Origin of the sequence: Alistipes intestinihominis (assembly GCF_040095975.1) — a bacterium.
GTDB classification, from domain to species: domain Bacteria; phylum Bacteroidota; class Bacteroidia; order Bacteroidales; family Rikenellaceae; genus Alistipes; species Alistipes senegalensis.
In genome coordinates this window covers 57,672-115,342 of record NZ_JBBMFL010000003.1, presented here as the reverse complement: position 1 = coordinate 115,342, position 57,671 = coordinate 57,672, and the positions used below count along the sequence as shown (strand labels likewise).

At 51.7% G+C, this 57,671-nt stretch carries 43 protein-coding genes and 2 pseudogenes (2 of these 45 cut by a window edge); 34 read left to right on the top strand and 11 right to left on the bottom strand.

Features of this window, described 5'->3' with window-relative positions; genetic code table 11:
- From WMO46_RS03610 to WMO46_RS03600, 3 genes are all read right to left on the bottom strand, one after another.
- Positions 1–2,254 carry the 5' portion of a SusC/RagA family TonB-linked outer membrane protein gene (locus WMO46_RS03610; protein ID WP_288661255.1) on the bottom strand. 875 nt of this gene lie to the left of the window's left edge, so only the first 2,254 of its 3,129 coding nucleotides appear in the window; the start codon lies at positions 2,252–2,254; its stop codon lies off the left edge, out of view.
- A gap of 6 nt (positions 2,255–2,260) precedes the next feature.
- A complete protein-coding gene (locus WMO46_RS03605; RefSeq protein ID WP_288661256.1) occupies positions 2,261–3,604 on the bottom strand; it encodes an IPT/TIG domain-containing protein in 1,344 nt (447 codons plus the stop codon).
- Between the two features lie 338 nt (positions 3,605–3,942).
- Positions 3,943–5,817 carry a sodium:solute symporter family transporter gene (locus tag WMO46_RS03600; RefSeq protein WP_349093818.1) on the bottom strand — a complete coding sequence of 625 codons (1,875 nt, stop codon included), beginning with the start codon at positions 5,815–5,817 and terminating at the stop codon, positions 3,943–3,945.
- A 325-nt stretch (positions 5,818–6,142) separates the two neighbouring features.
- On the opposite strand from WMO46_RS03600, the gene WMO46_RS03595 reads away from it, so the two are divergent.
- Entirely contained in the window at positions 6,143–8,476 is a 2,334-nt protein-coding gene (locus tag WMO46_RS03595) for a glycoside hydrolase family 127 protein (RefSeq protein WP_349093817.1), read from the top strand.
- A gap of 115 nt (positions 8,477–8,591) precedes the next feature.
- The gene (locus WMO46_RS03590; protein ID WP_349093816.1) at positions 8,592–10,829 is read left to right on the top strand and encodes a GH92 family glycosyl hydrolase; all 2,238 of its coding nucleotides are present in this window, start codon (positions 8,592–8,594) and stop codon (positions 10,827–10,829) included.
- A gap of 146 nt (positions 10,830–10,975) precedes the next feature.
- Here the strand turns inward: WMO46_RS03590 and mobC are convergent.
- Positions 10,976–12,975 (bottom strand): annotated as a pseudogene (gene mobC, locus WMO46_RS03585) (conjugal transfer protein MobC).
- Between the two features lie 413 nt (positions 12,976–13,388).
- On the opposite strand from mobC, the gene WMO46_RS03580 reads away from it, so the two are divergent.
- From WMO46_RS03580 to WMO46_RS03545, 8 genes are all read left to right on the top strand, one after another.
- Positions 13,389–13,685 (top strand): hypothetical protein, encoded by a 297-nt coding sequence (locus WMO46_RS03580; protein WP_349093815.1) that lies wholly within the window; start codon positions 13,389–13,391, stop codon positions 13,683–13,685.
- Positions 13,686–13,895: 210 nt separating this feature from the next.
- Positions 13,896–15,227: a hypothetical protein gene (locus WMO46_RS03575; RefSeq protein ID WP_349093814.1), complete on the top strand. Its 1,332-nt coding sequence runs from the start codon at positions 13,896–13,898 to the stop codon at positions 15,225–15,227.
- A 20-nt stretch (positions 15,228–15,247) separates the two neighbouring features.
- Positions 15,248–15,691: a DUF1573 domain-containing protein gene (locus tag WMO46_RS03570; protein WP_349093813.1), complete on the top strand. Its 444-nt coding sequence runs from the start codon at positions 15,248–15,250 to the stop codon at positions 15,689–15,691.
- 85 nt (positions 15,692–15,776) lie between these two features.
- Positions 15,777–16,439, top strand: a complete 663-nt coding sequence (locus tag WMO46_RS03565; protein ID WP_349093812.1) for a bacteriocin fulvocin C-related protein — start codon at positions 15,777–15,779, stop codon at positions 16,437–16,439.
- A gap of 332 nt (positions 16,440–16,771) precedes the next feature.
- Positions 16,772–17,302, top strand: a complete 531-nt coding sequence (locus WMO46_RS03560; RefSeq protein WP_349093811.1) for a TlpA family protein disulfide reductase — start codon at positions 16,772–16,774, stop codon at positions 17,300–17,302.
- A 472-nt stretch (positions 17,303–17,774) separates the two neighbouring features.
- Positions 17,775–18,692 (top strand): IS1595 family transposase, encoded by a 918-nt coding sequence (locus tag WMO46_RS03555; protein ID WP_349093810.1) that lies wholly within the window; start codon positions 17,775–17,777, stop codon positions 18,690–18,692.
- Positions 18,685–19,065 (top strand): KilA-N domain-containing protein, encoded by a 381-nt coding sequence (locus WMO46_RS03550; RefSeq protein WP_349093809.1) that lies wholly within the window; start codon positions 18,685–18,687, stop codon positions 19,063–19,065. Before WMO46_RS03555 ends, WMO46_RS03550 begins: the two co-directional genes overlap by 8 nt.
- A 621-nt stretch (positions 19,066–19,686) precedes the next feature.
- On the top strand, positions 19,687–20,334 hold the full coding sequence (locus WMO46_RS03545) for a GIY-YIG nuclease family protein (RefSeq protein ID WP_349093808.1): 648 nt from the start codon (positions 19,687–19,689) through the stop codon (positions 20,332–20,334).
- Positions 20,335–20,811: 477 nt separating this feature from the next.
- Here WMO46_RS03545 and WMO46_RS03540 read toward each other — a convergent pair whose 3' ends face one another.
- Entirely contained in the window at positions 20,812–21,144 is a 333-nt protein-coding gene (locus tag WMO46_RS03540; RefSeq protein ID WP_349093892.1) for a hypothetical protein, read from the bottom strand.
- Between the two features lie 624 nt (positions 21,145–21,768).
- Between WMO46_RS03540 and WMO46_RS03535 the strand changes: the two genes are divergently transcribed.
- The 10 genes from WMO46_RS03535 (at position 21,769) to WMO46_RS03490 (ending at position 38,596) form a co-directional block, all read left to right on the top strand.
- Positions 21,769–24,105 carry a glycoside hydrolase 5 family protein gene (locus WMO46_RS03535; protein ID WP_349093807.1) on the top strand — a complete coding sequence of 779 codons (2,337 nt, stop codon included), beginning with the start codon at positions 21,769–21,771 and terminating at the stop codon, positions 24,103–24,105.
- A gap of 2 nt (positions 24,106–24,107) precedes the next feature.
- Positions 24,108–26,558 (top strand): TonB-dependent receptor plug domain-containing protein, encoded by a 2,451-nt coding sequence (locus WMO46_RS03530; RefSeq protein WP_349093806.1) that lies wholly within the window; start codon positions 24,108–24,110, stop codon positions 26,556–26,558.
- Positions 26,559–26,570: 12 nt separating this feature from the next.
- Positions 26,571–29,753, top strand: coding sequence for a SusC/RagA family TonB-linked outer membrane protein (locus tag WMO46_RS03525; RefSeq protein ID WP_349093805.1), 3,183 nt, complete (start codon positions 26,571–26,573; stop codon positions 29,751–29,753).
- A 2-nt stretch (positions 29,754–29,755) separates the two neighbouring features.
- A complete protein-coding gene (locus WMO46_RS03520) occupies positions 29,756–31,621 on the top strand; it encodes a RagB/SusD family nutrient uptake outer membrane protein (protein WP_349093804.1) in 1,866 nt (621 codons plus the stop codon).
- Between the two features lie 10 nt (positions 31,622–31,631).
- Entirely contained in the window at positions 31,632–32,702 is a 1,071-nt protein-coding gene (locus WMO46_RS03515; RefSeq protein ID WP_349093803.1) for a dihydrodipicolinate synthase family protein, read from the top strand.
- On the top strand, positions 32,702–33,448 hold the full coding sequence (locus WMO46_RS03510) for an SDR family NAD(P)-dependent oxidoreductase (RefSeq protein ID WP_349093802.1): 747 nt from the start codon (positions 32,702–32,704) through the stop codon (positions 33,446–33,448). Before WMO46_RS03515 ends, WMO46_RS03510 begins: the two co-directional genes overlap by 1 nt.
- 12 nt (positions 33,449–33,460) lie before the next feature.
- Complete coding sequence (locus tag WMO46_RS03505; protein WP_349093801.1) at positions 33,461–34,957, top strand: hypothetical protein; 1,497 nt, start codon at positions 33,461–33,463, stop codon at positions 34,955–34,957.
- Positions 34,958–34,962: 5 nt separating this feature from the next.
- On the top strand, positions 34,963–36,207 hold the full coding sequence (locus tag WMO46_RS03500; protein WP_349093800.1) for an MFS transporter: 1,245 nt from the start codon (positions 34,963–34,965) through the stop codon (positions 36,205–36,207).
- 33 nt (positions 36,208–36,240) lie between these two features.
- Positions 36,241–37,680, top strand: coding sequence for a hypothetical protein (locus tag WMO46_RS03495; protein ID WP_349093799.1), 1,440 nt, complete (start codon positions 36,241–36,243; stop codon positions 37,678–37,680).
- Positions 37,681–37,867: 187 nt separating this feature from the next.
- Positions 37,868–38,596, top strand: coding sequence for an IclR family transcriptional regulator (locus WMO46_RS03490; RefSeq protein WP_349093798.1), 729 nt, complete (start codon positions 37,868–37,870; stop codon positions 38,594–38,596).
- Between the two features lie 219 nt (positions 38,597–38,815).
- On the opposite strand, the gene WMO46_RS03485 is transcribed toward WMO46_RS03490, so the two are convergent.
- The 4 genes from WMO46_RS03485 to WMO46_RS03470 are packed head-to-tail and all read right to left on the bottom strand — an operon-like array spanning position 38,816 to position 41,581.
- Entirely contained in the window at positions 38,816–39,148 is a 333-nt protein-coding gene (locus tag WMO46_RS03485; RefSeq protein WP_349093797.1) for a protein-tyrosine kinase, read from the bottom strand.
- Positions 39,145–39,867 carry a site-specific integrase gene (locus WMO46_RS03480; RefSeq protein ID WP_349093796.1) on the bottom strand — a complete coding sequence of 241 codons (723 nt, stop codon included), beginning with the start codon at positions 39,865–39,867 and terminating at the stop codon, positions 39,145–39,147. The genes WMO46_RS03485 and WMO46_RS03480 overlap by 4 nt, the downstream gene beginning before the upstream one ends.
- An 11-nt stretch (positions 39,868–39,878) precedes the next feature.
- The gene (locus tag WMO46_RS03475; protein WP_349093795.1) at positions 39,879–40,487 is read right to left on the bottom strand and encodes a phage integrase SAM-like domain-containing protein; all 609 of its coding nucleotides are present in this window, start codon (positions 40,485–40,487) and stop codon (positions 39,879–39,881) included.
- Positions 40,488–40,489: 2 nt separating this feature from the next.
- Positions 40,490–41,581 (bottom strand): site-specific integrase, encoded by a 1,092-nt coding sequence (locus tag WMO46_RS03470; RefSeq protein WP_349093891.1) that lies wholly within the window; start codon positions 41,579–41,581, stop codon positions 40,490–40,492.
- Positions 41,582–42,060: 479 nt separating this feature from the next.
- Here WMO46_RS03470 and WMO46_RS03465 point away from each other — a divergent pair.
- Positions 42,061–42,219: pseudogene (locus tag WMO46_RS03465) on the top strand (site-specific integrase); the annotation flags it as partial.
- A 386-nt stretch (positions 42,220–42,605) separates the two neighbouring features.
- Here WMO46_RS03465 and crcB read toward each other — a convergent pair.
- On the bottom strand, positions 42,606–42,983 hold the full coding sequence (gene crcB / locus WMO46_RS03460) for a fluoride efflux transporter CrcB (RefSeq protein ID WP_019151443.1): 378 nt from the start codon (positions 42,981–42,983) through the stop codon (positions 42,606–42,608).
- Positions 42,984–43,198: 215 nt separating this feature from the next.
- Here crcB and WMO46_RS03455 point away from each other — a divergent pair, with 215 nt between their 5' ends.
- The 11 genes from WMO46_RS03455 (at position 43,199) to WMO46_RS03405 (ending at position 52,618) form a co-directional block, all read left to right on the top strand.
- Positions 43,199–43,501, top strand: coding sequence for an urease subunit gamma (locus WMO46_RS03455; protein ID WP_026076677.1), 303 nt, complete (start codon positions 43,199–43,201; stop codon positions 43,499–43,501).
- Positions 43,502–43,518: 17 nt separating this feature from the next.
- The gene (locus tag WMO46_RS15655; protein ID WP_276715262.1) at positions 43,519–44,046 is read left to right on the top strand and encodes an urease subunit beta; all 528 of its coding nucleotides are present in this window, start codon (positions 43,519–43,521) and stop codon (positions 44,044–44,046) included.
- A 5-nt stretch (positions 44,047–44,051) separates the two neighbouring features.
- A complete protein-coding gene (locus tag WMO46_RS03445; RefSeq protein WP_019151446.1) occupies positions 44,052–45,770 on the top strand; it encodes an urease subunit alpha in 1,719 nt (572 codons plus the stop codon).
- Positions 45,771–45,845: 75 nt separating this feature from the next.
- On the top strand, positions 45,846–46,421 hold the full coding sequence (locus tag WMO46_RS03440) for an urease accessory protein UreE (protein WP_278963723.1): 576 nt from the start codon (positions 45,846–45,848) through the stop codon (positions 46,419–46,421).
- Positions 46,384–47,124, top strand: a complete 741-nt coding sequence (locus WMO46_RS03435; protein WP_349093794.1) for an urease accessory protein UreF — start codon at positions 46,384–46,386, stop codon at positions 47,122–47,124. Before WMO46_RS03440 ends, WMO46_RS03435 begins: the two co-directional genes overlap by 38 nt.
- 206 nt (positions 47,125–47,330) lie before the next feature.
- On the top strand, positions 47,331–48,002 hold the full coding sequence (gene ureG, locus WMO46_RS03430; protein ID WP_019151449.1) for an urease accessory protein UreG: 672 nt from the start codon (positions 47,331–47,333) through the stop codon (positions 48,000–48,002).
- Positions 47,999–48,913: an urease accessory protein UreD gene (locus tag WMO46_RS03425; RefSeq protein ID WP_276762423.1), complete on the top strand. Its 915-nt coding sequence runs from the start codon at positions 47,999–48,001 to the stop codon at positions 48,911–48,913. Before ureG ends, WMO46_RS03425 begins: the two co-directional genes overlap by 4 nt.
- Before the next feature lie 31 nt (positions 48,914–48,944).
- Positions 48,945–49,988: an urea transporter gene (gene yut, locus WMO46_RS03420; RefSeq protein WP_278963722.1), complete on the top strand. Its 1,044-nt coding sequence runs from the start codon at positions 48,945–48,947 to the stop codon at positions 49,986–49,988.
- A gap of 68 nt (positions 49,989–50,056) precedes the next feature.
- Complete coding sequence (locus WMO46_RS03415; protein WP_349093793.1) at positions 50,057–51,043, top strand: energy-coupling factor ABC transporter permease; 987 nt, start codon at positions 50,057–50,059, stop codon at positions 51,041–51,043.
- Complete coding sequence (cbiQ, locus tag WMO46_RS03410) at positions 51,040–51,855, top strand: cobalt ECF transporter T component CbiQ (RefSeq protein ID WP_349093792.1); 816 nt, start codon at positions 51,040–51,042, stop codon at positions 51,853–51,855. Before WMO46_RS03415 ends, cbiQ begins: the two co-directional genes overlap by 4 nt.
- 1 nt (position 51,856) lies before the next feature.
- The gene (locus tag WMO46_RS03405; RefSeq protein ID WP_019151454.1) at positions 51,857–52,618 is read left to right on the top strand and encodes an energy-coupling factor ABC transporter ATP-binding protein; all 762 of its coding nucleotides are present in this window, start codon (positions 51,857–51,859) and stop codon (positions 52,616–52,618) included.
- Between the two features lie 3 nt (positions 52,619–52,621).
- Here the strand turns inward: WMO46_RS03405 and WMO46_RS03400 are convergent, their stop codons facing one another.
- Entirely contained in the window at positions 52,622–54,586 is a 1,965-nt protein-coding gene (locus tag WMO46_RS03400) for an MFS transporter (RefSeq protein ID WP_349093791.1), read from the bottom strand.
- Positions 54,587–54,774: 188 nt separating this feature from the next.
- Between WMO46_RS03400 and WMO46_RS03395 the strand changes: the two genes are divergently transcribed.
- Together WMO46_RS03395 and WMO46_RS03390 are read left to right on the top strand one after the other, a co-directional pair.
- Complete coding sequence (locus WMO46_RS03395; RefSeq protein ID WP_276715244.1) at positions 54,775–56,661, top strand: TonB-dependent receptor plug domain-containing protein; 1,887 nt, start codon at positions 54,775–54,777, stop codon at positions 56,659–56,661.
- 15 nt (positions 56,662–56,676) lie between these two features.
- A protein-coding gene (locus tag WMO46_RS03390) for a nucleoside hydrolase (RefSeq protein WP_276715240.1) crosses the window boundary here: on the top strand, positions 56,677–57,671 show its 5' portion. It continues 496 nt past the right edge of the window; only the first 995 of its 1,491 coding nucleotides appear in the window; the start codon lies at positions 56,677–56,679; its stop codon lies beyond the right edge, outside the window.

Below are 57,671 nucleotides of genomic sequence, written 5' to 3'. Positions count from 1 at the left end.
GCTGGTCTATCGAGCCGCCGACCAACAGACCGACAGAACCGGGAAGATAACCGCGGCGCATGAAGATATCGTTACGCTCATCGCGGAAAATATCTACGGTCAGGTCGAATTTGTCGGAGATCTTCACATCGAGACCGAGGTCCTGTTTGGTGGTAACCTCCCATGTCAGATTCGGCGACCCCATCAGCTCGATACGGGTACCCTGTACGCCATTGGCGCCCATGTTGCCGAAATTGGCACCGCCTCCGTTCGTGACCGTGGTGATGTAAGGGAAACGAACGTTATTGTCGTTGTTGATACGTTCGTTACCTACTTGTCCCCATGAATAACGGATCTTCAGCAAGGTAAGCCACGGCATGTGCTTCTTGATGAACTTCTCATTCGAAATCACCCAACCGCCGGCGATTGCGGGGAAGAATCCGAAGCGCTCTTTAGGCTCGAAGTTCTCCGAGCCCGTATAACCGAAGTTGAACTCTACCAGATAACGATCGTCGTAACCGTAGGTCACACGGCCGGAAAGTCCCAGTTTACGTCGCGGAACCGATTTGAAGAGGTTGCCTTCGACATCATTTTCCGAGAACGACTCCATGAAATAGTAAAGCAGTCCGCCGACACGATGCTTACCGAAAGCGTGATCGTATCCGAGTTGCAGCTCTCCATAGGCCTGACGCGATCCATAGACGTTCGATACCTGGTAGAGCGGAACCTCGTCTATGATGCGCGAGGTGATCAGATTGCCTTCCATATCCCGGACCCGTTCCGCCTTGTAAAGTGCCGGTATTTTCAGACGACCGAGGTTGTGGCGGTTGTAGGCGTCGTATGAAAAGCGTCCAGTGAAATGCAACCCCTCCGTAATAAAACTCAGATCCTGTTTCAGTCCGATATTCGATTCTACTTTATTTTCCCAGAAAGTATAATAACCGGTATGGTTGAGTCGAACATAGGGAGACATATCGCTGTCGTAAGGACCGTAAGTCGGCAACTGTCCGTTCGAATAACGCAGAGGAACGGAAATCGGAGTCATATAGGATATCGACTTCCAAAAATCATCGGAATTTCCTTCTGAATTGACGGTCGCGCCCGGTTTGTGCTGGTCTACGACCCAACCGCCCAATCCGGCTTCGAGAATCGTTGTTTTGGTGACGTTGATGTCCGTGTTGATGCGGAAATTGTAACGCTTGTAATTGGTATCCGTTCCGTAGTTCTCTTTCATCGAGTCCTTGAACAATCCGCCCTGCTTGTAATACGAGCCTGAAATATAGTAACGAGCCGTCGATCCGCCGCCACTGATACTCAGCGATGTCTTGAACGAAGAAGTGCTTTTTTTGAGCAGAGCATCGTGCCAGTCCACATTGGGATAGAGGTCGGGGTCGAGTCCATATTTAATGATTTCCAGGTCGCTCGCGTCATATACGGGGTCCTGGTAGCGCGACATACGGGCTTCGTTGGCCAGCGAGGCATAGGTTTCCGCATTGACGAATTCCCGTTCGATGGCGGACTCGGAAATGCCGTATTCGGCCTTGAAATTGATGTTCACTTTACCGGCAACTCCTCGTTTGGTCGTAATCAGAATAACACCGTTGGCACCGCGCTGGCCATAGATTGCCGTTGCAGAGGCGTCTTTCAGGACCGAGAACGACTCGATATCCTCGACGTTGATCTCGTTGAAGTCGCGCTCGATGCCATCGACCAACACCAGAGCGGACGCATTGGCCCCGAACGTAGAGATACCGCGAATCCAGAATTCCGAGGCGTCCTTACCCGGTTCGCCCGATCGCTGTACGGCGATAATACCCGGGACATTGCCCGCCAGCGAGTTGGTGATGTTGGCAGTCGGGACTTTCAGATCCTGCATTTTGATCGAGGTGACGGCTCCGACCACCGACGCTTTTTTCTGGAAACCGGCGCCGACTACGACAACTTCCTCCATCGCGTTCGAATCTTCGACCATTTTAACATCAATCTGTGTCTTCCCGACAATCGGAATGTCTTGTGTTACATAACCCAAATAGCTGAACGACAGGGTTTCGTTGGGACCCGTCTTGATTTTGTAGTTACCATCAATATCGGTGTTGGTTCCCAGACCGGGCTGGTTCTTCACGATGACATTCACGCCCACCAAGGGTTGCCCTTGTGAATCGGTGACTTTACCAGTAATCGTATAGATTTTACCTTGGGCAGATACCGGGACCGGATTTCCCCCCCCCAGCAAAATACTGCATACACTCAGTATATATAGTATAAGTTTCTTCATAGCGAACTATTCTACGGTGATTTTACAAATTCGGTTGTTTTCTTTGTCGGCTACATATACAGTTGAGCCATCGTCGCTGACCGCAACGCCGGTCGGGAATTGTAATTGGGCTTCGAGCGGATCGCCTTCCGTGAAACCCAACTGCCCTCCGATGCCGGCATAGGTGGTGACGGTTGCCGTTCCGGCATTGTCTACAATGCGGCGGATACAATGATTCCAAGTGTCGGCAAGGTAAAAATCGCCCTGCGGGCCGGTACACATCTGATAGGGCTGGTTGATGCGTGCGTCTTCACCGACACCGTCCTGATAACCCATCTGGCCATCCATGCCGACCCATGTATTGGGTTCTCCAAGCGTTTTCGTCGCGAAATCGTATTCCATGCGGACGATAGCCGAATGAGACGCTCCGCCGAGAGCCAGCGCATAGAGGTATTTTCCGTCATGACTCCAGCAATACGTGAAATCGCAGTTGTTGTTGAAACATTGTACGAGTTCCACCATCTCCTGTCTGTCGCGGTCCCACCGCAGCACCATACCCTTGTAATAATCGTTGATGAACAGTTCTCCGTCCACGGGATTCAGGATCGAAGCGTTCGAACCCGAACGGGGTGCATAAGTCTTGTGACGGACAAAACCGTCGGAGCGCAACAAAAAGACGGTCGAAACATTCGAAGAGGAACCTTCTACTCCGACGAAGAGCGTATCGCAACTCGTGCCGAAACTGATTGTACGCAGATTGTGCAGGCCAGGGGCGCGCCAGGGAGTACTCACTTTTTCATTGATCAGGTCTACCTCCCGAATACATTTATAGTTATCGGCTTCGAGAACATACAGTTTCTGATTTTCATCATCCAGTGCCAGACGCAGCGGACGGGCGAATTTCGCCTCCTTGAATGTGCCGTCTTTATCTTCGGCATTGAAACCTCCGCCACAGAGGGTGGAAAGATTTTTCTTGAACTCGTACTGGAATTCCTCCTCGAAAGCCACTTCTTGTGCCTCTTCGCCTTCGCCTATGGTTACCGTGACCTTGCCGGTATCGGCCCGGGCAGGAACGATGGCATAAATGCGGTTGCCTTTTGCGCTGACGACACGAGCTTCTCGGTTTTCGTCATTGGCGATACGGACTTTGACCTTTGATGGATCGTAACCGAAATTCTCACCGCGGATGATAAGTTTCGTGCCGACTCCGCCCTCTTGGGGTGAATAGCTTTCAAGCACGACTGGCTTGTCCGGATTGTAGACGGCGTTTTTATCGGTGTCGTCATCCGAGCAGTTGGCCATAAAAACAGCGCCGACGACAAAGCCTGCTACAAAAAGCAGACGAATTCGTTGTAACAGCATGCTTTTCATGTTGTGGAAGTTTTGGTTTTTAATTAGATTAAATGGTTCGGGTTGATATCCGAAAGTTTAGGTTTTAATACTATACAAAAATAAAGTGTTCGATACCGGCTTTCTAATCGAATCTTTGCAAATTCTTGTGCTATATTCGCTTTGGATGTCCGATATAAACAAATCGCATAAGCAAATAATAATGGTGTTGTACAGTTACGTTGGTTTTGGTAATCCGGCGGGAAGATACGATGAGGCGGGATTTCCTATAGAAAGATTTGCTTGTACTATATTAATTTATCGTAATTCTTATGTCACCGATATGGAGTGGCGGATTTATAAATGAGACGTGGGATTGTTTACCAGAAAACGGCGTATATCGCGGTCAGAATAATGACAATTCCCAATGCACCGACTGTAAGACCGGGCGTGAAATCGAAAGTCTTGCCGCCAATACTGTAAGCCCGGCTACTACGGGTATGACTCTGGCCGTTGGTATACAGGATTATTCCGATGAATCCGAACAGAGTGCCGAGCATATAGATAGCGTCGAAATGGTAGCTGGCCCAACGCCCGATGAAAAGAATCCCAGCGAAAATACAGAGCGCCGCCAACGCCAGAAGCACCCATGAGGCGCTGATCATGGAGCGGCGCCCCGCAATTTTCGAGGTATCATCCTGTACGGATTCACTGCGATCCAGCAGCGAAATCGTTACGGCAATGACGACCAACACGATAAAGGCATAGCTCATGCGCAGAACGAAGCCCATATTCGGATATGCGAATTTAAGGGCGATGCCGACCGGAATCGTAAGGATAGAGGTCCATAAAGCGGCCCGGTTCGTAGCTTTTTTCCATAACAGTCCCATGCTGAAGACTACGGTAACTCCCGGATAAACATATCCCGAATACTCCTGAATGTACTGGAATGCCTGATCCAGTCCGCCCAGCAGCGGCTTGGCGGCGGCCATGGCGATAAATAACGCGCAGAATGCGACCATACGCCCGACATTTACCAACCGTTTTTCCGAGGCTGCGGGAGCAATCAGCCGTTTGTAAATGTCCATGGTGAAAATCGTGGCCGTGCTGTTGATCATGCTGGCAAGCGAAGAGACGATCGCGGCGACGAGGGCTGCGAAAGCCAGACCTTTGATGCCCGTCGGCGTGAAGTTCTTCAACAGCCACGGATAAGCACTGTCGGCCGTGGTGATCGAATCCTGCAATCCGAGGATCAGGTGGGGATTGGTGAACAGCACATAGGCCGTGATACCGGGAATGACGACGATCAGCGGGATGAGGAGTTTCAGGTAACCGGCGAAGAGCAGTCCTTTTTTCGCTTCGTGCAGCGAACGGGCCGCCAATCCTTTCTGAATGATATACTGATTGAACCCCCAGAAGCCGATATTGGTGACCCAGATCGACCCCAGCAGCAGTGCGAGTCCCGGCAGGTCTTTCGAAATGTCGAACTGCTGCCCTGTGGCCGGATCGAAAACGACCGTTCCTTCGGGAATTATCATGCTGAGATGGTAATCGTTGCCGGCATCGCGGATCGTATGGAAGACGTTCTGCAAGCCGGCCCATGCGCTGCCGTCGGCCATAATCGTTGTCGAAGGGTCCGCGGCTTTGAGCGCGAAATAAACTGCTACCAGACCGCCGCCGATCAGGAAAACGACCTGAATGATATCCGTCCAGACGACGGCTTTCAGACCTCCGTATATCGAGTAGAGTCCTGAAAACAAGAGCAGTCCCACGACGCCCCACATCATCGGAATACCGAGTACCTGTTCCATGGCCAAAGCTCCGAGCCATGCAACAGAGGTCAGATTGACGAAAAGATAGAGCAGCAGGAAGAAGATGGAAAAAGCGATGCTGACACCGTGACCATAACGTTCGTTAAGCAATTGCGGCATGGTGTAAATCCGCTTTTCGATCATGATCGGCAAAAGGTATTTTGCCACAAGAATCAGCGTGGCGGCCGCAATCCATTCGTAGGCGGCGATACCTATTCCTATCCGGAATCCCGATCCCGACATGCCAATAAACTGCTCGGCCGAGATATTGGCAGCAATCAGTGATGCACCGATAGCCCACCATGAAAGCGATCGCCCTGCCAGAAAATAGTCCGACGAACTCTTTTCCTTACTGAAGCGCGAGATGTACAGTCCTATTATAACGATGATAAGCGCATAAACGCCGAAGACCAGATAATCCGTCGTTTGGAATCCTGCATTCATTGGTTTAGGTTTGGATTTAGATTGTTATACAAAATTAGCATTGGAAATTTCGTGAATCTTATGGGATTTTTGCTAAAAATTGTAATATTTTATGATTTGAGGTTTTGATAAAACGCATTCAACGTCTATAAATGTCGATATGGGGTTGATAAAAGCCGTCTTGCAGAAGAAATATTGTTCGGTTTATCATCCTATTCGTCTTGCATGCGAAAATAGCACAAGAATCTGCGAATTCTGCGGAAGATCGTTTGGAAAGAAAAACTTACATTTGTCTTATTAAGAGGCCATAAAAATACCTATTTATTATATAATACCGATACTTCTCATGAACCGAGAACATTCATTCTTGAATCTTGCTTTGACCGCGCTGTCGTCGGTAAGTTTTCTAATGACTGCAACAGCCGCTAATTCCGGACGATGCGAGCCGCATATTGCCGTGCAACCGAAACTTTTCCCTGCACCTCTGCATGCTGTCCGCCTTACCGACGGCCCTTTCCTCCATGCCCAAGAGATGGATCGCCGCTGGCTTCTTTCGATGGACCCCGACCGTTTCCTATCGGGCTTCCGTTCCGAGGCGGGACTGGAGACTTCTGTCCCCCGTTACGGAGGATGGGAAAACTCAGGTGCCTCGGGACATGCTTTCGGTCATTATCTTTCGGCTCTGTCTATGATGTATGCCTCCACGGGCGACCGGGCCCTGCTGGACAAAATTGATTACTGCGTCGATGCTTTGGATGAATGCCAGCGGACGGAAGGCACCGGCTTGTTGGCAGGCTTCGAACGCAGCCGCGAACTCTTCGCCGAATTGGAGCGCGGAGACATTCGTTCGCAAGGATTCGACCTGAATGGCGGTTGGGTGCCCTTCTATACGTTGCACAAAGAGTTCGCCGGGTTGGTGGACATATGCCGATATACGCCCAACCGAAAAGCATTATCCGTGCTGATCCGTTTTACTGATTGGCTCGACGACTTGGTCGCTAAACTTTCGGACGAGCAGATGGCCCAGATTTTGGTATGCGAGCACGGTGGCATGACCGAAGCGTTGGCCGATGTCTATGCTCTGACAGGCGAGCGGAAATACCTCGACCTGGCACAGCGTTTCGACCATCGCACGTTCCTGCGGCCGTTGGCAATCGGACAGGATTCATTGCCGGGACATCATGGGAACATGGAGATTCCGAAAATCGTGGGTGCCATTCGTGAATACGAATGCACAGGCGAAGAGCGCTACCGCCGCATTGCAGAGTTCTTTTGGGACAGAGTCGTCAACCATCATACCTATGTAATCGGCGGAAATACCGAGCATGAACATTTCGGAGCGCCTGACATGTTGGCCAATCGACTTTCGGAAGGGACGTGCGAGACCTGCAATACCTACAACATGCTCAAATTAACCCGTCATCTTTTCCAGACCGATCCCAAGTCTCGTTATGCGGATTACTACGAACGTGCGCTTTATAATCAAATTTTGGCGTCGCAGAATCCCGACGACGGCATGGTTTGCTACATGTCCCCGATGAGTTCGGGCAGTCGCAAGACTTTCAGCCTGCCGTTCGATTCGTTCTGGTGTTGTGTGGGTACGGGCATGGAGAATCACGCTCACTACGGAGAATTCATCTATTTCACCGACGGAGGCAGCGAGGTGTTCGTGAATTTGTACATACCCTCGACGTTCGACTGGGAAGCGCAGGGCGTAACGCTGGAACAAAAGACAGAATTCCCCTATTCGGACGAAATACAGTTCCGGATTTCGACGCCTCGGGCACGACGGTTCGCGCTGTATCTCCGGCGTCCGTCTTGGGCTGCGGGCTGCGAAGTCACCGTCAACGGCCGGCCGGTGAAGGCGAAGACAGACGAAGCGGGATATATCCGGCTCGATCGTAAATGGCACGATGATGATGAGGTGTGTCTTGTCGTGAAGCAGACGCTTCGTTCGGAGGCTATTCCGGGTGATTCGACCCAGCGGGCCTATTTGTACGGTCCGGTTGTACTCAGCGCTCTGTTGGCAGAGGACGAAGCGGTACCGGTGATCGTAGCCGACGAGATGTCGGATGCCGCCTCGCTGGTCAAATGCACTGATCCGGCCAGTTTGCGGTTCGAAACCCGGACAACCCGGCCCGTACAGAAAGAACTGATTCCCTATTTCGAAGTCGGAGGTCGTCGTATGATGGTTTATTTCCGGCACTTTCCCGAGACAACATGGCAGGAACAGTTAGCGGAATTGCGAATGCGCGAAGACCGGGAGGCGTGGTTGCGAGAGCATACCGTTTCGCAATTTACGCTCGGTGAAATGCAGCCTGAACGCGACCACAATTTTCACGGCGAGAAGACGCAACCTCACGAGTTTGAGGGGCGCAAGTACCGGGAGTCGCTCGGCGGGTGGTTCTCGTTCGACATGAAAGTAGATCCCGATCGCCCCAATACGCTTTACTGTACTTATTGGGGAAACCGTTTCTACAACCATTCGTTCGATATCGAGGTGAATGGCAAGAAAATCGGCTTCGAGAACATCCACAACTGGGGTCCTCGTTATATAGAGCGCAGTTACCAGATTCCCGATGAATTGACTTCCGGACGGGAACAAGTGACCGTAACGTTGAGAGCAATTCGCGAAGACGCTGTAGCCGGGCCGTTATTCGATTGCCGTGTCATGCGATAGTATTAGTATGTAATTTATGCAAAATGAATAATAAGTGATCTCGTTCATTCTTGTATATCTTAAAGAGAGTATCGAATTAGATTCATTAATCTTATAAATTGAACGGAATATAAAAATGAAAAACCTCGGAATCATAGTCTTTGCGATTCTTTCGTTCACATGTTATGCATCTACGCATCATGAGAAGATGCCATGTCCTTCGGAGTATGTTTCAACACTTGTAGGGTCACAGTCTGATGTCACGTTTTCGACGGGCAACACCTATCCGGCCGTGGCCCTGCCGTGGGGCATGAACTTCTGGACGCCCCAGACGGGCAAGATGGGCGACGGCTGGGCATACACCTACGGCGCGCACACGATCTGCGGATTCAAGCAAACCCACCAACCCTCGCCGTGGATAAACGACTACGGACAATTCTCGCTGATGCCCGTGCGAGGCCGTGATGCGATCGACGAAACCTCGCGCCGAAGCTGGTTCTCGCACCAATCGGAGGAGGCGCGGCCCTACTATTACAGCGTATATCTGGCCGATCACGATGTCGTGGCAGAAATCGCACCCACGGACCGCGCAGCCGTGCTGCGATTCACATTCCCCGAGTCGGACGAATCGGGCGTGGTGATCGACGCATTCGACCGCGGATCGCATGTCGAGGTGATGCCCGACAACCGCACCGTCGTAGGATACACCACGCGCAACAGCGGAGGTGTGCCCGAGAACTTCCGAAACTGGTTCGTCATACGTTTCGACAAGCCGTTCAACGGTTTTCGGATATTCAACGGGAAGACCGAACTGAAAGGCTTCGAGGCCGAAGGCGAACATGCCCTGGCAGCGGTATATTTCGCCACGCGACGCGGAGAACAGGTGACGGCGCGCGTAGCCTCGTCGTTCATCTCCGAAGAGCAAGCCGTGCGCAATCTCGAAACAGAGGTCGGCGATGCCGATTTCGAGGCGGTGAAAGCCCGTGCGCAAGCGCGCTGGGACGAGGTGCTCGGGCGAATCTCGGTCGAAGGAGGAACAGAGGAGCAATACCGCACATTCTACTCGTGCCTCTACCGCTCGACCTTGTTTCCGCGGAAATTCTACGAGATCGGAGCCGATGGCAATCCCGTCCATTACAGCCCCTACAACGGCGAAGTGCTGCCGGGATACATATACACCGACACGGGATTCTGGGACACGTTCCGCAGTCTGTTTCCGCTGCTGAACCTGGTCTATCCGTCGGTCAACGCCGAGATTCAGGCAGGACTGGCCAATGCCTACCGCGAGAGCGGATTCCTGCCCGAATGGGCATCGCCCGGGCATCGCGGCTGCATGGTCGGCAACAACTCGGCATCCGTAGTCGCAGATGCGATCCTGAAAGGAGTGACCCCCGCAGAGAATGTAGCCGTGCTCTATGAAGCGATGCTGTCGGGACGCGGCAAAGTCCATCCCGCAGTAAGCTCCACCGGACGGCTCGGACATGAATACTACAATACGCTGGGGTATGTGCCCTACGATGCGGGCATCAACGAGAATGTGGCGCGCACGCTCGAATATGCCTACGACGACTGGTGCATAGCGCAGGTGGCGAAGATGCTCGGCAAGGACGAAGATGCGAAACGGCTGGAAAAGGCGTCGAAGAACTACAAAAACCTTTTCGACCCCGAGGTGAAATTGATGCGCGGCCGCAATGCCGACGGCACGTTCCAACAACCCTTCAGCCCCTATAAGTGGGGAGACGCATATACGGAGGGGAATGCGTGGCACTACACGTGGTCGGTATTCCATGATGTCGAAGGGCTGATCGAACTGATGGGAGGCCGCGAAGGCTTCACGCAGATGCTCGACTCGGTGTTCGTCGTGCCGCCGATCTACGACGACAGCTACTACGGAGTCCGCATCCACGAAATAACAGAGATGCAGGTGGCGAACATGGGTAACTATGCCCACGGAAACCAACCTGCGCAACACATGATTTATCTGTACGACTACTGCGGGCAACCCGCCAAGGCACAATGGTGGGCCCGCGAGGTGATGGACCGGCTCTATTCGCCCAAGCCCGACGGATACTGCGGAGACGAGGACAACGGGCAGACATCGGCATGGTATGTATTCTCGGCCTTGGGATTCTATCCCGTATGTCCCGCCTCGGACGAATACGCAGCAGGATCGCCGCTGTTCAAGAAAGCGACCATCCGCCTCGAAAACGGAAACGACATCGTGATCGAAGCCCCGGAGAACTCTCCGGAAAACAGGTATGTCGGAAAGATGCGAATCAACGGCAAAGTCTCCAAACGACCGTTCATCTGCCATGAAGAACTCCTGAAAGGAACGAAGGTCCGCTTCGAAATGAAAATCAAAAATAAGAAATAATAATATAAGCCAAGAACAAAAATAATACAAGCTCCGATTTTTAATCGAAGTTTGTATTATTTTTTACAATAGATTGGGCATAGATTCGAATGCAAATTAATAAAAGGCATACGATGTCATTAGGTAGCATTTATAGGCAATATTATTTATTCCTGCGGAGGAAGCAACTTACACAATACTGGGTCTTCGCGTAGACGTTGCAGTTCCTTTTCCACGATCTCCGAGGCTTCGGCCTTGATGCGGTCGTAGTTCTGTTTTATCATTTCGTCCATATGGTCGTTCCCCTCCGCATCCGTAAAATTCGTGATCACGGGAATTTTCTCGTAACGGGATGTTTCGACCTTTACCTTTTCGCTGTCCACGACGATTTCGTCGTGGAAAATCTTCTGTTCGATGCGCTCGTCGAAATTGTCGGCTACCGCGCCGACGAACATACCCTGCGTAAGCGTCGAGATTTTCGACGCCGGAATCAAACTATCCAACTGTGTGGATATGGAGGTCGATTTGTCGTTTCGATTGATGGTCATACTTTGCCGCTTCTGGAGTACCTTGCCGAAGCGCTCCGAGAGCGTCTTGGCTGTTTCGCCGACAACCTGTCCCGAAAAGATATTGCCTACGGTGTTCATCACCACGGCGGCTTCCTTATCACCGTAGTCGCGTTTCAACTGCGAAAAATCCTGAAAGCATAGCAGCACGGCAACCTTGTTCGAGCGTGCCGTCGCAATCAGATTGTCGAGGCCCTTGAAGTAGATCGTCGGCAACTCGTCAATGATGATGCCCGATTTAAGCTGTTCCTTCTTATTGATGAGTTTCACAATGCGGGAATTGTACAACCCCAGTAGATATTCTGCCGATCGAGGTTGTTCCCCACGCAGAGGATTTTGGGATCGTCCGGGTTATTGATGTCAAGCGTGGAATCATTGCCCGACATGACCCAATAGAGCTGCGGGCTTATCATGCGCGAAAGAGGAATTTTCGCCGAGGCGATCTGACCTTGTAGCTGGTCCTGCGCTCCGCCGAGCCAAACGTCCATAAAAGGGGACAGGTAGTTTTCAAGTTCGGGATAAGAGGTCAGGATCGGGAAAATATCTTCGTACCGCTTGTTCAGAAACTCGATGGCATGCGGGAAAGAGCAATACCGCCCTTTGTCGTAGATGCGCAGGAACCAGATTACAGCCGCGAAAAGGATGATCGGAGATTCGACGAAGAAATCGCCTTGCTTCTGCACCCATGTCTTATTAAGGTTCAACATGATGGTATAGGCGCTTTCGTAGGCGTCGCTTATATCGGTCATGAAGTCCGGATGGATGGGATTGCAGCGGTGCGAACGCCGTGGGTCATCGAAATTGATAACGTAGAACGTCGGAACTTTCTTGTAACCCTGCTGATGGTTGAGCAGATGGTTGTAGGCTATCTCCGACAGGTCGGGAAATTTATAATCGTAGACGTATTGGGTATAACCTTTCTCGATCTGCTGTTTGATGAACTGGTTGACGACGCAATAGCTCTTTCCGCTACCTGGGCTTCCCATACAGATACAGGCCCTCTGTGGATTTACGACGTTGGCGAATCCGTTGTGCCATTGCTTATTGTAGTAAAACCGTATCGGCAGGTTGATGGAGTATTCGTTCTCAATAAGGCACGTTTCCTGCATGAAGCTCTCGTTCTCGTTATTGAACACGTCATCCATAAGGCCGTTTTTCAGCAGACGGCTCATCCAAACTCCGCCCATCAGTAGGCAGACATATCCGGCCGATAACGTAAGGATGTAGAAACCAGCGCACGCCGCCGCAGGCAAGGGCGCATCGAGCAGCCACCAGTTGAAAAAGAAAAGCACGAGGCCTACCACGAGTGTCACAGTAATCTTGTGCTAAGAGATCTTCTCGTCCTTCACCCCCTGCGTACCGAGGCATGAAAGGGCGAGGAAAACGACGGCGAAAAGTTTGGTGCAGAGGATGCTGCCGAAAAGTTCCGCCGTGCGGTTGAAATTCAGCAAAATTCGGTCCACGACGCCGATGTTTATGCTCCATTCCAAAATCTGTTCGTAACAATACCAATAGATGTGGATCACGACGAACAGAATGCTGAGAGCCCGCATGAAGTCCATGACCTTGGCCAGCCCCCGCAAATCATCTTCCTGCTGCATGCATTTCGTTGTTTATATTCTGTAAAGCGAAAATAATACTTCGAAAGAACTTGAAATATGGCAAATAGAAGCCGTGGCAGTGATTGGCTTTGGTATGGCAGAGGTTAACGCTACATCACATCACATAACATAATGTGATATGACCTTTGAGCATATCCATAACTGTATAGAGTAAGGTGGAAATATTAAAAAACGATAAAATACACCCGCAAAAAAGCACAACAAACAGCAAATATTCAACAAGAAGCTCGTTGGGTTATTTTTTAGTTTTGTATATCCACGTAAAACTATACCTAATGTCTCTTTCCAAATTAGCATTTCTTTGTAGCACCCTATGGACTTTCACGTCCTGTACATCGTTTTCTCCAAGTGTAGACGCGGCACTCGAACAAGCCGGAACAAATCGTTCCGAGTTGGAATACGTTTTGAAATATTATTCCCGTTCCGAGGCAGACAGTCTGAAACTTCGTGCAGCAGAATATCTGATCGTCAATATGCCGGGCCATCAGTGTTTGCACGGCCCTGAAGTAGATTCATATTACCGTGAGATATATCCGATTCTGCATGGGGAAGAACGCGATCCTCAACAACTCATGGCCAAACTCAACCACATAGCAGTGCAGTATCCGATCGTAGACAGTGTTGTCCGATACGATATAGAAGTCGTCACTGCGGATTATTTGATCCATAACATTGAGCAGGCATTCTGACAATGGGAAAGTCATACGGCCAACTATCTGACTTTTGATCAATTCTGCGAATGGCTACTTCCATATAAGGTTGCGGAACAACAACCGCTCGATTACTGGCGTGATACTCTGTCACAGCATTTCACAAAACGCCTGCAAAGTGATTCGCCCAATGACGAAAACTACAACTCCCCTTATTACAAAGCATTTTGGATAAATTATGAAGCCCGCATGGCCGTACGTCCGAATATTCCGCCGAATCTGGCCGAGTATAAGGGATATAAACTCTTCGGAGCTTCATCAATTTATCGGTTGCCATTCGGGGATTGTTTCGACTATACCACGCTTGCTGTCGCCACACTGCGCAGTCATGCCGTACCTGCTGTCTTCGATTACCTGCCGCAATGGGGACGGGGATTTCTCGGCCATTCTTGGTTCGCACTCTTAAATGACAACGGGAATTTCATGTCATCGCCATGGGGTATTGATTCCGATCCTGCCACTGTATTCCATCCATGGGCTCCAATTCCGAAGATATATCGATATTGCTATGCCGCCAATCCATTCCGGCAGGAATATATTAGTCGAGCAAAATACCGTTTGCCACAATTTACCCAATTCCAACAAGATGTGACCGATCAATATATTTCGACAACCGACCCGCAGATTCCTTTATTGGATGTAAATCTGGCAGATGATTATCTGTATATCGCAGCATTCAATAATTTCGGATGGAATGCCATAGACATTGGTAGCCAAAAGAATAACAGGGCTTGTTTTCAGAAGATGGGACGAAAAATGGCATATATAGTCTTCGGATTCGACGGGAGGCAGTTAGTTCCCGCATCGCACCCGTTTACAATTGCGACCAATGGTCAGATCCAGTTCCGAAAAGCTGACACGACTAAACTCGACCGAATATGCATTACGCGGAAGATGCCCAAAGGAGAACATGTAGCGCGGCTTGAAAGCCGACTGGTCGGTGGACGCATACAAGCTTCGGATTACGAAGATTTCCGAGTAGCCGAGACATTATATGTTATTGACAGTACGATCTTTCCGGATTTGGTTCCGCTTCACGCTTCGAAAGCGTACAAGTATTGGCGGATGCTTTCAGCAGACGGCTCTTTCGGTAGTATTTCAGAATTACAGTTTTTCATGTCCGGAAGCGAAATTCCTGCGGCTGGTCGGATTATCGGCACGCCCGGCTACGGTCCAGCATGGGGAATAAACAATGTTTTTGACGGGAGCTGGCTAACATCTTATGACGGTCCGGATGCCGACGGCAACTGGTACGGTATGGCTTTCGACCAACCTGTAACCATAGACCGTTTCCGCTGCGCGCCCCGCACGGATGACAACCTAATACATTCCAGAGATACTTACGAGTTGAAATATTGGGGCGGACAAAATTGGGTGTCTTTGGGAAAACAAATAGCAAAAGAGAAATATTTGGTTTTCGACAAGGTCCCGGCAAACGCCATACTTTGGCTCAGCGACCTCACGCAAGGACGTGAAGAACGAATATTTACCTATGAAAATGAACGGCAAGTGTGGTGGTAAAGTTCTAATAATTCAGTAGCATGAAAAAAATCATTTTTTTATTCTTGACAATCTGCGGCTGTACTAATTGTGTTACAACATATTCTGAACAAGTGGGAATCCATGCGACCAATAGTGCGATAGAAGAGTCCGTTCCTCAAAATATCGCAGGGGCCTATTTCAAACTGACCAACAATCGTTTTGACTTTGGGAAAATCAACAGAACAAAAATTCCGAATATTACAGTTGAAGTTGAATTTACCAATATCGGGAAGGCTCCACTTCTCATCTTAAAAGGAGATGTATCATGTGGGTGTCTATCTGTTGAGTATCCCAAAGAACCGATATTGCCTAATCAAAACGGAAAAGTAATTATTCATGCGGATTTGCGTACCCAGAATGGAACATTCAATAAAACTGTATTCGTTAAGACTAATGCGGAAAATGAAGTGGAATTGATCCGTATTCTCGGCTTTGTCAATTAATATTGGGGCTTAAAACAGGCGATAGATATCCTTCTTTAATAAAGGATTTATAATAGTTTAATTACTCATTCAAAAACCTATTTTTATGAAAAAGAATTTATTTAAGGTCGGTATTACGTTGTGTCTATTTTTATCGGCATGTCAAAATGAGCAACTATATTATAGTTGCGATCCCATAAAAGATCAATGGGTTAAGGCAAATTTAGAAGAAATTGGTAATATGACTTGTGGCGAATGGCTGGATCTGAATATTGATTACGCTAAACCGGCTTATGCTGCGTTGAAACCAGACACAAGATATGAGATTTGGAATCAAAAAATAAATCAGGTTTTAACCTTTGATTGGACAGAGAAAGAACAGACCCATATTGAATCTGTTAAGTATTTTATATCGCATAACAGAGAAATGTTTGAAGATAAAGCAGTAGATGATGATATCATCTACACCAAAGTTTCTACTTTTTTATACAAATGGTATGAGTATGGAAAAGACGAACTTGGATGGAATACTGAATTAATGGCGAGTATTATTACTGATGCGCATCCACTTAAAAATAAAGCAGGTGAATTAGAGGTTAAAATTAATGGAGTCAATACTATTGCAACGAGAAGCGAAACTCGTCTTGATTGCAATTGTAATACCACCTCAATATGGTATGCAGACTGTGAGGCAACTGATTGTAGAGAAACAGCAACTGGTTGTGGCGGATTGACGTTTTTTAGTTGTAATGGCAGACATAGGCCTTAAAAATGGATAAAATTAAAAATTGCCTATACGCATTGGCATGCGCTATTATAATTGAACTTATTACAATTCCCTTAAGGGGATATGTCAGTTACATGGCGTCTGGTGTAGTCGCATATACACTGTATTTCATCTCATTTTTATATTGTGTCACAAAAGAGAAGGCATGGGTTGTACTATGTGCGATGCTTTTAGGCTGGGGCTTTGTCAATTTGCCATTCAGAATATTTTATTGGCCCGAGACATTGATAAGCCTACCTTCGGTATCGATGCATATATTGGGAATATTTACTGGTTATTTGTTCGGAAAAGTAAAAAAATGCAGAACAATCTTTATGGTTATTCCCTCTGTCGTTTTATGTGTTTTGTTTTATACTAAATATGAATTATGGATACATTATGTGAATTTTGGCACATTTTCCGGGCAGGTTGAACAGATAATTGATATTCCAATACTCTTTCAAGATAATGCAGGCAATAATATTTCATTATCAGATTTCAAAGGTAAATATGTCATATTCGATTTTTGGAATTCATCATGCAGTGCATGCATTCGTGCGTTTCCGAATGTCCAAGTTTTATATGAAAAACTCAGTGAAACAAAAACTTTTGAAATCTATTCTGTTTTTTGTTGGATGGCAAAAAGAAATGAGGCATCACAAACCGGAGTTGATATTTTGTTCCAACGTGGTTATAGTTTTCCAATTCTTTCGATGGATATAAATAATCCGATTTTACAAAAAATGAGGATAAACAGTTTTCCCACGGTAATTATATTCGATCCTGATGGTCGGTTAATATTTCGCGGCAATATAGAACACGCAACGGACTATTTGCATCTTTTGATAAAAGATGACAATGGCTAAAAACAACAAATCATGAAAAGTACAACAATCTTATTATCATTATTCATTCTCTTATGATGCAGTATCTCATCGTTTGCCCAAGAACACACCGTCGGCAATCTGAAAATAACTCAGAATCCGAACGGTTCAGTTATCGTAGATGGAATAAATCCCTGTCTGCTCTGTTTTTGGGACACGCGGTGTGGTAATTGCATTGTTGAAATAAAAATCCTGAACCAACTCGCGCGCGAGTTTCCCGGATTGAAGATCGTAGCTGTTACTCCGGAAACATCTCTTTTTGATTAAGGGAGGCTTACTTTAAAAAACGTATCCAACACCTGTTTGCGGGCATTGCGAATAGGAATTATACGCTCTTTTGATTTTTAGCGGACACCAAATAGAATTTTTATTTAGGCAACTATATACTATTTTGCACTAAAAATTGATTTAGTGTAAAATTCGTATTATCTTTGCAATACAAGAAGGCAAAGATATGATTGATACGAATTTCAAATCCCTCTTCGAACTCGTCAGCGCATTCCCAACGGAGCAGAGCTGCATAGACCATCTCGAAAAAATCCGATGGAACGGTAACGTCGTATCACCATACGACGAAACGTCGGTGGTCTATAAATGCTCCAACAACCGTTGCCGATGCAAGAACACCCACAAAACATTCAACGTAAAAACAGGGACCTTGTTTGAAAGCACCAACATTGAACTCCGAAAGTGGTTCATGGCAATATGGTTGGAAACATCGCATAAAAAAGGGATATCGTCGTTACAACTCGCAAGGGACATCAACGTAACACAAAAAACTGCATGGTTCATGCTCCAGCGGATACGTAAGTGCTTCGGAAGTGAAAACGACGGCGAGCTGAAAAACGAGGTAGAAATAGATGAAACATTCGTCAGCGGCAAAAACAAAAACCGACATGCGAATAAAAAGGTCAAGAACTCACAAGGACGTAGCTTCAAAGACAAGACTCCGGTAATCGGGATGCTGGAGCGAAAAGGAAGAGTCGTAGCCCGCAAGATAGCATCGACCGCCGTAGAGCACATAACCCCGGAGGTCACAAAGAATGTACACCACGAGGCGAAAGTAATAACAGACGAGTGGTGCGGGTACAAGCAAGTAAGCCGAATCTATGATCATGCATTCGTCAAACACAACGAAGGCGAATACGTAAACGGTAAAATATACACCAACACGATAGAGGGATTCTGGGGCCTGCTAAAACGGGGAATCGTAGGCATATATCACTCGATATCCCGAAAGCACCTACAACTATATGTCAACGAATTCGTGTTCAGGTACAACACCCGACACATTTCCGAATACGAAAGATTTAAGCTATTTTTGCAAAACATGAACAACCGATTACGGTACAAAGAACTCATCTATGGATAAACCTGCAAACATACCGGACGATTTCTTCAACGCCACGAAAATCTGTAAAATATTCAAAAAAGAATTCAAAACGTACTATGTACGCACAGAATCCAAAAAACTATTCCAAGAAATACGGGACAAGTTCCACGTAAAGAATAAAGAGATCATCCGACAGATAGGAACGAACGTATGGGTACATCCAATAATTGCAATCAATATGGCACAATGGGCATCACCTAAAATCGCAGTCGAAATTGCGCAGCAAAAAACAGACCCCATAACTATATTAAAAAAGGTGGCCGAGGCGGCAGAACCTAAGCAAGAACCGTTGCAAATGAGCGAATTCGACATGCGGCTAAAAAAGGCATTGGAATTCAACCCAAGAAAATAATTTGAAAAAAGAGGAGAAATCTCTATATTTGTCAACGAACATATAAAAACTAAAGAATAAGGAACAAACCAAAAGATTCAAAACATATTAGTATAAAGCGTTAAACTTTATTTGTGCTCTTGAAACTTGGCCGTTTTTTGCAACACACGAATAAAGCAAATGCCTGCAATGCTGCTGTGGCAATATGTAGGCTTTGTTTAATTGTTTGTGTTGCGGGTTGGCCAAGACCTCAAGAGCAAATAAGGAAACAAGGTCTACATTTTTTATACCCACACCGCAATGCAAACAAAACCCATTGAAACACGAGTCACGAAGCACGCAAGACCTCCATAGAGATGCAGACAGCACTACACATCCTAAAGAAAACAAATGTAATTGTAATCAATAAAATTGTGATAATTATGAAACTCTGCCCATATTGTAAAAGCGAGATCAACTCCTCAGCATCGGTATGCCCATACTGTCATTCAAAAATTAACAGTGCTATAACCATATCGGATATAGCATGGCTGATAAAAGCCCCATTTGCTATCATAGCATGGTGCTGTAAACCGAGTAGATTGAAATGGATCATTAGAATAGTCGTATGCCTCCTCGCAGCATTATATGTTTTGGAAAAATGTGCACCAACAGGACAAATCCCACATATACAGTAACGACGAAACGATTGAAAAAGAACGCAGCACAATTAATATGAAAACAAAGCAAGGATTTGTATATGTTTTATCAAACCCATCGATGCCAAATCTGGTAAAGATCGGCGTGACCAATAACGTAAAAGAACGAATCAAGAATCTATCCCGTGGAACGGCAATCCCAACCCCATTTGAAGTAGAATATGAATGTATGATGGAAGACTGCTACAAAGTAGAGAAAGCACTACAAGCCGCATTTGCACCGTACAGAGTGAATGAAAATCGGGAGTTTTTCAAAGTCAAAACAACACAGGTGACTGCTGTACTCCAACTCGTCCAAACGAAGAACACAACCGAGGAAGCAACCGCTGACCAAACTGAAGCAAAGCGAAATCCCCGGTTTAAGTTCATAGACATGAAAATCCCTATAGGAGCTGATCTGATTTTTACACAAGACAATGAAATCAAAGCAACCGTGGCCGAGAATAATAATATCACCTACAACGGCAAAGAATGGTCACTATCGGCACTCACACGTGAACTCATAGGATACATTGTCCGACCACTCCAGTATTGGATGTATAACGACAAAAACCTACTCGAGGTCTACAGAGAAACATACATCCAAAAGTAAAAAACCGTAGTAAAGTAGAAAGGCTGACATGTATATGTCAGCCTTTTGGCATGTTTTATTATACTAAACTGTCAATATGGCAGAAAAAAGCATTGGTACGGAGGTTGTTGAAGTAATCAACAGTCTGATTATCAAACAAAATAATAAATCTAATTTTTATGTTACAAATTTTGACATCCGAAGATGGTGTAACAGATTACACCATCTTCACGATGGCCCGACTCAACAGCTCGGGCGGTATCGCTTCGATTAGCGGAGCACCTCGTAAGTGTAAGAAAATAATTCTCCACAAGAAGGAACTCGCACCTCCGGGGCAATCCGGAAAGGAAGACCGCTAAATCGGGCGGCGTAAAAGGGAGGCGTCTAATGAGAGTTAGACACCTCCCAATTTTTATCTCCATACCAATGCAACTATATATACGTAAAGCCTCTGAAAATTTTAGTTGGTGTAAAATAGTATGTAGTTATCATTAATTATTATGTCCAGTCTGCTATATCGGCCTTGAAGTTTGGAAACAAGCAGTTGTATCGTAGGCGCAGCCGGCCGATCATCTCCTTCATGAATCCGAACAGTGTATCGGCACCCTCCGGGGCCGAATAATCCACCAGAATGTCGGTATACGTATAGGTTCTCAGCTCCTGCTCGTAAGAAGCGATGATCCGGTTCAGCCGGTCGGTATCCCCGGCGACGCGGTCTTGCAGCACGGCGAGGTAGTTTTTACGCCCTTCATCGGAGCCCGGCGGGATGAGAATGCCCCCCCCCGAGCGTTCGTCCCACTCCGAGGGGAAGAGTTTGTAGCCGGTGCGGATGCGGTGGGACCGGCGGTTGTGGATAATCCAGTAGAACAGGGTGCCCTCCTTGCCACGACGGTCGAGGGCCGGAATTTAGGTTTTACGGTTGCCGTATTGCTATCACTATCTTTGAATTATCTTATCAATAATAGGGCAATCTAAGCTAAAACAAGAATCATGAACCCAAAATCAATGTAATATATTTCATCATTAAAATCTGTCTATTGTTCATCGATCTTCTATTTTGATATTGAAAGTAGTAAGACCCGAGGCTCGGGAGTCCCAGCTTTTGCGACGCTCAGAATTATATGGTAATCAAATAAGTACCTATTTTATGATTGAAGTTGATAATGGCTTTATTTCAGTTGATTATATGGTAAATATCACTGGTAACGAGTGAAGTCGCTTGTTTTGACAAGTGTCTTTTATCATGCAAGAGCCCTAAAAATCCACAGTTCTTTCCTCCATAGGCTCATCCCCTTGGAAGCCGAGGGGGGGGGCCATCGTGAGGTTTGTATGATTATCCCCTAATCAGCCCCACCTTTCTTCCATTATTTTATAATATAAAATTATATTATTTTTTTGTAAAATACAAAATAGTTTTTATATTTGCGATAACTCAAAGTTAAATAGTCAAAGAAAATGAGAAAACCTTTCTGTTTGACATTCTATGCGCTAATGCTCGCTCTCGCCAATCTTCATGCCCAAGAAACGCCGCGACCCAATCCCGATCTTCTCGCAATGATTGAAGCATCGGGTAATTTTGCACCAATGTTTCCATTCCAGCCGACCCACAATGCGCCGGAGAATATCACAAATGTCGGAACTTGGACCGCTGCGGGCCGGAGTGTGGGACCAAAGGGTTTCATAGCTCCGGCCGGAGAATTTTTCGTCGACGAAACCGGTTGGCCCATTCGCTTTATCGGCACTAACATAGGTATGACGGGATGCTTCCCCGACCATGCCTCCGCAGATAAATTGGCCGAGGAACTCACCCGTTACGGAATAAACATCGTGCGTATGCACTATGTCAGCCACAGAACGCCAAAAGAAGGCTATCCGGTTTTCGACTCTTTTATTGAACCAGTGCAGTTAGAACGTTTTGACTATCTCTTTGCGAAGCTGAAAGAGAAAGGTATCTACGTCTATTTCCAGTTGAATATTGCAAGAAAGTTCGGATGGTTGAACGGATTTGTGAATGCGAACCTGCTTCCTTATTATAAAAATGGCATTGATAACGTCAATGAGAGGATGATCGAACTTCAGAAAAGATTCCACAGCGAGATCCTCAATCATGTAAACCCCTATACCGGCATTGCCTATAAGGATGATGCATCGATCGGCATGATGGAGCTTGCCAACGAAAATTCGATCGTCTATTCGTGGTTCTCTCCCAAACATAAGTTCACGGCTCTCGTCGAGCCCTACAAGAGTGAAATGATCGAGAAGTGGAACGGCTGGCTTCTCGATAAGTACGGCGATACGGAGACTTTGAAAAAAGCATGGGCAGAAGGAACCGAAGCCGATGTGGCTCAAATTCTGCCCAGGTCGAAGAGTCTCAAGAAAGGAAATGTCGATTGGCCCTACAAGTATAATTGGTCTCTGTTTCCGCAGCGCGCAAATGATTTCACCGAGTTTTTGGCACTATTGGAGTCCGGATATTTCACGGGGCTGTACGACAATATGAAGGCGAATCTGAAAATCCGGCAGCCGGTGACCGGTACGCAGCTGGGATACGGATTCAACCGAGTTCAGGCCGCAATGGATTATTGCGATATTCACGGTTATTGGTGCCATCCTGCGTTTCCTGGCGGCAAGTGGGACACAACCCATTGGAATCTGAGAAACGGCTCTGTGGTCAACAGCTACGGACATCCGGGTAATACCTTTACCAAACTGGCGCAAGCGCGTATTCTCGGCAAGCCATTTACAGTCAGCGAATATGACCATCCGAACCTCAATTTCTATTGCGCCGAAGGTAATGTGATGCTGGCCGCTATGGGGGCATTCCAGAACTGGTCGGCACTCATGCAGTTCGCATGGATACTCGATACGGACTATGAGAGGGAGTACATTTGTCCTATGTTCGATATGTGTTCCGCCCCCCAGAAACTCGTCCACTTCCCAGCCTGTTGGGCTATGTTCGTGCGGGGCGACGTGAGAAGCGGCGACGACCGTCTGGTTTTCGCTTTTCCGTCGAAAGAGGAGAGCGATATACTGAAAGTGGCGAAAAGGCAGGCGGCAGATGCTCCCGGACGACATGGTTCGGACCTTCTGAACAGCCTCCCGTTAGCCGTAAAGTCGGGGACCCGGATCGAGGAGTATCCCGATCTCTTTTCAGGCGAGGGCCGTACCGTGATTCGAAGCGAGGAGGACGTGCCGTCGTCGATAAAAGATGCCTATACAAATAAATTGATGCAGAGCAGCACGGGTGAGCTTACGTGGAACTGGCAGGAAAAGGATGCGGGATTCTTCATGGTAGACACCCGGAATACCAAAATTTTCTCGGGATTTGTAAAGGGGCGCACCTTCATGTATCGGGGGATGCGACTTATTCCGGGCAGGACAAGGCTTGACTGGCTGACTTTGTCGTTGACCCTTGCATCGCCGATAGGCGAATCCGCTCCGGGTAATTTGCTGCGGCCTGGATGCTACCTGCTTGCCGCAACGGGTCTTGTCCACAACACCGATGCGAAGATCGTCGGACTTGACACTCCGGGCAAAATTTCCTGTTCCGAACCTGACGGCGGAAGATTGGGTACGGCTCCTGTACTGTGTGAGGGAATTGAGGCGCGGCTCGCTTTCGCCGGTCTCGGCGGAAAGGTAACGTGTTATGCTTTGGATTCGGAAGGGAAACGTACCGAAGAGGTTTCTGTCATTGAAAACGAATCCGGAGAAGCTGTCCTTGAAATCAATCCGAAGTACAAGACCTTGTGGTACGAGGTGATAGTAGAAGAACGCAACCAAACCAAACAATAACCATGAATCACAAACAAACTATTGCAGTTATCTGCTTGTTGTCGATCTGTTTACGCACACAGGTTTCCGCCAAGGTGGTAGTGACGGATTCTCTTTGTGTCGGAAAAACAGTTGCGATGAGTCCGGCAGAACTGATCAGAGGAGAGGTTTCCGGTGCAAGGGTCTCGTCTATCGACGGTAACCCCAATGGAGCCTTCAATGTCAACATCCGAGGCCTCAATACGCTGCGAGGCGATTCACAGCCGCTGTGGATTGTAGACGGAGCGGTAATCGGATCATCTGTGAACCACAATTTGAATGCTTTCTATCTCAATGGCGGTTTTACCACAAAAGGGGATGTCTTTCCTGACTATTCCGGACAGAGCTATACCTCTCCTGTCAGTAGCTTCGGGTGGCTCAATCCCGGTGACATTGCGTCGATAGAGGTCATCAAGGACCTATCGGCAACCGCGTTGTACGGTATGTCAGGAGCCAATGGCGTCATCGTTATCAAGACGAGACGGACCTCTTCAATTGCCCGTAACATTTGGCTTTCGTCGCATGTCGGCGTCGATTTCTCCTCCGAAAAGGGGGATGCTTTCAGAACCGGCGTCAACCATATGCACAAGTTAGGCGTCAACGGCTCGATCGGAAATAATTCCTACTATAATATATCGGGCTTTTTGCATCAGAACAACGCGGCCGTAAAATGCACCAATTCAATTGTCGGCGGATTGGCAGCCAATTTTGAGACGATGGCCAACAAAGTCTTCAAATTCGGTCTTAACACGAACTTGAGCTACGGTAAACTGCTCTCAACCGGCGGCGCTAACTATATCGGGGCACCTTCCACGATGATAAGTGCACGCTATCCCGACCTATTTCCCGACGATAAGGTCGCAGGATGGTTGGATTCCTATGACGATGAGGTTTTGGATTACCGTGTTGTCAACTCCGTGTGGTTGCAGGTCGATATCATTCACGGTCTCAATCTCAGAATGACGGGAGGCATGGACTACCAAAATCAGTCGCGTTACATCTGGTTTGGCGACGGCACCTCTTTTGGCAAGGATTTTTCAGGCGCTGCCGGCATTCTCAATAATTTCCTTTTCGCGTATAATGCCAAGGGAGAACTCAACTTTAACAGGAATTTTGCCGTGAAGCACCGCCTTAAAGCATCTCTCGCTTTCGACTTGAAAGGCAACATGGATAAGACCAATGCCATGTGTGGCACTGATTTCGATCTGCCTTTCTTAAGAGGTAAGGGGCTGTCGGCTTCGGCGAGTCAGCACGCCATCCGGAGATTCGACCGTAAGTACAGCCAGTGGGGCGCCTACGCATACGTCGGTTACGACTTTGACGGTTATGCCGGGATCAGCGCTGCGGCGCGTTTCGACAAGACCGGCCGGTTCGAGAGCAATCCGACATTTTTCCCCGCAGTCGATGCTTATGTGGATTTCAAGAGACTTCTGCTCGCGAACAACAAAGCCGTGTCCTCATTGAAGATCATCGGAGGATATGGTGAGGCAGGGCATGAAACGGTTTTACCGTACGAGTTCCTTGCAAACTATATTTCCAATGTTCCGGAGGTTGAAACCGGTACGGAACTCTATTTTGACGGCATTAACCGTCTTATCAGCAAGGAGTATAACGTAGGGTTCAACATCGGATTTATGAACGACCGGTTCAATCTTGCGCTCAAGTATTACGACAAGAAGACCAACGACAACTTCAATATCTGCAATTTCGGGAAAGTATTGGCAGGTTTGTGGGTCGAAACCGCCAACTGGTCTGTTTTGGAGGAGAGATGCTCCACCATTGAGAACAAGGGCTTCGAAATCGACGTCGATTTCCGTATTATCCAGCACAGAAACGTGGTATGGACACTCTATGCCAATGCTTCGTTCAACACCAACAGCGTCGCCTCACTCCACGAGCTGGACCGCCACACGCCCGGTCTTACGAATGGCATGTATACAGCTGCAAACGAGGAAGGGAAATCGGTATCCCAGGCATATGGCCACAAATTGAACAAGAAAGGAGAAGCGGCATCTGCCGACCTCGACATTCTTGGCAACACCCTTCCGGAATATGCCGGAGGGCTTGGAACCACGCTCCGCTTGTACGGTCTTACCGTCGATGCCAGATTCTCTGCCGCCGGCGGATTCAATATCATCAATGCCAACAAGCTGGTTGAAAATGGGCATGATTATATCTCTTCCGACGACTTGGAAAAGGGCGATTACCTCCGGCTCGACTGTCTGTGTTTCTCTTACGACATTCCTGTCAGAGCCAAATGGATCAAGGATTTCAAGGTAAATCTCGCGATCCGAAACCTCTTTACCATTTCCGGATACAGCGGTTGGAATCCCGATGTCAACAGCTTTGGAGTGACGGCACGGGGCAACGGCGTCGACTATGGCTCTTTCCCTCTTATCCGTTCTGTCGCTCTTGGCGTAAGCCTCAAATTTTAATAGCCAATGACCATGAAAAATATAATACATCATATATATGCCTGCATCCTGACAGGATTACTCTTCATTTCAGGAGAAGCCTTCGCCCAGAACAGCATAACCGTCAAAGGGACTGTCAAGGATTCCAACGGAGAGCCTATCATCGGTTCAACCGTAATGGTCGATGGCAGCAATACGGGTGTTGTAACCGATAAAGAGGGGAAATATTCCATAACCTTCAGGCCCAAAGCGGGAAAAACTTCGAAACTCGTTTTTTCCAGTATCTCATACATCACTCAATCCGTTGAGGTGGGAAATCGTACCGTCATCAATATCGTCCTCGAAGAGGACAGCAAGCAGCTTGACGAGGTTATCGTAGTCGGTTACGGAGCTATGCGAAAAAGCGACATCACGGGTTCGGTAACTTCGGTGAAGATCGACGAGAACCGGGCTTCGCAAGTCTCCTCGATCGACCAACTCCTTCAAGGGCAAGCCGCCGGCGTGCAGGTCGTATCGAATAGTGCGGCTCCGGACAGCGGAGTAAGTGTCACGATCCGCGGCGCAAGTTCGTTCAACTCCTCGTCGCAGCCTCTTTATGTTGTGGACGGCATCATTATGAATACCAACGGATCAATCTCCGTAGGCTCGCATGGCGGCGGCGATTCCGGCGTGTCTGAAGCCAATAACGGTTTGATGGGAATCAATCCTCAGGACATCGCTTCGATGGAGATTCTCAAAGATGCATCTGCGACTGCGATCTATGGCTCGCAGGGCGCCAACGGCGTGATCCTCATCACGACGAAGTCGGCCAGCCGGGAAAAACCGATTATAACATTCTCCAGCGGCGTGAGCATCAGCAATATATACAAAAAGTTCGACTTGATGGATGCCGACGATTATGTGAAGTATCTTGATCTCAAGGGTGTTGATCCCAGCTCGACACTCTATACTGTCTTTACGGACAAGGTGGACAACGGCACCTATACTCCGGTGGATTGGCAGGATTACTCGACTCGCACGAGTATAACGCAGCGCTACTATCTTACAATTGCGGGGCGGCCCCATAATACGGATTACCGTTTCTCAATCGGTTACTACGATAACGAGGGTGTCATCAAAGGTACGGGATACGAGAATCTGACTCTTCGCCTCAATCTCGACAGGACTATCGGCAAGTTCAAAATCGGAACCCGAACCTCTTTCTCCTATCTCAAATCCTATATGACCCAGGGTGCAGGTGCGACCATTGCGCAAACTCCGGCCTCTTCGATGGTGCTGAGCATGCTTATGACAAGGCCTTTGCGCCATATCGTTGAATATGACGATGAGGGTACGGAGATCAATGATGACGGAGCCCCTGTTACCGGCCCCGACAGATGGCTCAGCGATTACCAGAGTGAGAGGACCGAGATGCGTGTTACTCCGAGCCTGTACGGACAGTATGAGATTCTACCATGGCTTACTTTCAAAACCACCCTCGGCGCTGACTTCCGAACCAACGAACGCCTGATGTTCAAATCAAGCAGAATCAACACGCAGGCAACAGGTTCGAACGGAGCCGTCACCCATGTTGATCTCCTTAATTTGAATTGGGACAACCTTCTGATCGTTAACAAAAAATTCGGGAAGCATTTCATTTCCGGCACTTTGGGACAATCGGCCTCGCAAGCCATTACCAGAACGCAAAGCATCGAGGGGACGAATGTCGATCAGTGGAAAGGCATGTCCTCCACGCTCAATTCGGCTCCCTATACATGGTTCGGATATGGAGAGTCGTACAATCAGTTGATGTCTTTCTTCGCCCGAGCCGTATACAATTATGACGAAAGGTATATCCTTACCGCAACCTATCGTTTCGACGGCTCATCGAAATTTGCCGCCGGAAACAAGTGGGCGCAGTTCCCTTCGCTGGCCTTCGCCTGGCGTCTGAGCGAAGAGAAATGGTTCCATATCCCTGCCGTTTCGTCGGCAAAACTTCGTCTGGGGTGGGGAATGGTCGGCAATCAGGGAATTCCGTCGTATCAAACGATTAAAAGATATTCTACCAGTGCGGTGTCGACACATGACAACGATACGCACAAACTGATTTCGCTCGCTTCGCTCAATCTTCCGTCCAGGGATCTGAAATGGGAAACCACTTCGCAATATAATGTGGGGTTGGATTTAAGCCTTTTCGACGGTCGTCTCTCTTTTACTGCCGACGCATATTACAAAAAGACGGAGGACCTTCTCCAGACCAAGATACTTGCGGGATCGGCCGGAGTTACGAATCCTTATGTGAACATGGGGGCCATTGAGAACAAGGGCTTCGAAGTCACTCTTGACGCCGTGATTCTTGACAAGAAAAATATTGGATGGACAATTGGTGGAAACTTTTCCTTAAACCGCAACAAGATTCTTTCGATAGATCCGAGTGGAACGAACAAGGCGAAGATGTACGTCTACCCTGATCAGCCGATACAGGAGGTGGAGTATTTCTCGGGAAACTTGCTCTCGCAAGCAGCCGTCTGCCATGATTACATCAATGTTTTTATCGTTGGACAGCCGATGTGCCTCTTCTATGCAATGCCGACCGACGGGCTTGTTCCCGCCGGAAAAACCGGCGTCCCGCTCACTGACGGTGAGGTGCGTGGTGAGGGTTCCGTCAACTTTGTCGACACAAACAAGGACGGGGTAATAACCTCCGATGACAGAGTCGTTGTAGGCGATCCCAATCCCGATTTCACCTACGGTTTCAATACAGCATTTCATTACAAGAACTTTTCACTTTCTGCGTCGTTCATCGGTTCGTATGGCAATGACGTCTACAACCAGCAGCTGGCCGCCCTCAGCGACCTGTCGACCAACAGCCAAAACAGGCTCCGGGCTGCGGTGTTCGAGGCATGGAGCCCTGAAAATCCGAATGCCAGATTTCCGGCAGTTTCGGCTTATAGAACGACCGATATGAGTTGGTGTACGGATCGTTTCGTCGAGGACGGTTCCTATCTTCGACTGGCCAATCTCTCTCTTGCGTACAATATTAAAATCAAAAACAAACGCTCTATACTCAAGAACATATATGTGGGCGTTTCAGCAAAGAACCTCTTTTGCTGGACCAACTATTCCGGCTATGATCCCGATGTGAATATCTACGGAAATGTTCTCAGATACGGTATCGACATGGGAGCTTATCCCGCAGCACGCACTTACATGTTTGACCTTAAGCTAACATTTTAACTATGAAAAGCATAATAAAATACACATCCGTCTTTCTGAGCGTATTCCTGGTGAGTTGCGTGGATTTTCTCGAAGAGAAAATAACGACTTCGTACGACGGTTCCGTGATGGTTTCCTCGCCGGAGGCGCTTGAAGCCAATGTTCTCGGCATCCACAGACAGCTCGCCTCCAGCGGGTTCAAATCGGGTACTTTCTGCGAGTGGCTGGCCCCAGCCTCGGGCCTCGCACATTGGAGCAATACCAGTGCACTGACCAATCCGCTCGAAAGATGGGCATGCTGCCTGAAGTTCACCCGATTCTCGCAGCATCCCGAAGCCTACGACTCCTTTACGAGCTTTTACAGGTCGATCTATCTCTGTAACTCGCTTCTCGCAGCGATGCAGTCAAGCCCGGTGGATGACGCTTACAAGAAAGAGATCGAGGGCGAAGTCTATTTCCTGAGAGCGATGGCATATTTCTATTTGGTGCGCCTTTACGGCGATGTTACGCTTCATACCGAAGCCCCTACGTCGTTAAGCGAGGTTTATGGTCCCAGAGCGGATTTTTGGGTCGTATATTGCCAGATTATCAAGGATCTCAATCTTGCCGTGACTCAAATGCGCGATTGGAACAGAATGGTCGAAATCGCGGGAGGCAATGCTTCCGGCAGAGTTTGCAACTATGCGGCCATAGCCTGCCGTTCCCTTGTTTATCTCACTATCGGAACTCTCCTTGCCCATCCGGATGACAATTTTTGGGTCAATCGTACTCCTGATTTTTCGGAGATCGAAATTGCCGATGCCGGAGACGCTTTCCGGAAGGCTCTTTCCGATGCAGAAGATGTGATCGATCATGGTCCGTTCGAACTTTGTCCCGACTATCGGCAGTTGTTCCGATGGACCGAGGCCGGAGATTGGCAGCTCAAAGAGCGCATTTGGGTCATGCCTCGCTCTCCGGAAGCGGGTGACGCGGAGAGCGGACTGACTATGTGGGCTTTGCCCAATCGTTATATGGGAACCTCCAACGTGGATAATTTCGGACGTTGTCGCCCCGATCGCTGGTTCTTCCAGAGGTGGTGCGAAGATTACGGCGGGCAAAAAGGTACCGGCTCCTATAATAAAAACGTCTATGTCAGCTGTTCCGATCCCCGGTTGAGTGTCAATCTGATCTATAATTCCTATCCCGGACAAAACAAGACTCTCTACAACTGTTATCCTGCGGACAATCGGATTTTCCCCGGCAATGAGACCATGATGAAACACTACGGACTCCCGTATTACAAGAAATATTACGATCCGACCTACGACAACAGCGTTGGCAATGCAGATCTCTACGTGATGCGTCTGGCGGAGGTTTATCTGATTGCCGCTGAATCTTGTGCGAATTTATGCGAGTCTGCTTCGGATGCTTACGGAACGAAGGCCATCGACTATGTGAACGTAATTCTCGAACGTGCCCGCAATTCCGTCGACGGAGAACCTGCCGCAGAGCCTCAGGCTTGGACAGCTTCGAAGTTCAACAACTCTAAAGAAGGACTCGTCAACGCCATCTTTTGGGAGAGATGTTACGAGATGCCTTTCGAACACCATGAATATTTCGATACCCATCGTATGGGAGCGCGATGGCTTGCCGAGAACATTGCCAAACCTAAAAACGCATTCCTTTATCTCAACGAACAGGAGGACTACACCAAGGATGGAATCGATTATAGCGGCTATCGTACGATCTATTATGGTCGGGATTTCAGGTACGACGAGGATTGGACCCTTGTACGCAAAGGATTGATCAGTTCTTATCCCTACGATGAACTTATATATAACACCAGTTTGGATGTGAATAAGTCCGATCCGAATCTCGGACAGAATCCTGCGGAAGTATATTGGAGATAACGTTTATGATATGAAAAAATTATTTTTTGCTTTTTGTTTTCTGGTAGTTTCGCCGCTGCTGATTGCTGCGAACATCGAGGGGCCTTTCCTCATCCTTTCGACTCCATACCATGCCGACGGGACAATCGATTATCCGAGTTTGATCAAGGAGGCGCGCTTCGCCGCCCAATGGAATACGGCCGGAGTGATATGGCCTCAATCGAATGATTCAATTGACCTTTTGACAAAAGAGGAACGTTTTGCCGGTATGGCGGCTTTAGTCGGGGAGTGGCGAAAAAATCCCATGAAGACCGTTCTTGCTCTCGGGGTCAACGGAGACGATATCGAGGAGATGCTCGTCTTTGCCCGTGAGGCCGAGAGACTTGCAGCCGAATCGGGCGTCGATATCGTCCTTGCGGCTCGTCCTCCCTATTATGGCACCACCGAAGCAGACCAGCAGGCCTATTTCGATGCACTAGCTAAGGTGGCCAAGAGACCTGTCATTATCCAGACATACGTAAACGACGCTTGTCCGACGCCGAGTGTCGACCTTCTTGTAGGACTTGCCCGAAAGTATCCCGACATCTATGGCTTGATCAAGGAGGAGTCCAACAAATTGGAGGCCAACGCCCGGCAGCAGAGTGAGCTTGAAGCCCGCGATGCGATTAAAACCGTATTCTCGGCATGGGGCGGGTGGCAATGGCTTTACCAGCAGCGTCAGATCGGTACGGCCGGCCTCATCTCGGAGAGAGTCGCTTATGCTCCGATCGTCTCAATGATCTGGAAGTCGATGAAAGAGGAGGATAAAAAAGGACGTCTCACCGAAGCATATGCGCTTTATCGTCTTTTGATAGACCAAAGGTTCCTGCCCTACGACAGTCTTCGCGGCTATTCGCTCTATTACCTCGTGCGCCTCGGACTGTTCAACAATATGTTATCCAGAACCTATGCGATGGAACCCGATGGTGCGAATGGGACATACACGAAAGAAAATAAATCGAAGTGGGTGCTTAGTGACATCGAACTTACCGGGATTCAGAAAGCTGAACTCGACAAATGCTATGACGATATGATGAAATTCGTAAAGAAATACTACCGATAATGAAAGAGATTGAATTTGGCGGCAAGCTTGTCGTAGTGACAGGCGCCGCAAGCGGAATGGGGCTTTATGCGTCGAAAGAATTTGTACGGCTCGGCGCAAAGGTCATCATGTGTGACATCAACGAAGCGATGCTGAAAACGGAGGCCAAAGCCATCGGCGGGGCCGCGATCCCCATGAAGGGGGATGTCCGCGATTTTGGCTATGCAATGGAGGTTGCCGCCGAGGCTGAAAAACAGGGAGGTGCCGATTATCTTGTGGTGTGTGCCGGAGGATACGAGGCCCGTTGCCTGAACAGCATGGTTCCCTTTTACGAACAGCCAATAGAGGTGATCGACTGGGGACTCGACGTAAACCTCAAAGGACCCGTCTATTTTTCGAGAGCGCTGATGCCTCAAATGGTTGCGAAGCAGTTCGGCGTCATCGTCATTCTCGGGTCCGTGACCGGGTTCGAGGGCGACGGCATAGGTGCAATGTACGGCACCGCCAAATCGGGCCTTTTCAACTTCGTCAAGGGACTTGCCATCGCAGGGGCCCCTCATGGAGTGAGGGCGCTCTGCGTCACTCCCGGCCCCGTACTCTCGCGTGCGGCCATGTCCGGAATGCCTACGCTTCTGGGCCGTGCCGCCGAGCTTGACGAACTTGTGGATGTAATCCTCTTCATGTGCAGCGAAAACGCTTCGTTCATCACAGGCTCCAATCATGTGGTCGATGGCGGACGTCTATGTATGTATCAAAAAACTTACTAATACTCCTTGAAAATGAACATTCTGTTAGCAACTATGTTGGCTGCGACGATGCATACTCCGGGCGTTGTGATTGACGACAGCCCTACCAGAGTACAGACCGACATCAAGATCAATATGGAGATCATGGGTACTCTGCGGCCGAAATCCGTATCGGAAATCTCCTCGTCGCGCTGGACGCTCGACTGCGGCGGCATGGATCGTGAACATGCCGATTGGCGGACTGTTCGCGGTTATGTCGCCCCTCTGGGCATCGCACGTATCCGTCAGCAGGCGGGATGGGCCCGCTGCGAAAAAGACCCCGGAATGTATGATTTCGCATGGCTCGATCAGTGTGTGCTGGATGCCAAAAGAATGGGCGTGGACGTGTGGATGGAACTCAGCTACGGTAATCCCGCCTATGAGGGTGGCGGAGGACGCCATCTTAACGCCGGGTTCCCCTCTTCCGAAGAGGGCCTTGCCGCCTGGGACAGATGGGTTCAGGCAATAGCAGAACATTACAAAGGCGTGGTAATCGACTGGTGCATTTGGAACGAACCCAACGGTAAGACTTCGGGCAACACCATAGAGCAGGCGACGGACTTTGCCGTCCGCACAGCCGAAATTCTGCGCAGTATCATCCCCAATGCCAGGATTGCGGCATTCGCCTTGACAGAGGCTGATCCGAAGTGGATCGAACCCTTTGTCAAAGAGCTTGAAAAACGGGGTAAAGCCTATCTTTTTAACACCATAGCCTACCATCACTATAAACACAATCCTGATACGGGATATGAGGAAGTCGAGGAAAGCCGCAGGATTGTGGCCCGACACACTCCGAATATAAAGCTCATGCAGGGAGAGGGCGGCACTCAAAGCGAATGGTGTCGGAACGGTGCTCTTTCGAATGTATTTTGGACCGAGCTAACTCAAGCCAAGTATGATTTGCGCCGATCGCTCGGCGATCTGGGGCACGGTGACGATACCGAGGTGTTCCATCTTTGCGATCTCGAATACAGAGCCGTGAAGCAGCACTACGGATTGCTTCGATATGGCCTTTTGAAGACTGCGGGGCAAGCCGACGGCTTCCGTGTGCTCAAAGTGAAGACAGCATACTATGCAATTCAAAATGCAGTGTCGGTCTTTAACGATGCTTTGGAATGCCTCTCTCCCGAGCGGGTCGGCTCTACGCTCCAAGGGGTGGAAAATTGTGTCGTTTATGACTGGAAAGATCGTGAGACAGATACACCGGTCGTTGTTTTCTGGAATGCTTCCGCCATGCCTTCCAATGACAATATTACCAGGCAGGCAACCGTATCGGTGACAGGGAATCCGATTCAAAATCCCGTTTGGGTCGATTTGCTTACGGGTAATGTATACAAGATAGATGAGTCACATATTGAGCGTTCCAAAGGAAGAACCACTTACTCCGTTCCCGTATATGATTCGCCGGCATTCATTACCTCTCAGGATATTCTGACTCTTGATAAGTCGTGGTTTGTCCGCGAGGGTAAAAACATGAAGAGATACCATTGAGCGCTATGAAAAAGTTTCATAAAGGCAAAATGTATAAGTGGGAGGTATTATTCCTGCTGTGGATGGCTTACCTGCTGAATCAGGGAGACCGTCAGGTATTCAATACCGTTTTACCCGCCATACGGGATGCTCTGAACCTGACGGATACATCCGTTGGCCTTATCGCCACTATATTCAATCTTGCCTTTGCGGTTGTGGTGCCGATCGGAGGATGGATGGGCGACCGCTTCTCGCGCAAATTCGTCGTTACGTTCAGCGTTCTGTTTTTCAGCCTTGCAACTATGTTTACGGGCTATGCCAACAGTTTCGTGATGCTGATACTGTTGCGTTCTATCGCCACGGGCGGAGGCGAAGCCCTTTTCGGCCCTTCCAACTATTCGATACTTGCTCAGTATCATACCGATACCCGAGCTCGTGCGATGTCGATTCATCAGACTGCTTATTATGTCGGCGTCATTCTGGCAGGCTGGCTGGCCGGTTTGATCGCCGATAAATTGGGATGGCAATATTCTTTCCTCATTTTCGGCGGAATGGGTGTGCTGTGGGGTATTCTGATGATCATTCGGCTTGACAACAAACCTGTCGAGGCTTCCGTCTTTGCTGCGGAATCGAAACCCGGTTTTCTGGATGGTTTCAAGGAGGTGTTCACCACTCCCACCGCTTTGGTGCTGACAATCGGATTCAGCGGGCTGATCTTCGTGATCACGGGATTCATGACATGGGTACCGGCCTACCTTCAGGAGGAGTTCGGACAGACTCAGGCTGAGGCGGGCTTCAATTCAATGTTCTGGACCTATGTAGCTGCTTTTATCGGTGTGCTACTTGCAGGTTCGCTGTCCGACAGGTTGGCGCTTAAAGATAGTAAATACCGTATGTATCTTCAGGCTTTCGGCCTGCTGTGCGGCGCGGTATTTTTGAGTTTCATGGGCGGAGATTCGTCCCTTGCGATAGTCTATTGTTGCTTCGCGGGGTGGGGACTTTTCCGGGCTTTCTTCGATGCAAACACCTATTCTGTGCTATATGACGTTACGCCTGAAAGGCTTCATGCCTCCTGCGCGAGCGTAATGGGCATGACCGGTTTTGCAGTCGGCGCCTTTGCTCCTCTGATTCTTGGTTACATTAAACAGAGCATGGGTTCTCTCAGTTCGACATTCCCTATACTTGCGATTATTTGGATAGCCTGCGGTATACTGATGTTCGTGGTGGCAAGAGTTAGCTATAAGAGAGACCGTGAACGTGTACGTAATTGATTTTGATATATGAATTCCCCAAAAACTGATATTATGAAAACTGGATTTTCAATGATTCTTCCACTCATTGCATGGTTTGCATCCGCTTGCAACGAGAATGTCGATGAAGGTACAGTATGGGACAATCCGAATTTTGTTCGTATCACCGTTACTTCAGAACCGATGAAGACCACAGACGGCAACAGTCAAATAAGTTGGTCCAGAAGGGATTCGCTCCTCGTTTTCGATGAGAATAATGCAGGGTTCAAACTCGGTACGACCGATAATGGGACCAAAGCCATATTCTATTCGCACAAATGGGGCGGCAATAGGCCGCAGTATGCCGTTTTTTCCACCGGCTCCGACGATATCACGTGCACTTCGAATGGTATCCTGCGTGTAGTGCTGGATAATGTTCAACGGGTTAGAACCGTAAATTCCTACGCAGAGAATGCGATAATCTCTGCGGGTAAGATAAACGGCAACAAGACAGCTTACAAGATTAATCCGATGAAAAATCTCTCGGGGCTTATCAAGGTTGCCATGAGCGATTCGACGGCCAAATCAATAACTATTGAGGCGATAGGCGGTGAGTTTATGACCGGCTATGTTGATGTGGATTACGCCCGGCTCGAGAGTGCCGATGAGACGTTCTGGACTGCGACACCCGGTAAATCGCAGTCGTCTTCCGTTACGATTGTCCCTGTGAGCGGATCGGATGCAGAGACCCTTGACGGATGTCTGAAAACGGGTTCCTATTATATTTCCGTCTTGCCTCAATTCTACGCCAAGGGCCTGCGCATCACTGTCGATTATGGCGACGGAAATACTCTTGTCCGTACTCTCGGAGAGACGGATGGCATTATCGTCCCCCGCAGCGATTTCAACGCATTCGACGGAACATTGGATGATACGCTGCCCGATGTTATAATGATCGAGCTTTCGTTCTACAACGAAAATGACGAGAATCCTTTAGGCGCTTTCGTACCCGTTGCTGATCAGAATGTCGATGGTGAGGAGTATTCCTATACCTACAATTATATGCTCGACGGAGCTCCTGTCAGCAAGGATTTCATTTTTACGATAAGCAAGGGCAAAAACAGCGCGACCTATCAGCACTATAAGGCTTCCGGGTTGGATCATAACGTATTGCTTTTCGGCGCCAAAAATAACGCTTGGATCAAACTTCCCGGAATCCCCGGAAGATACTTGAAATCCGTATCCATGAGCCACGGCAATACGACGGCCAAGAGATTCAGGGTACAAGAAAATCCCCAAAGTCCGGTCGGAAAATATTTTTCATCGCCGTTGCTTAAAGCGCCCAGCCTGACTGCGCCAGTTACGGAGACTGTATCTTTCCCTACGACGGCGACGCAGGATGCCCAAATTATCAACACCATCGAAGGAAAGTCCTATACGATGGAGTTTACCGAAGGAGCTTCATTGAGGGTATTCGACATAACGGTTGTCTACTCCAAAACACTCGGAGATTAAAAACGACTCTTTTGACGAGGCAATTACGGCGGCTGCGAATCGAGTCCGGTTGCAGCCGTTGTAATTTTTAAGTTGTCTCGACCTGTTTTCAAGAAAAACTGACAAAATTTCAAACAGGGTCTTAAAGAGATTAAAAAAAATAAAACTAACTTTGTGTGTTAAAAATAAGCCAATTAAGTACCGATATATGATACAGGTCATAGGAAGAGTCGAAGAAATACTTGTTTATCTTTCAAAGAACAGAAAACGAGAGGTCCCTTTGTCGGAGATAGCTGATACGCTGAATATGAACAGAGCTACCTGTGCAAATATTCTCAAGGCTCTCAAAGAGATCGGCTTCATCGAACAAATAAGCTATCGCAAAGGTTATGTTCTGGGTGAGAAACTTTTTGCTATTGTAGGAGTAAACAATGATCCCGACCGGATCGTGACGCTGCTAAAACCTCTTATCGACTCATTATGCAAAGAGGTCAACGAAAATGTCATGTTGTCGGTTATAAAGAACGACAAGCGTATAAATCTTTACAGTGTAACGGCCAATCATCCGATAGAGGCGAAAATAATCTACGAGATGAAGGCATGGCAGGCTACAACGGCAAAGGTCATAATTGCCCAATACAGTTCTGAAAAACTCAACAATTTTCTTAAACTGGCAGGTATGCCGGGGAAAGATTGGCCCGAGGTCAAGACAAAAGAAGATTTGCTGAATTGCCTCTCGGAAATCAGGGCTAAAAACTGTTTTACGGTGATCAACCAGCACTTCGCCTGCATTGCGGCTCCCGTCTTCAAGAACGGGGAGGTGATAGCTTCGATCGGATGTTATCTTCCCGATATGCGTCTTACAAAGAGCTTCCATAAAAACCTTGAGGATAAATTGAGCGAGACCATACAAAAAGCGGAAATGCTTCTCGGCTGATCCTTCGGGTTTAGTTTAACCAAGACATCATAGGGAATGACGGGTGACACAATCCGTTGGAAAAACTCTCAGGAACTCTATCTATCAGGATAATGTATGGTATTATCACGTCGTTGACGATCATATCCGCAGAGTGCTTTTCGAGCACTTGAATGCTTTTGTTACGTCGCAGGCCGTGAGGATTGCGTAGTAGTGGCTTAGAGCGAGGCTCATATATTCTCACAGGTTGCGGTCGTCTCGGTAGAAGGGGCTGATTCTTCGGGGTTGACGGAATACGGAGGTCTGCCGTGACCGCAAACGAAAGGCCAAGGCTATGATCATCTCCATATTGTAAGATTCGAGATAACATCCGTCTCGGGTCTTCTCGACCCGCTGCGTTTCATACTCTTTCAATGATCCGGATTTGTAAATCGCACGGATATTAGCACTTACCGCCGATACGAATACCCCGAACAACTGTGCGATCTCGAATTGTGCCAGCCAGACGTCACCCTCCGAATCCGGACTATAATACACAATATTATTCTCTATGGCAATTGTTCCTCGTTTCATAATCTTGTGCTTTTGAGTGACTGATTCTCATTTTCAACATATTCGTTCAACTTAAAGTTCTGATTACGCCTGATTCCGACAGGCATCTGCCGGTCTTCGAACAGCGTGTATCTGCCGCAAATACGCCCGGAAAGCAATCGTCCGTCTTCGTTCAGTTTCTCATCCGTGATCTTGGCGTAGAGCTGCGTAGTGGTGATCGAACTATGTCCCATCATGCGGCTGACCGTTTCGATGGGAACTCCCTGCGACAGCGTGATATGCGTTCCGAAATTATGGCGTGCCATGTGGAAAGTGATATGTTCAATATCGCACATCTTTTCCAATTTGCGGAAATGATAGCACATACACGTAAGCGTCGGCAAATGGAAGATCCGTTCATCGGTCCTTTCATCGCGATAACGTTCGATAATCCGCTTCGGAATGTCGAGCAGACGGATGTTGCTTTCCGTACCGGTCTTGCTCCGCTCGATCTTAATCCATGTATTGCCGTTTTCATCCGTTGAAAGATGTTCGTCCGAAAGTTTTTTCAGGTCGATATATGCCAACCCCGTGAATGTCGAAAAGATAAACATATTGCGCGTATGGCGGACACTTTTGTTTTCGATGCACAACTTCATCAGACGGTCGATCTCCTCGGCTTTCAGATGGCGGCATTTCTTGGTCGGCTGTTCGGGAATGAATGTGATAAACGGATCGCGTTTGAGAGTTCCCTGTCTCACCGCCCTGCGGGCTATTTTTTCAGATTGATGAGATGCCCTGCTAGGGTATGTTGAAACATCAGCCTTTCTACACGCAGATAGATATCGAAGGATTCGATAAAACCCAGGTTCAGGCTGCGTAGAAAAATGTCTTCCGCACCGTATTTGCCGTTGAGAAACATTTTGAGCAGCACGGACGTCCGCTTATAATGGTCGAGCGTCTCCTTGACGCGGTTTACACCGACCCGTTTGGCGAATTCCTCGTTATGCTCCTCGAAGAGCGTAAGCAAGGTTTCCGATCTGCGGCCTATTCCTTTCAAAGCGTTTTTCACACCTTCAGCCGTGACGAATCCCCTCAGATCTACCAAATCGTCGTAATATTTTGCAGCCTGCTCCATAAGGCGGTCAATAGTGCGGTTCACCAAAAGAGCCTGCTTACTGCGTCCGATGGCACGCCCGGTCTTGCCGTCCCACATCTCGGGGGCTATTTCGACTTTCGTGCCGATCTGGGCAATGCCCGTATCCACCGTAATGCGCCCCAACACCTGACACATGCCATTCTTCTTGATCTTGGTACGGTTAATATAGAACATTACTGAAAAAGTACTGCGAAGTTTTCTGATATCTTTGATGTTTTTCATGACTACTCGGCTAAATTGAATTGTTTGTCCAGTCTTTGTTCGAGCAGGCTCATATCACGGTCGATCTTGTCATTGGTAACTTTGGCGTAGATGCGAGTGGAGCGCAGGTCGCGATGTCCCAGCATCCGGCTGACGGTTTCCATCGGAATACCTTGTGAAAGAGCGATTTCGCTCGCATAGGTATGCCGACCGCAATGGAAGGTCAGACGCCGTTTTATCCCGCAGATTTCTCCGATCTTTTGCAGATTGATATTCATGCGCTTGCAACTGAGCATCAAAAGGAGCTTTCCTTCGGGGGCGAGACTCCGATACTTCCCGATAATTTGCCGAGGCAGTTCCAGCAGCGGGATTTCGCAGGGAGTGCCGGTTTTCTGACGTGTGGTTTTTATCCACGGCATTCCGTCTGCGTCGTACGCGATTTTATCCTCGGTCAGATTGGCCATATCCCGATAGGCCAGTCCCGTGAAGCAACTGAACAGGAACATATCCCGCGCGAGATAACGGTTGGGATGGTCCAAAGGTGTGTGCATGATCTTGTCCAGCTCCCCGCGTGTCAAATACTTCTGTTGTGGCTTGGGACGCAGAGGCGCGTAGTCGGCGAACGGGTCGCCCGCAATGATTCCGTCGCAGATGGCGTATTTTATCATTTTACGCATACGGGTTATAATGCCTAAAACCGTATTCGGCATACGCTTCAATTCGACACGCAAATAAAAATCGAAGGACTCAATGAAGGACATATTCAGCGCAGAAAAAGGAATGTCCGAAACACGATATTTGTGTTTGAGGAAATTCCGCAGATGACGCAAAGAATTCTGATACTCAAAATTTGTGGATTTCTCCCGGTCGATTCCTACGCGCCGGGAAAACCGCTCATTATGAGCCTCGAAATAATGCGCTAAAGTCTCCTGGCTGGCCGCTATGCCCTGTACGGCGCACTTGACATGGCTGGCGGTAACATCCTCCCGCGTCGCAGACAATTCCCGATAGTGGGTATTGACAGCGGCCCGGACCTTGTCGAGCCGGGTGTTGATAGCTGAGGCTTCCTTGCTTTTACTCCGCATACGGCCGGAAGGCGTATCCCAGAGCGACAGCGGAGCATGGAATTTAAGACTGAATTTCGCGGAGGTCTTGCCGACCGTGATCCGCCGCCGTCCGGTTTCTGCTCGTCCTTTTTTAGGTAAAACGAGACCTTTACAGAGGGTTTCATAACACTATGTTTCATGGTACAAAAATAATTGTTATAAGCCATTTGACACCATGTAAAATACAGCATATCAGAACATAATAGTCATAAAAACCGATAATTTCATCCCTTTGTGGCATCCCGAATAAAAAAGTTTGTTACCTTTGGGGAAGAAAACCGTTCATGGTACATTCTGCAAAGGATTTTATCCGCTTTTCCGGTGGTTATTCCCGTCTTAAAAAGGTAACGGGATAGGGACAGAAATTGGGCGGAACCATGTCCGACTATGCACTTTCTGAATGTGCGTCTACCAAGTCGTACAGAGAGTAAATCCTTTAATAATCAGCATTTTTCTCCTTCATCCTATAAATCTCATCTGCGTTCCCAAGTTTCGCCACATTGGCTATCGAATATGGCATGCCGATCGACATCATTGCCAAAATCCTCAGGCATACAAATCCGAATATGACTCGGCACTATGCAAAAATTTCGGAAGCCAATATCAGCCGGGAAATGCAAAGAATAGGAACGGTTCTGACTGCATAGACTCCCGGGGCACAGGCTCAAAAGCCCGCCGAACGAGTTGGAGCGGTCAAGAGCAGATATCAATATCGGAAAGTGAACCTCAAAAATCAGCTTTTACTGCATTCATACAGGAATTGACCGAAATTTGTTGTTATTCTGTTGCCGAAAGTTATAACCTAAGTTTCGGCGTCGGGCGATATACCCGTATTGGCCGGAGACATCTTCTATCCGAAAAATAAGGTGACCCTCCGAGCGCTTCGATCATCGGCATCACCGCGAGAATGTCGTCGATAGCCTGCACCTGCCCGGTCAGACGGATGTCTGCATTCCCTTTCAGCCGGCATACATGGCGCATTCCGGCCGATTCGGTGCGTTTCGCTTCGGGACGGGCGTGCCGGCGACAGCCGCTATACCGTCTTTATCAGCGAGCGTCCCAGCCACACGAGTACCAGCCCCAGAACGAAACTCAGACCGACGTAAAGACCGAAATAGAGCCAGTGTTTCTGTTGCAGGAGCAGGTACATGTCGTCGGCAAACGACGAAAAGGTGGTGAAACCGCCGCAAAAGCCGGTGATCAGGAAGACGTTCATCGACGGTGAGATGACGTGGGTCTTTTCGGCCAATCCGAAGAAAATACCGATCACGAAACTGCCGATAACATTGACGGCGAACGTACCCCACGGAAAAGCAGAAACCGTAATGACATGGGCCAGTTTTCCCGTCAGAAAGCGCAGGCATGTGCCGATAAAACCGCCGAGTCCTGCAAGCATCATCGCTTTGAACATAATTCACACGTTTTTGGTTGATTCTATCATTCGGATTCTTTCCCGGACAAATTCAATGCCACCGGGACTTCCGCTTTTTCGCCGCGAATCGCCGCGGGAGGACTTTTGGCATCCTATTTGGAATTCCGCAGATCAGTACCGGCAGACTGCTGCCCCGGCGGGATACGTATGGCCTCGGGGATGCGGAGCCGGATTAATCGTAAAAATCGTTTACTATGCACTTGACACCGAAAGAGATTGACAAGTTGATGCTGCTTTCGCTCGGCATGATCGCCGAACGGCGGATGAAAAAAGGGCTGAAACTGAATTATCCGGAGGCCGTAGCCTATATCACGTCCACGGCATTGGAGGGCGCGCGTGAAGGCAAGACCGTGGAAGAGGTTATGAAAGGGGCGGCCAGCGTACTGAAAAAAAGCGATGTCATGGAGGGCGTCGCCGACATGATCGACCTGTTGCAGGTCGAAGCCGTATTTACGGACGGCTCCCGTTTGGTGAGCATCCACCATCCTATCAAGTAATTCTAAAAATCCCGATTATGAGTACGAAAAATTCCGCCCCTGCGAAAAATCAGGCACAGGCGGCGAGTCTCTATCCGAATGAACCCGGCTTCAAGCCCGCAAAGCCCGTAGCCGTCGGAGGAGTGATCCTGATGAACGCCCCGATCGAGTACAACACCGGCCGCAAGACCGTGCAGCTTGTCGTGCGCAACACCGGCGACCGTCCGGTTCAGGTCGGTTCGCATTTCCATTTCTTCGAAGTCAACCGTTACCTGGAATTCGACCGCGACGCCGCTTTCGGCTGTCACCTGAACATTCCCGCAACGACCGCCATCCGTTTCGAACCGGGCGACCAGAAAGAGGTCGAGGTCGTGGCCTATTCGGGCAAACGCCGCGTGATCGGCTTCAACGGGCTGGTGATGGGATACACGGGCGACGAGGATGCGCCCACCTATTTCCCTGCACGCATGCACGCCACGCGCAAAGTCCGGCACGCAGGCTTCAAGACCGTTTCGGAAAGCGATGCCGAGGCCGCTATGAAAAAAGGCAACAACACTAAAAAATAGAGGATATGGCAACAATTTCACGTCAGGAATACAATAACCTGTTCGGTCCCACCGTCGGCGACAAAATCCGGCTGGGCGACACCGATCTTTACGTCGAGATCGAAAAAGACTTGCGCGAATACGGCGACGAGGTCGTCTACGGCGGCGGCAAAACCATCCGCGACGGCATGGGGCTGGCCAATACGATGACTTCGAAGGAAGGGTCGCTCGACCTCGTGATCACCAACGTGACGATCATCGACGCCAATCTGGGCGTCGTGAAGGCCGACGTGGGTATCAAGGACGGGAAAATCGCCGGTATCGGCAAGGCGGGAAATCCCAATATCATGCACGGCGTGCATCCCGATCTGGTGACCAGCACCGCGACCGACGCAATATCGGGCGAGCACCTGATCCTGACGGCGGCCGGCATCGACGGCCACGTGCACATGATCTCCCCGCAGCAGGCTTACGCCTGTCTGAGCAACGGCATTACGACACTGTTCGGCGGCGGAATCGGCCCTACGGACGGCAGCAACGGCACCACCATCACTTCCGGCCGCTGGAACATCGAACGTATGCTGGAGGCAATCGAGGGGCTTCCGGTGAACGTCGGTCTGCTGGGCAAGGGCAACTGTTCGATGAACCAGCCGCTCGAAGAGCAGATCGAGGCCGGAGCCTGCGGCCTGAAAATTCACGAGGACTGGGGTTCGACCCCCGCTGCGATCCGCGCCGCGCTGGGTGTCGCCGACCGTTTCGACGTGCAGGTGGCCATCCACTCCGACACGCTCAACGAAAGCGGATACGTCGAGGACACGATCGCCGCCATGGACGGCCGCACGATCCACACCTACCACACCGAAGGCGCCGGCGGCGGACACGCCCCCGACCTGCTGAAAGTGGCGTCGATGCCCTACGTGCTGCCTTCATCGACCAATCCCACCCTGCCGTTCGGCGTCAATTCCCAGGCCGAGCTGTTCGACATGATTATGGTCTGCCACAACCTCAATCCGAAGATTCCGTCGGACGTGGCCTTCGCCGAGAGCCGCGTGCGCCCCGAAACGCAGGCCGCGGAGAACGTGCTGCACGACCTGGGCGTGCTGTCGATGGTCTCGTCCGACTCGCAGGCCATGGGCCGCATCGGCGAATCGTTCATGCGTACGTTCCAGATGGCGTCGTTCATGAAAAACGCCTGCGGCAAGCTCGCCGAGGATGCCGACGGAAACGACAACTTCCGCGTGCTGCGCTACATCGCCAAGATCACGATCAACCCGGCCATCACCTACGGCGTGTCCGACTACCTCGGATCGGTCGAAAAAGGCAAGGTCGCCGACCTCGTCCTCTGGGAGCCGCAGTTCTTCGGCGCCAAGCCCAAGATGGTCATCAAGGGCGGTCTGATCAACTGGTCGAACATGGGCGATCCCAATGCGTCGCTCCCGACGCCGCAGCCGTGCTACTACCGTCCGATGTACGGCGCTTTCGGCCGCACGCTGCCCGAAACCTGCCTCTCGTTCGTATCGAACGCCGCATTCCAGAGCGGCATCAAGGAGCGTCTCCACCTGCACCGCATGGTGCAGCCCGTGCGCCGCACCCGCCAGCTCACCAAATACGACATGGTGCGCAACGGAGGAATGCCGAAGATCGACGTGAATCCCGAAACGTTCGACGTGCTGGTCAACGACATCCGGGCCTACGTCAAGCCGGCCGACAAATTCCCCCTGAGCCAGCTGCTCTGGTTCAGTTAGACACCCGTCCGATTCCGGGGGCGGCCCGCACGGCCGCTCCCGGGGGTCGGTGCAAACTCCCAAAACACACATACGATGAAAATCTATACGGAAATCATAGGCAACCTGCACGACCCCGAATGGGCGGAGAGAGCGCGGGGAGCCGAGATCGAATTTATCGATCTCGACCAGTGGACGGCCCAGAAAAGCCGCTTCGCGGTCAAAGGCGACCGGGCAAACGAATACGCCGTGGCATTGAAACGCCACTCGCAGATGCTCGACGGCGACATTATCGAATACCTGCCCGAACAGCGCCGCATCGCGGCCATCCGCATCCGGCTCAACGACGTGCTGGTCGCGGACCTTTCGGATCTGGCACGCCAAACGCCGGAAACGATCATCCACATCTCGGTGGAACTCGGCCATGCCATCGGCAACCAGCATTGGCCCGCCGTGGTCAAGGGAACGAAGGTCTACATCCCGCTGACGGTGGACAAGAAAGTGATGGACAGCGTGATGCGCACGCACCATATCGAAGGCGTCGCCTGGTCGTTCCAGCCCGGTTCGGAGGTGATTCCCTACCTGGCGCCCCACGAAATCCGGCGTCTGTTCGGCGGCACGGGCCCCGACAGCGATGTACACCACCATCACGAACATGCGCATGCGCAGTAAACCGACACCCATGACCGACAATGCGACAACCGTCATGCGGCTGCTCGAATTCACCGACTCGGCCTTTCCGGTCGGGACCTTCTCTTTCTCCAACGGGCTGGAAACGGCCGCCGAAGAGGGACTGGTGTACGACGCCGCGACGCTCGAACAATACGCGCAGGACATCGTCCGGCAGGCCGCCTTCACCGACGGAGTCGCGGCGCTGCACGCTTTCCGCAGCTATAACCTCGGTTATTACGAGGGCATCCTCAATGCCGACCGTCAGGCCCTCCTCTGCAAGATGAACGCCGAGGCGCGGCTGATGACCCGGCGTATGGGCAAGAAGCTGGCCGAGCTGTCGAAACAGATCTTTCCCGATGAAACCGCAGCGCGGTGGCTCGGCGACATCGCCGGAGACCGCACCCCCGGCACTTATCCCGTGGCGCAGGGGATCGTATTCGCGGCCTGCGGAATCTCCGAAAAGGAGCTTTTCTGCTCCCACCAGTACGGTGTGGTCAACATGGTCGTGAGCGCGGCCCTCCGCTGCGTGCGCGTGTCGCACTACGACACGCAGCGCATCCTGTTCCGGACCGCCGAAAAGCTCGGGGAACTCTATGACACGGCGAGCGACATGGATTTCGACGACATGTACACCTTCGTGCCGCAGATCGACATTCTCGCCTCGCTGCACGAAAAGGGAACCAAACGGATGTTCATGAACTGACCCGCTTAAGAAGCGGGTTTTACAGGCGCGGACTTAAAAAGCCCGATTTAGGGGAGAAGGCAGGCCGGAGCGCATCCGTTCCCAATGTGCGCCCGGACTCTTTCCGAAAGCCGGTCATTGCGAGCGAACGGATGCGAGCGCGGCAATCCGAATCCGGTGCCACCCGAAAACAGAATGAACTTATACACAAACAGAAAGATAAAATTATGAGCGACAACACAACTTGCAGAATCGGAATCGGCGGCCCCGTGGGCTCCGGCAAGACGGCGCTGATCGAAGCGATCACCCCGCGGCTTCTGGACATGGGCTACAAGGTGCTGGTGATAACCAATGACGTAGTGACCACGGAAGACGCCAAGCACGTGCGTAAAATGCTGAAAGGCATTCTTGTCGAGGAGCGGATCATCGGCGTCGAGACCGGTGCGTGTCCCCACACGGCCGTGCGCGAGGACCCCTCGATGAACATCGCGGCGGTCGAGGAGATGGAGGCCCGGTTTCCCGACGGCGACGTGGTGCTGATCGAGTCGGGCGGCGACAACCTCACCCTCACGTTCAGCCCTGCGCTGGTGGATTTTTTCATCTATGTGATCGACGTGGCCGCAGGCGACAAGATTCCCCGCAAGGACGGCCCGGGAATCTCCCAGTCCGACATTCTGGTCATCAACAAGACCGACCTGGCCCCCTATGTCCATGCCGACCTCGAAGTGATGCGGCGCGACTCCGAGCTGATGCGTCCGGGCAAACCGTTCGTATTCACCAACTGCATGACGGGCGAAGGGATCGATGAACTGGTCGCCCTGATCCGCCGGATGGCGCTCTTCGACCTCGACAACGACAAAGAGAAAGTTCCGGAACCCCTAACCGGCGCCCCACGATGAATTTCGCAGCAGCCAAAGAGATGAGCCCCTACCTCGAAGAGCCGAAGGCGATGCCCGTCGGCACCCCGGGGAAAATGGGATACCTCTATCTGGGATTCGAGCTCGACGGCGACGGCAGGTCGATCATGCGCGACCTGGACCGGCATGCGCCGCTGATCGTCCAGCAGGAGCTCTATTTCGACGAAGGCATGCCCGAGATGCCGTGCGTTTACATCCTGTCCTCGGGAGGCCCCAACGTGGACGGCGATCGCTACGAACAGCGTTTCGTCGTCCGCGAAGGCGCCTATGCCCACATTTCGACCGGAGCGGCGACCAAACTGGCCGAAATGCGCTACAACTATTCGGGACTGACACAGGTGTTCGAACTCGAAGAGAACGCCTATCTGGAATACCTGCCCGAACCGACCATCCCGTGCCGGCACACGCGGTTCATCGCCGACACGGCGATCCGCATCGCGCCGTCGGCCACGCTGTTCTATTCGGAGATTTACATGAGCGGCCGGAAGTATTTCGACCGGGGCGAGACTTTCCAGTACGACATCCTCTCGGTCTGCTCCCATGCCGAACGCCCCGGCGGGAGGCAGTTGTTCCGCGAAAAATTCATCATCCGGCCCGAAATGCACCCGCCCTCGACGCTCGGCGCGATGAACGGGTATGACGTTTTCGCCAACGTGATCGTGCTGACGCCTCCGGAACACGCCGACGGCATCTACGAACGGACGGAGGCATTCATCGACCGCGGCCGCCGGCTGGCCGCCGGTATCACGCGACTGCCGAACGAAGCGGGACTGCTCTATAAGGTTTTGGGCGAGGAGACGGCGCCCGTGAAGAAACTCGTCCGCGAATTCTGCTCCTCGGTCCGGCAGGAAATCAAAGGCAAACCTTTGCCCGAAGAGTTTCCTTGGCGATAAAAACTTGGATTAACGGTTAAACAATGCAAATATGGCAAATACGATCGCTCGATCCGAAGGGGCCGGCGGAGGTTCCTTCGATTTTATCAAAATTCTGCTGCGCGGAACCGGGCAGGTGATGTTTCAAAACAGCGCATGGACCGGACTGCTGTTCATGGTCGGCATTTTCTGGGGTGCGTACGCCGAAGGCCAGGGACTCGTCGCCTGGGGCGCCCTGCTGGGCGTGATCGTCTCGACGGTAACGGGTTACATCCTCGGATTTCCGGCCAGGGACGGCGAACAGGGACTCTGGGGCTTCAACGGCGTGCTGGTGGGATGCGCGTTTCCCACGTTCATGGGCAACACCGTCTGGATGTGGCTGGCGCTGGTGCTCTGTGCGGCGCTGACGACATGGGTGCGCACGGGGTTCAACAACGTGATGGCGCCTTGGAAGGTCAATTCGTTCACCTTCCCGTTCGTTTTCTGCACATGGATGTTTCTGCTCGCGGCGCGCGCCATGCACGGGCTTCCGACGACCCACATGGCCGATCCGGCGCTTCCGGCGGCCTTTCCGGCGCTGGAGAACATCCGTTTCGGCGATCTGGCGGTTTACTGGCTGAAAGGTATCGGACAGGTCTTTCTGATCGATTCGTGGGTGACGGGAATCTGTTTCCTCGCAGGATTGTTCCTTTGCAGCCGCTGGGCGGCGCTCTGGGCCGCAATCGGCTCGGCGCTGGCGCTGCTGACGGTCGTCGCGCTGAAAGCGTCGGGCCCGGACATCTCCGAAGGACTTTACGGATACAGCCCCGTGCTGACGGCCATTGCGCTGGCAACGGTGTTCTACAAGCCGAATTTCCGTTCGGCGTTGTGGGCCGTGCTGGGGATCTTGACGACGGTGTTCGTCCAGGCCGGCATGTATGTGCTGATGGCGCCCGTCGGAATCGCCACCCTGACCGGGCCGTTCTGCATCACGACGTGGCTCTTCCTGCTGCCGCTCGTCAGGTTCGACGACGAGGAGAAACCCGACCATTCGAACTGGTATCCGGAGAACAAGAAGCATCTGGCGGCGCAGCAGCCGGGCGCGAAAACGAAATAACCGTCCGCCCGTCCGGCAACAGCCGGACCGGGGCGGTCTGAAAACCTGAAAAACAACAGACTATGCACATGTCCGACGCACTGGTCTCCCCGCCGGTATTCGCCGTTACGGGAGCCATATCGCTGGTCCTGCTCGGAACGGCAATCCGGAAAGTCAGGCGTCCGCGCAACGACCGTCCCGAACCCGACGGGCGGGACGAGCACATCGTTCCGCTGATGGGCGTGATGGGCGCCTTCATCTTCGCCGCCCAGATGATAAATTTCTCCATCCCGGGAACGGGTTCGAGCGGCCATTTGGTCGGCGGCATCCTGCTCTCGGCGATACTGGGTCCCTGGGCCGCGCTGATTACGCTGGCTTCGGTGCTGGTGATTCAGTGCCTCGTTTTTGCCGACGGCGGCTTCATGGCCCTGGGCGCCAATATCCTCAACATGGCGGCATTGTCGTGTCTGGTGGCCTATCCGCTACTGTTCAGACCGCTGATGAAGCCCGGCGCATCGCCGGGGCGGATCATCGCCGCGTCGGTGCTCGCCTCGGTGGCCGGTCTCGAACTGGGCGCATTGGCCGTGACGATCGAAACCGAAGCGTCGGGCATCACCGCGCTGCCGATGGGGCAGTTTCTGCTGTTCATGCTTCCAATCCATCTGTTCATCGGCATCGGCGAGGGGCTGGCCACGGCGGCGGTGATCTGCGTCGTGCAGCGCTATAAGCCCGAACTGTTGTACGGCATCCGCCGAGCGGGCGCCCCCGGAAGACGGAGACTCGGAAAAGCCCTTGCGGCAATCGCGCTGGCGGCACTGCTGATCGGCGGGTCGTTCTCGTGGATCGCCTCGTCCGATCCCGACGGACTGGAATGGTCGATCGCCAAAACGGCGGGCCGGGCCGAACTGGAACCTGCGTCCGACGGCCTGCACCGGAGAGCCGCCGCCATTCAGGAGAAAACGGCCGTGATACCCGACTACAACACGACGTTTGCGGGAATCGTAGGAAGCGGGGCCATTTTGCTGGCCGTATTCGGCGCCTCCTGCCTGTTCCGCGCCGGACAAAGGCAGGAATGAAAAACAGACTGCAACATGTGCTTTGTGCGTTGGACGCGATGGAACGGACCGCACGGATGCAAAGTCCGCTCCATCGCACGGATGCCCGGGCCAAACTGCTCGTCACGGTGGTTTTTCTCGTGACGATGCTCTCCGTACCGCCATACCGGCTTTCGGAACTGCTGCTGTTTTTCGTCTTCCCGATCTTCACCTGCGCGATGGGCGGCCTGCGTTACGGACCGATTTTCCGGCGGTCGCTCGTCGTGCTGCCGTTCGTCGCCTTCATCGGCGTTTTCAACCTTTTCTACGACCGCGAGCCGGTTTTCCGGATGGGTGCGCTGGTCGTCACCGCCGGCTGGATATCGTTCCTCTCGATCATCCTGCGCGGCCTGCTGTCGGTGCAGGCGCTGCTGGTGCTGATCGGCAGCACCGGGTACTACCGCCTTTGCCGGAGTTTGCAGCAGCTCGGCGTGCCGGCCGTTTTCACCACGCAGCTGCTTTTCGTCTACCGTTACCTTTTCGTCCTGATCGAAGAGGCCGCGGCCATGCAGCAGGCCCGCGACGCGAGGAGTTTCGGCCGCAAATCCTACCCGCTCAAAGTCTGGGGAACGCTCGTCGGGCAGCTGCTGATCCGCACCTTCGACCGGGCCGAACGGATCAGCCGGGCGATGCTCGCCCGCGGATTCACGGGACGCATCTCGGAGGGGATGTCCGAACGTCCGGCATGGAAAATGCGCGATACCCTGTTTCTCGCCGCATGGTGCTCGGCACTCGTCCTGCTGCGCCTGTGCCGTCCGGCCGAAAACTTTTCGATGCTGATAAACAACTTCTGACATGAGCCACCACTACCTCCGGTTCGACGATGTGCATTACCGTTATCCCAACGGTTACGAAGCGCTCTGCGGTGTCTCGTTCCGCATCACGCACGGGGAGAAAGTCGCCCTGGTCGGGGCCAACGGAGCCGGGAAATCGACTCTGCTGCTGCACACCAACGGATTGCTGATGCCCTCGCAGGGCGGAGTGGTCTTGGGCGGGATCGCGCTCACGCGCAGGACGCTGCCGCTGGTGCGGCAGTCCGTAGGGCTGGTGTTTCAGGATTCGGACAATCAGCTCTTCATGCCCACGGTCGAAGAAGACGTGGCCTTCGGGCCCTCGAACATGCGTCTCGAACCCGAAGAGATCCGCCGCCGCGTCACGGAAGCCCTCGACGCCGTCGGTGCGCTCGATCTGCGCGGGGAGTCGCCCTTCCGGCTTTCGGGCGGACAGAAGAAGCGCGTTGCGATAGCGACGGTCCTTGCGATGGAGCCGTCGGTGCTCGTCATGGACGAGCCGACCTCGAATCTCGATCCCCGCGCCCGGCGGCAGATCATCGACCTGATACGCCGTTTCAGCCACACGACGCTGATCGCCACGCATGATATGGAGATGGTGCTCGACCTTTGCGACCGGACGATCGTGATGAAGGAGGGGCGGATCGTGGCCGACGGCAGTACGCGGCACGTATTCGGCGATCTGGCCCTGCTCGAGGAGTGCGGACTGGAACAGCCCTGCGAACTGCGGATGAAACGCGCGCTGAAAAAGGAGTACGCCCCCTGACGGTCAGTCGCGCCGGATCTCGGGACGAACGGACCGCCCCCGGTCGGGAAGCACCTCCCGGCCGACGACCGCCGTAACCAACGCCCCGGCGAGCAGTACGCCGATCGTCACCCAAAGCACCAGCGAAGCCCCGCCCCACTTGAGCAGCATCGGGATGAAGACGACGCCGGCGACGGCGCCCAGTTTGCCGAAGGCCGCGGCCAGCCCCGCGCCTGCGCCGCGCTCGGCGACGGAGTAGATTTGGGGCGGAATGATGAACGTCATCAGGTGGGGGCCCGCATTGAGGAACAGTTCGAAGAGCATGAACCCGGACACGGCGGTCCAGACCGGCCAGCGGAATTCGTAGGCCGCCAGCAGGATGGCCATGCCCGCGGCGCAGAGGACAAAGCCCCACGTCTGGGTCCGCACGTGGTAGCAGCGGTTCACGAGCAGCAGGCCCAGTACGAATCCCGGCAGGATGCAGAGGTTGATCCATGTGGTCAGCAATACCGAATCGGTGATTCGAGCAAAGGCCGACTCGGCCCCCTTTTCCAGCCCCAGCGCCATGACCAGCACGGGCAGGAAAACCCCGATGCCGTAGACGCCCAATCCCTCGCAGGCCCACGGAATGCCGCTGAAAATCACTTTCTTCACCTGGCCCGATTTGAAGAGGTCGCTCCAAGCCGCCTTCGGCATCTGCGTTTTGTTCGGGCGGTTGCGGATCTCGCCGATCTCCACGTCGGGTCCCAGAAAATAGCGCACGGCCTCTTCGGCTTCGGATATTCGCCCGTGGGCGATGAGCCATCCGGGACTCTGTTCGAAACGGATGCGGCAGAGCAGCATGACGACCGCCATGAATGCGACGAGCAGCAGCAGCCGGTTCCAAAGGTGCGGATCGCCCCACTCCCGCAACAGGAAGAAGCAGACAGCCGCCGCCGCGATGCTGCCCAGCGACGACGCGGCTTTCGCCACGCCGACCATCAGCAGTCTCCACCGCCGGGGCATGATTTCGGAGATATAGTCCGAATCGAGGCTGTAACCTCCTCCGATGCCCAGTCCCATGAAAAACAGCCCCGTGACCAGTCCGAAGAGATCGGCCGTGAAAAAGGTGAACAGCGAGGCCGCGAGGATGAGCGCGGGGCAGAAGCGGAAGAAAAACAGGTATCCCTTTTTATCGCTCCACGCTCCGAACAGCACCGAACCGACCATGATCCCGACGAGGCTGGTCGCCGCCACGAGCCCCTGTTGCAGGGAGGTAAGTCCGGGATGCCGGAAAATCTGAATCATCGGCAGTATGACGCCGACCAGCGTCGCCAGCCCGGCTCCGGTGATCTGTCCGAGCGAGGCGACGACAAGCACTCTGAAATGGCCCCAACGCAGGGGCATCGTGTCCATGTTCATATTTTTATCGGTAACCGTGTTTGCGTATTCCTGCGGGTAGAGCCATCTGTTCCACCGTTCGAGCAGCCACAGCAGCGCAATGCCCACCACGACGCCGACGACCGATTCGGTAAAGCGCAGCAGGCAGTTCACGGCCGGCGAGACGTGGGGCGTCATCTGCGAGACGAGCAGGATGATGAGCAGCGTAATGGTGGCGATACGGCCGTTCCGGTAGATTCCGACCAGCATGCAGAGCATCTCCAGCACGAAGACCGAAGCGAGCATCCCCACGATCGAGAAGGGCCACATTTTGAGATATATGTAGGCGACGAGCGCCCCGAGGAAGGTCCCCAGCACCCGGGTCCATCCGGTGCGCAGCGAAGCCTTGTAGCTGTTCGACTGCAAGACGACCACCAGCGACGTGCAGGCCAGCATGGCCCCCATCCAGCGCGACGCCTCGTGAAGCGATCCCGTTATGTAGACACCCGTCAGATAAGCCAGCAGAACACCGATGCAGGAGACGAACGAGACGGAAGGGTGCATGCGTCCGACGGCATCGCGCAGGTGCTGCCGGACCCGTAACAGGATCGGTTGCCGGGTGTTTTCCATAATGAGCGGTTTATGCGGCTCAGAACAAGAAACGCGCCGAAAGAAAAACCGTCCGTCCGGTCCGGAGCATTTCCGGGATTCGCACTTTCCCGCTCCGGCGGCGGATTTTGGAACAAGAATTGGTGAAGGACGAGAATACGCTGCAAAAAGAGAGTGACGAATGTCCAAGTAAAACATAATGCGAGAAGATGAAGTCCAAACTATTTGTCCTGCTGCTGTCGGGCAGCATCGTCCCTGTATGCGCCCTGCGGTCGGAGACTGCCGACAGCCTGCGCAATGCGAAAACCTATCCGATCGGGGAGGTCGTGGTCACGGGAACCCGGCATGAAACCGACATCCGGCACTTGCCGATGACCATCTCCGTCGTCGGACGGCAGAAGATCGCCGAGGGATTCCGGCCGTCGCTGCTGCCGACGCTGACCGAGCAGATTCCGGGACTGTTCGTCACGGGACGCGGCATCATGGGATACGGCGTTTCGGGCGGGGCCGCCGGGCAGATGACGCTGCGCGGCGTCGGCGGAGGCCCCACGACGGGGCTGCTGGTGCTGATCGACGGGCATCCCCAGTACATGGGGCTGATGGGGCATCCGATCGCCGACGCCTATCAGTCGATGCTGGCCGACCGGGTCGAGGTCGTGCGCGGCCCCGCTTCGGTGCTGTACGGCTCGAACGCCATGGGCGGCGTCATCAATATCGTGACGCGCAAGATGCACGAAGACGGGGTCAAAACCGACCTCCATGCCGGTTACGGCTCCTACAACACGTTGGAAACCGAGGTCACGAACCAGATTCGGGCCGGACGTTTCACCAGTACGGTGACCGGCTCTTACAACCGCACCGACGGCCATCGCAGGAACATGGGATTCGAGCAGTACGGCGGTTACGCCAAACTGGGATACCGGATCACGGAACGGTGGGACGTTTACGCCGACGTGAACCTCACGCATTTCAATGCCCAGAACCCGGGCGCCGTCTCGGCGCCCATTCTCGACAACCGCCAGCGCATCACCCGCGGCATGACATCGTTCGCTCTGCGCAACGACTACGGCAAGACCTCCGGAACCCTGAGTTTCTTCTACAACTGGGGCCGGCACAGAATCAACGACGGATACTCGCCCGGCGAAGAGCCGCTGAACTACCGCTTCAACTCCCGCGACAGGATGCTGGGCGTATCGTGGTATCAGAGCGTCACGCTTTTCAGCGGCAACCGCCTGACCGTGGGTGCAGACTGGCAGCATTTCGGCGGCAAGGCGTGGAACACCTTCACCGACGGCGCTCCGGACAAAACCACGGCCGACAAAACGATGGACGAAGCGGCCGTATACGTCGATTTCCGCCAAAGCCTGACGCACTGGCTGACGCTCGACGCCGGGCTGCGCCTCGACCACCACTCGCACGCGGGCACGGAGTGGGTGCCGCAGGGCGGGCTGTCGTTCCTGCTGCCGCACAATGCCCAGATCAAGGCGATGGTCAGCAAAGGATTCCGTTTCCCGACGATCCGCGAAATGTATATGTTCCCGCCGCAGAATCCCGATCTGAAACCCGAAAAACTGATGAACTACGAACTTTCATTCACACAGCGCGTGTCGGACGGGGCGCTTTCGTACGCGATCAGCGTCTACTACATCGACGGCGACAACATGATCCAGACCGTTCCGGTGGACGGACGCCCGAAAAACATCAATACGGGCCGGATCGAGAACTGGGGCGCCGAGGGCGACGCGGCCTGCCGCATAAACCCCGCGTGGGCCGTTTCGGTCAATTACAGCTACCTCCACATGGCCTATCCGGTGGTCGCAGCCCCCGAACACAAACTCTACGCCGGGGTCGATTTTTCGCGCAGACGCTGGAAGGCATCGACGGGCGTGCAGTATATCCACGGACTTTACACCTCGGTCAAACCCGTGGCCAAGGATAATTTCGTGCTATGGAACGCCAATGTCACTTTCCGCGCGACCCGTTGGCTCGATCTGTTCGTGCGGGGCGAAAATCTGCTGGCGCAGCGTTATGAGATCAACGCCGGGTTCCCCATGCCGAAAGCCACGGCGCTGGGCGGCATGAATGTCAATTTCTGAATACGATCCGAGACCATGACAATCCGTCCGTACTTTTTCCGCCGGGGCCTGCTGGCAGTCATCCTGTCGGTCCTCCTCGCCCCCTGCCATGCGCATTCGGGCAAAGCCCGTTTCCACGCCGTCATCGACACCGACGGCGCCGCCGACGACCTGCGCACCCTCTGCATGCTGCTGGGCAACCGCGAAGTCGAGGTGCTCGCCGTCACGACTTCGGAAGGCGCGCTGCTTCCCGACAGCGCCGCCATACGTGTGCGTGCGCTGCTCGACTCCTTCCACCACGAAGGCGTTCCGGTCGGCGCGGGACGTGCGGCGAATGCCCCCGCACCGATATGGCGTGCCCACTCCGAAGCCGTGGACTGGGGCGATGCCGCAGCCGCTGCAACCGCTGGAGCCGGCTTCCCTGCGGCGCCGGCATTGATCGCCGAAACCCTCGGAGAAGAGGAGGAGAAGGTCGTTTTCATCGCCCTCGGGGCTTTGACGAATCTATGCGACGTTCTGCGGGAAAATCCCGCTTCCGGCGCGCGGATCGACCGGGTCGTCTGGTACAACAGCCGGACCGGACCGCTCTCCGGAGCCAATTTCGAAACGGACAGCGCCGCCGCCCGTTATGTGCTGGCGAGCGGCGTGCCCGTAACGGTCGTATCGGCGAATCCGGCCTGCCCGGTCGTCGTTACGCCCGCCCTGATCGACTCGGTGGCGGCCGTGCCGAACGTCTACGCCCGGAAAATCGCCGCGACGCACCGCACGCCCCCGCTGGCGAAGCTGGTCGGCGAACGTCATCTGGAAGCCTGGGACGATCTGGTCGCGCTCTGGCTGTTCGCCCCGGAGCTGTTCTCTTCCCGGAAGCTGAGCGGAACGGTTCAGGCGTGCGAACTGTCGGACAAAGTCCCGGCGGAGGAGGTGCAGACCCGGCTGACGGCGATCCTCCGGGGAAAACCCGACAGCGAGAGCCGGGTGTTCTACGGCTTTCCGGTACGGCATGCGCTGTATGCGGCGGATGTCGTTCCGAT

Bases quoted from the DNA above. Each gene is read 5' to 3' on its own strand.
- WMO46_RS03595 (WP_349093817.1), top strand. From the start codon at position 6,143: ATGAACCGAGAACATTCATTCTTGAATCTTGCTTTGACCGCGCTGTCG.
- WMO46_RS03550 (WP_349093809.1), top strand. From the start codon at position 18,685: ATGGATAAACCTGCAAACATACCGGACGATTTCTTCAACGCCACGAAA.
- yut (WP_278963722.1), top strand. From the start codon at position 48,945: ATGGCAAATACGATCGCTCGATCCGAAGGGGCCGGCGGAGGTTCCTTC.
- WMO46_RS03530 (WP_349093806.1), top strand. From the start codon at position 24,108: ATGAATCACAAACAAACTATTGCAGTTATCTGCTTGTTGTCGATCTGT.
- crcB (WP_019151443.1), bottom strand. From the start codon at position 42,983: ATGTTCAAAGCGATGATGCTTGCAGGACTCGGCGGTTTTATCGGCACA.
- WMO46_RS03435 (WP_349093794.1), top strand. From the start codon at position 46,384: ATGTACACCACCATCACGAACATGCGCATGCGCAGTAAACCGACACCC.
- WMO46_RS03500 (WP_349093800.1), top strand. From the start codon at position 34,963: ATGAAAAAGTTTCATAAAGGCAAAATGTATAAGTGGGAGGTATTATTC.
- WMO46_RS03510 (WP_349093802.1), top strand. From the start codon at position 32,702: ATGAAAGAGATTGAATTTGGCGGCAAGCTTGTCGTAGTGACAGGCGCC.
- WMO46_RS03400 (WP_349093791.1), bottom strand. From the start codon at position 54,586: ATGGAAAACACCCGGCAACCGATCCTGTTACGGGTCCGGCAGCACCTG.
- cbiQ (WP_349093792.1), top strand. From the start codon at position 51,040: ATGAAAAACAGACTGCAACATGTGCTTTGTGCGTTGGACGCGATGGAA.
- WMO46_RS03575 (WP_349093814.1), top strand. From the start codon at position 13,896: ATGGCCGTACGTCCGAATATTCCGCCGAATCTGGCCGAGTATAAGGGA.
- WMO46_RS03570 (WP_349093813.1), top strand. From the start codon at position 15,248: ATGAAAAAAATCATTTTTTTATTCTTGACAATCTGCGGCTGTACTAAT.
- WMO46_RS03600 (WP_349093818.1), bottom strand. From the start codon at position 5,817: ATGAATGCAGGATTCCAAACGACGGATTATCTGGTCTTCGGCGTTTAT.
- WMO46_RS03590 (WP_349093816.1), top strand. From the start codon at position 8,592: ATGAAAAACCTCGGAATCATAGTCTTTGCGATTCTTTCGTTCACATGT.
- WMO46_RS03455 (WP_026076677.1), top strand. From the start codon at position 43,199: ATGCACTTGACACCGAAAGAGATTGACAAGTTGATGCTGCTTTCGCTC.
- WMO46_RS03490 (WP_349093798.1), top strand. From the start codon at position 37,868: ATGATACAGGTCATAGGAAGAGTCGAAGAAATACTTGTTTATCTTTCA.
- WMO46_RS03395 (WP_276715244.1), top strand. From the start codon at position 54,775: ATGAAGTCCAAACTATTTGTCCTGCTGCTGTCGGGCAGCATCGTCCCT.
- WMO46_RS03555 (WP_349093810.1), top strand. From the start codon at position 17,775: ATGATTGATACGAATTTCAAATCCCTCTTCGAACTCGTCAGCGCATTC.
- WMO46_RS03605 (WP_288661256.1), bottom strand. From the start codon at position 3,604: ATGAAAAGCATGCTGTTACAACGAATTCGTCTGCTTTTTGTAGCAGGC.
- WMO46_RS03505 (WP_349093801.1), top strand. From the start codon at position 33,461: ATGAACATTCTGTTAGCAACTATGTTGGCTGCGACGATGCATACTCCG.
- WMO46_RS03565 (WP_349093812.1), top strand. From the start codon at position 15,777: ATGAAAAAGAATTTATTTAAGGTCGGTATTACGTTGTGTCTATTTTTA.
- WMO46_RS03415 (WP_349093793.1), top strand. From the start codon at position 50,057: ATGTCCGACGCACTGGTCTCCCCGCCGGTATTCGCCGTTACGGGAGCC.
- WMO46_RS03440 (WP_278963723.1), top strand. From the start codon at position 45,846: ATGAAAATCTATACGGAAATCATAGGCAACCTGCACGACCCCGAATGG.
- WMO46_RS03405 (WP_019151454.1), top strand. From the start codon at position 51,857: ATGAGCCACCACTACCTCCGGTTCGACGATGTGCATTACCGTTATCCC.
- WMO46_RS03475 (WP_349093795.1), bottom strand. From the start codon at position 40,487: ATGAAAAACATCAAAGATATCAGAAAACTTCGCAGTACTTTTTCAGTA.
- WMO46_RS03485 (WP_349093797.1), bottom strand. From the start codon at position 39,148: ATGAAACGAGGAACAATTGCCATAGAGAATAATATTGTGTATTATAGT.
- WMO46_RS03445 (WP_019151446.1), top strand. From the start codon at position 44,052: ATGGCAACAATTTCACGTCAGGAATACAATAACCTGTTCGGTCCCACC.
- WMO46_RS03495 (WP_349093799.1), top strand. From the start codon at position 36,241: ATGAAAACTGGATTTTCAATGATTCTTCCACTCATTGCATGGTTTGCA.
- WMO46_RS03520 (WP_349093804.1), top strand. From the start codon at position 29,756: ATGAAAAGCATAATAAAATACACATCCGTCTTTCTGAGCGTATTCCTG.
- WMO46_RS15655 (WP_276715262.1), top strand. From the start codon at position 43,519: ATGAGTACGAAAAATTCCGCCCCTGCGAAAAATCAGGCACAGGCGGCG.
- WMO46_RS03515 (WP_349093803.1), top strand. From the start codon at position 31,632: ATGAAAAAATTATTTTTTGCTTTTTGTTTTCTGGTAGTTTCGCCGCTG.
- WMO46_RS03535 (WP_349093807.1), top strand. From the start codon at position 21,769: ATGAGAAAACCTTTCTGTTTGACATTCTATGCGCTAATGCTCGCTCTC.
- WMO46_RS03560 (WP_349093811.1), top strand. From the start codon at position 16,772: ATGGTTATTCCCTCTGTCGTTTTATGTGTTTTGTTTTATACTAAATAT.
- WMO46_RS03525 (WP_349093805.1), top strand. From the start codon at position 26,571: ATGAAAAATATAATACATCATATATATGCCTGCATCCTGACAGGATTA.
- WMO46_RS03425 (WP_276762423.1), top strand. From the start codon at position 47,999: ATGAATTTCGCAGCAGCCAAAGAGATGAGCCCCTACCTCGAAGAGCCG.
- ureG (WP_019151449.1), top strand. From the start codon at position 47,331: ATGAGCGACAACACAACTTGCAGAATCGGAATCGGCGGCCCCGTGGGC.